The 57,671-nt window shown below is 66.8% G+C and carries 45 protein-coding genes and 2 pseudogenes (2 of these 47 cut by a window edge); 19 read left to right on the forward strand and 28 right to left on the reverse strand.

The genetic code is table 11. The annotated features are described in order from the left end of the window. From ACOYYX_RS34950 to ACOYYX_RS35000, 11 genes and pseudogenes are all read right to left on the reverse strand, one after another. Positions 1-877 carry the 5' end (the start) of a polymorphic toxin-type HINT domain-containing protein gene (locus tag ACOYYX_RS34950; protein ID WP_422927283.1) on the reverse strand. It extends 1,274 nt beyond the left edge of the window, so the window shows 877 of its 2,151 coding nt (coding positions 1-877); it begins with the start codon at positions 875-877; its stop codon lies off the left edge, out of view. A gap of 384 nt (positions 878-1,261) precedes the next feature. Continuing rightward, positions 1,262-3,421: a hypothetical protein gene (locus tag ACOYYX_RS34955; protein WP_422927284.1), complete on the reverse strand. Its 2,160-nt coding sequence runs from the start codon at positions 3,419-3,421 to the stop codon at positions 1,262-1,264. A gap of 148 nt (positions 3,422-3,569) precedes the next feature. Beyond that, positions 3,570-4,682, reverse strand: coding sequence for a protein-glutamate methylesterase/protein-glutamine glutaminase (locus ACOYYX_RS34960; protein ID WP_422927285.1), 1,113 nt, complete (start codon positions 4,680-4,682; stop codon positions 3,570-3,572). Next, positions 4,669-5,094, reverse strand: coding sequence for a response regulator (locus ACOYYX_RS34965; RefSeq protein ID WP_422927286.1), 426 nt, complete (start codon positions 5,092-5,094; stop codon positions 4,669-4,671). The genes ACOYYX_RS34960 and ACOYYX_RS34965 overlap by 14 nt, the downstream gene beginning before the upstream one ends. A 34-nt stretch (positions 5,095-5,128) precedes the next feature. After that, complete coding sequence (locus tag ACOYYX_RS34970; RefSeq protein ID WP_422927287.1) at positions 5,129-5,629, reverse strand: chemotaxis protein CheD; 501 nt, start codon at positions 5,627-5,629, stop codon at positions 5,129-5,131. Positions 5,630-5,686: 57 nt separating this feature from the next. Further along, a complete protein-coding gene (locus ACOYYX_RS34975) occupies positions 5,687-6,334 on the reverse strand; it encodes a chemotaxis protein CheC (protein ID WP_422927288.1) in 648 nt (215 codons plus the stop codon). Positions 6,335-6,370: 36 nt separating this feature from the next. Continuing rightward, entirely contained in the window at positions 6,371-7,786 is a 1,416-nt protein-coding gene (locus ACOYYX_RS34980) for a chemotaxis protein CheW (RefSeq protein WP_422927289.1), read from the reverse strand. A gap of 865 nt (positions 7,787-8,651) precedes the next feature. Further along, a pseudogene (locus ACOYYX_RS34985) lies at positions 8,652-8,894 on the reverse strand (Hpt domain-containing protein); the annotation flags it as partial. Positions 8,895-8,929: 35 nt separating this feature from the next. Next, a complete protein-coding gene (locus tag ACOYYX_RS34990) occupies positions 8,930-9,766 on the reverse strand; it encodes a CheR family methyltransferase (RefSeq protein ID WP_422927290.1) in 837 nt (278 codons plus the stop codon). Between the two features lie 34 nt (positions 9,767-9,800). Next, a complete protein-coding gene (locus tag ACOYYX_RS34995) occupies positions 9,801-12,305 on the reverse strand; it encodes a methyl-accepting chemotaxis protein (protein ID WP_422927291.1) in 2,505 nt (834 codons plus the stop codon). Between the two features lie 23 nt (positions 12,306-12,328). Further along, positions 12,329-12,829, reverse strand: coding sequence for a chemotaxis protein CheW (locus tag ACOYYX_RS35000; RefSeq protein WP_422927292.1), 501 nt, complete (start codon positions 12,827-12,829; stop codon positions 12,329-12,331). 619 nt (positions 12,830-13,448) lie between these two features. Between ACOYYX_RS35000 and ACOYYX_RS35005 the strand changes: the two genes are divergently transcribed. After that, complete coding sequence (locus ACOYYX_RS35005) at positions 13,449-13,718, forward strand: hypothetical protein (RefSeq protein WP_422927293.1); 270 nt, start codon at positions 13,449-13,451, stop codon at positions 13,716-13,718. Between the two features lie 219 nt (positions 13,719-13,937). Here ACOYYX_RS35005 and ACOYYX_RS35010 read toward each other — a convergent pair whose 3' ends face one another. From ACOYYX_RS35010 to ACOYYX_RS35035, 6 genes are all read right to left on the reverse strand, one after another. Continuing rightward, positions 13,938-14,564, reverse strand: a complete 627-nt coding sequence (locus tag ACOYYX_RS35010; RefSeq protein ID WP_422927294.1) for a pyridoxamine 5'-phosphate oxidase family protein — start codon at positions 14,562-14,564, stop codon at positions 13,938-13,940. Positions 14,565-14,609: 45 nt separating this feature from the next. Next, positions 14,610-15,494, reverse strand: a complete 885-nt coding sequence (locus tag ACOYYX_RS35015; RefSeq protein ID WP_422927295.1) for an alpha/beta fold hydrolase — start codon at positions 15,492-15,494, stop codon at positions 14,610-14,612. Positions 15,495-16,134: 640 nt separating this feature from the next. Further along, the gene (yjjJ, locus tag ACOYYX_RS35020) at positions 16,135-17,445 is read right to left on the reverse strand and encodes a type II toxin-antitoxin system HipA family toxin YjjJ (RefSeq protein ID WP_422931705.1); all 1,311 of its coding nucleotides are present in this window, start codon (positions 17,443-17,445) and stop codon (positions 16,135-16,137) included. 487 nt (positions 17,446-17,932) lie between these two features. Next, positions 17,933-19,291, reverse strand: coding sequence for a tRNA modification GTPase (locus ACOYYX_RS35025; RefSeq protein ID WP_422927296.1), 1,359 nt, complete (start codon positions 19,289-19,291; stop codon positions 17,933-17,935). A 110-nt stretch (positions 19,292-19,401) separates the two neighbouring features. Then, on the reverse strand, positions 19,402-21,702 hold the full coding sequence (gene yidC, locus ACOYYX_RS35030; protein ID WP_422927297.1) for a membrane protein insertase YidC: 2,301 nt from the start codon (positions 21,700-21,702) through the stop codon (positions 19,402-19,404). 123 nt (positions 21,703-21,825) lie between these two features. Next, on the reverse strand, positions 21,826-22,650 hold the full coding sequence (locus tag ACOYYX_RS35035) for a metallophosphoesterase family protein (RefSeq protein WP_422927298.1): 825 nt from the start codon (positions 22,648-22,650) through the stop codon (positions 21,826-21,828). Between the two features lie 183 nt (positions 22,651-22,833). On the opposite strand from ACOYYX_RS35035, the gene tsaB reads away from it, so the two are divergent. The 8 genes from tsaB (at position 22,834) to ACOYYX_RS35075 (ending at position 32,779) form a co-directional block, all read left to right on the forward strand. After that, positions 22,834-23,529: a tRNA (adenosine(37)-N6)-threonylcarbamoyltransferase complex dimerization subunit type 1 TsaB gene (tsaB, locus tag ACOYYX_RS35040; RefSeq protein WP_422927299.1), complete on the forward strand. Its 696-nt coding sequence runs from the start codon at positions 22,834-22,836 to the stop codon at positions 23,527-23,529. Positions 23,530-23,887: 358 nt separating this feature from the next. Continuing rightward, positions 23,888-24,727 (forward strand): class I SAM-dependent methyltransferase, encoded by an 840-nt coding sequence (locus ACOYYX_RS35045; RefSeq protein WP_422927300.1) that lies wholly within the window; start codon positions 23,888-23,890, stop codon positions 24,725-24,727. Between the two features lie 157 nt (positions 24,728-24,884). After that, the gene (locus ACOYYX_RS35050) at positions 24,885-26,021 is read left to right on the forward strand and encodes a DUF1573 domain-containing protein (protein WP_422927301.1); all 1,137 of its coding nucleotides are present in this window, start codon (positions 24,885-24,887) and stop codon (positions 26,019-26,021) included. Positions 26,022-26,254: 233 nt separating this feature from the next. Next, a complete protein-coding gene (locus ACOYYX_RS35055; protein WP_422927302.1) occupies positions 26,255-27,904 on the forward strand; it encodes a multiheme c-type cytochrome in 1,650 nt (549 codons plus the stop codon). Between the two features lie 120 nt (positions 27,905-28,024). Continuing rightward, complete coding sequence (locus ACOYYX_RS35060) at positions 28,025-28,345, forward strand: Mpo1-like protein (protein ID WP_422927303.1); 321 nt, start codon at positions 28,025-28,027, stop codon at positions 28,343-28,345. 615 nt (positions 28,346-28,960) lie between these two features. Continuing rightward, positions 28,961-30,121, forward strand: coding sequence for a DUF1559 domain-containing protein (locus ACOYYX_RS35065; protein WP_422927304.1), 1,161 nt, complete (start codon positions 28,961-28,963; stop codon positions 30,119-30,121). 69 nt (positions 30,122-30,190) lie between these two features. Then, positions 30,191-30,676 (forward strand): hypothetical protein, encoded by a 486-nt coding sequence (locus tag ACOYYX_RS35070; RefSeq protein ID WP_422927305.1) that lies wholly within the window; start codon positions 30,191-30,193, stop codon positions 30,674-30,676. A gap of 129 nt (positions 30,677-30,805) precedes the next feature. After that, on the forward strand, positions 30,806-32,779 hold the full coding sequence (locus tag ACOYYX_RS35075) for a hypothetical protein (protein ID WP_422927306.1): 1,974 nt from the start codon (positions 30,806-30,808) through the stop codon (positions 32,777-32,779). Positions 32,780-32,790: 11 nt separating this feature from the next. Here the strand turns inward: ACOYYX_RS35075 and ACOYYX_RS35080 are convergent. After that, positions 32,791-34,120 (reverse strand): annotated as a pseudogene (locus tag ACOYYX_RS35080) (IS701 family transposase). A 708-nt stretch (positions 34,121-34,828) separates the two neighbouring features. Between ACOYYX_RS35080 and metG the strand changes: the two are divergent. From metG to ACOYYX_RS35105, 5 genes are all read left to right on the forward strand, one after another. Further along, positions 34,829-35,161: a methionine--tRNA ligase subunit beta gene (metG, locus tag ACOYYX_RS35085; RefSeq protein WP_422927307.1), complete on the forward strand. Its 333-nt coding sequence runs from the start codon at positions 34,829-34,831 to the stop codon at positions 35,159-35,161. A gap of 232 nt (positions 35,162-35,393) precedes the next feature. Beyond that, positions 35,394-37,031 (forward strand): class I SAM-dependent methyltransferase, encoded by a 1,638-nt coding sequence (locus ACOYYX_RS35090; RefSeq protein WP_422927308.1) that lies wholly within the window; start codon positions 35,394-35,396, stop codon positions 37,029-37,031. Between the two features lie 66 nt (positions 37,032-37,097). Continuing rightward, entirely contained in the window at positions 37,098-37,901 is an 804-nt protein-coding gene (locus ACOYYX_RS35095) for an alpha/beta hydrolase (protein WP_422927309.1), read from the forward strand. Between the two features lie 575 nt (positions 37,902-38,476). Further along, positions 38,477-40,177 (forward strand): DNA repair protein RecN, encoded by a 1,701-nt coding sequence (gene recN / locus ACOYYX_RS35100; protein WP_422927310.1) that lies wholly within the window; start codon positions 38,477-38,479, stop codon positions 40,175-40,177. A 187-nt stretch (positions 40,178-40,364) separates the two neighbouring features. Continuing rightward, a complete protein-coding gene (locus ACOYYX_RS35105) occupies positions 40,365-40,700 on the forward strand; it encodes a transporter (protein ID WP_422927311.1) in 336 nt (111 codons plus the stop codon). Between the two features lie 193 nt (positions 40,701-40,893). Here the strand turns inward: ACOYYX_RS35105 and ACOYYX_RS35110 are convergent, their stop codons facing one another. The 5 genes from ACOYYX_RS35110 to ACOYYX_RS35130 form a co-directional block, all read right to left on the reverse strand. After that, positions 40,894-41,484: an NUDIX hydrolase gene (locus ACOYYX_RS35110; RefSeq protein ID WP_422927312.1), complete on the reverse strand. Its 591-nt coding sequence runs from the start codon at positions 41,482-41,484 to the stop codon at positions 40,894-40,896. A 74-nt stretch (positions 41,485-41,558) separates the two neighbouring features. Beyond that, positions 41,559-42,404: a Cof-type HAD-IIB family hydrolase gene (locus ACOYYX_RS35115; protein ID WP_422927313.1), complete on the reverse strand. Its 846-nt coding sequence runs from the start codon at positions 42,402-42,404 to the stop codon at positions 41,559-41,561. An 80-nt stretch (positions 42,405-42,484) separates the two neighbouring features. Then, positions 42,485-43,795 (reverse strand): lactate racemase domain-containing protein, encoded by a 1,311-nt coding sequence (locus tag ACOYYX_RS35120; protein ID WP_422927314.1) that lies wholly within the window; start codon positions 43,793-43,795, stop codon positions 42,485-42,487. Positions 43,796-44,158: 363 nt separating this feature from the next. Further along, positions 44,159-44,587, reverse strand: a complete 429-nt coding sequence (locus ACOYYX_RS35125; protein ID WP_422927315.1) for a hypothetical protein — start codon at positions 44,585-44,587, stop codon at positions 44,159-44,161. A 295-nt stretch (positions 44,588-44,882) separates the two neighbouring features. Further along, on the reverse strand, positions 44,883-45,323 hold the full coding sequence (locus tag ACOYYX_RS35130; RefSeq protein ID WP_422927316.1) for a hypothetical protein: 441 nt from the start codon (positions 45,321-45,323) through the stop codon (positions 44,883-44,885). Between the two features lie 363 nt (positions 45,324-45,686). Here ACOYYX_RS35130 and ACOYYX_RS35135 point away from each other — a divergent pair, with 363 nt between their 5' ends. After that, positions 45,687-47,717, forward strand: a complete 2,031-nt coding sequence (locus ACOYYX_RS35135; RefSeq protein WP_422927317.1) for an Nramp family divalent metal transporter — start codon at positions 45,687-45,689, stop codon at positions 47,715-47,717. Positions 47,718-47,894: 177 nt separating this feature from the next. Here the strand turns inward: ACOYYX_RS35135 and ACOYYX_RS35140 are convergent, their stop codons facing one another. Then, positions 47,895-48,533: a hypothetical protein gene (locus ACOYYX_RS35140; protein WP_422927318.1), complete on the reverse strand. Its 639-nt coding sequence runs from the start codon at positions 48,531-48,533 to the stop codon at positions 47,895-47,897. Positions 48,534-49,109: 576 nt separating this feature from the next. Between ACOYYX_RS35140 and ACOYYX_RS35145 the strand changes: the two genes are divergently transcribed. Next, positions 49,110-49,640, forward strand: coding sequence for a GNAT family N-acetyltransferase (locus ACOYYX_RS35145; protein ID WP_422927319.1), 531 nt, complete (start codon positions 49,110-49,112; stop codon positions 49,638-49,640). A gap of 30 nt (positions 49,641-49,670) precedes the next feature. Here ACOYYX_RS35145 and ACOYYX_RS35150 read toward each other — a convergent pair whose 3' ends face one another. From ACOYYX_RS35150 to ACOYYX_RS35160, 3 genes are all read right to left on the reverse strand, one after another. Continuing rightward, the gene (locus tag ACOYYX_RS35150; RefSeq protein ID WP_422927320.1) at positions 49,671-51,227 is read right to left on the reverse strand and encodes a glycoside hydrolase family 32 protein; all 1,557 of its coding nucleotides are present in this window, start codon (positions 51,225-51,227) and stop codon (positions 49,671-49,673) included. A 218-nt stretch (positions 51,228-51,445) separates the two neighbouring features. Next, positions 51,446-52,495, reverse strand: a complete 1,050-nt coding sequence (locus tag ACOYYX_RS35155) for a DUF1559 domain-containing protein (RefSeq protein WP_422927321.1) — start codon at positions 52,493-52,495, stop codon at positions 51,446-51,448. 114 nt (positions 52,496-52,609) lie between these two features. Beyond that, positions 52,610-52,864, reverse strand: a complete 255-nt coding sequence (locus ACOYYX_RS35160; RefSeq protein ID WP_422927322.1) for a hypothetical protein — start codon at positions 52,862-52,864, stop codon at positions 52,610-52,612. A 1,024-nt stretch (positions 52,865-53,888) separates the two neighbouring features. Here ACOYYX_RS35160 and ACOYYX_RS35165 point away from each other — a divergent pair. The 3 genes from ACOYYX_RS35165 (at position 53,889) to ACOYYX_RS35175 (ending at position 57,410) form a co-directional block, all read left to right on the forward strand. Next, positions 53,889-55,136, forward strand: a complete 1,248-nt coding sequence (locus tag ACOYYX_RS35165) for a M16 family metallopeptidase (RefSeq protein ID WP_422927323.1) — start codon at positions 53,889-53,891, stop codon at positions 55,134-55,136. 69 nt (positions 55,137-55,205) lie between these two features. After that, positions 55,206-56,444, forward strand: coding sequence for a M16 family metallopeptidase (locus ACOYYX_RS35170; RefSeq protein ID WP_422927324.1), 1,239 nt, complete (start codon positions 55,206-55,208; stop codon positions 56,442-56,444). Positions 56,445-56,525: 81 nt separating this feature from the next. Continuing rightward, positions 56,526-57,410 carry a cobalamin-binding protein gene (locus ACOYYX_RS35175; RefSeq protein WP_422927325.1) on the forward strand — a complete coding sequence of 295 codons (885 nt, stop codon included), beginning with the start codon at positions 56,526-56,528 and terminating at the stop codon, positions 57,408-57,410. On the opposite strand, the gene ACOYYX_RS35180 is transcribed toward ACOYYX_RS35175, so the two are convergent. Next, positions 57,404-57,671, reverse strand: the 3' end of a protein-coding gene (locus ACOYYX_RS35180) for a DUF1349 domain-containing protein (protein ID WP_422927326.1). Its footprint extends 929 nt past the window's final position; the window shows 268 of its 1,197 coding nt (coding positions 930-1,197); its start codon lies off the right edge, out of view — the gene reads right to left on this strand; its stop codon occupies positions 57,404-57,406. The two genes, ACOYYX_RS35175 and ACOYYX_RS35180, sit on opposite strands and share 7 nt — an antisense overlap.

Genomic DNA, 57,671 nt, shown 5'->3' on the forward strand with positions numbered 1-57,671 from the left:
ACTCGCGAGGGTCGCGCCTTCGGAGCGTCTCGACGGCCCGGCCGCGGGCCTCGGGGAAGTCCTTCGAGATCGCCATCAGGGCCAACGCCCTCGAGGCCCCCGGCGCGTCGATCTGGCCGAGGATCTGCACGGCCTTGAGCCGCTCCGAGGCCGTCCCCCGGCCGAAGACCGACCAGACGACCGGCACCGCCCTGGGGTCGCCCACGAGGGCCAGGGCCACCTCGGCCTCGCGGCGTTGCCCGGGATGCGAGAGGGCATTGCGCCACCGCGTCAGGATCGGCCGCCAGTGCTTCTCCGCCTTCTTCTGCTCCTCGCGCTCGGCCTTCTCGGCGGCGAGTTGCTCGTCGGTCGCCCAGCGCCCGCCGTGCTGCCGATACCCGAGCCGCTTCCAGGCCGCCGCGCGCCGAGGGTCGAGCCGCACGACGGTCGTGAGGTGCGCGATGGCCTCGGGCTTGAGCCCGTGCTCCTCGCACCAGAGCGCGAGCCGCCAGTGGTCCTCGGCCTTGTTCTTGATCGCCAGGCGACGCGCGTTGTACTCGCCGAGCGCGGCGCCCAGGGCCTCGTCACGCCCGACGGCCTCCTCGATCGCCTCGGGCCGCTTCCAAGTCCCCTGATAGGCGACGAACCCGAGTAGCCCGCGGGCCGCCCCGTCGGCCGGGTTCAAGACGAGCGCGAGGGCCAGGTGCCGGATCCTCTCGGCCGAGAGCCCGTTCGCCTCGCACCAGAGCGCGAGCCTGACCTGCGACCCCGCGTCGTGCCCGGCCTTCGCCTTCGCCGCCTCGTACTCGCGCAGGACCTCGGCCGCCGGCCCGGGGGCGGTCGAACCATCCACGGCCCCGGCCGCCATCGTCGCCAGGGCGATCACAGCTCCCAACATCGTCCCCCCTTTGCCTTACCAGGCCCGCCCGGCACGAGCCCCCCGCGATGCGCCGCCCCTCGCCCGCGACGCGATCCCGGCTTGGCTCCTGATCTACTGCACTTCTGGATTTATACGGGCACCGGGCCGGGAAGGGGAGTCGACCGGGCGACTCCTCGGCGATTTCGTGAGCCCCACTCACACTCCGGCGATCGAGCGGAAATCGGCACGCCCAAGGCCCTCGGGGCAGGGAGCGCGTTGCGGCGGAGGCACGCCGGGGGTTCACCCGGGGCGAGGGCGTATGGCGTCCCGCCCTATTCGGCGATCGCGTCATGCGCCAGGCGGTTCACCGTTCTCGACAAGCCCGTGAAATCGAAACATGCGTATATTTACCACACAACCCGCTCAGGGCTTCCGCACCGCCCGGATGAACGCGACGCCGCGAGGGCCGAGGGCGGCGAGGATGCCGTCGGGGTGCGCGGGGTCTCGGGCGAGTGACTTGATGCCGCCTCGGCCAAGATAGGGGACGCTCGCGAGGGAGGCCAGTGACCTGGCGTCGGGCTCGAGGATGAACAGGCCTTGCTCGCCGCCGAGCCAGAGGCGGCCGAGGCCATCGCGGGCAAGCGACGTTATCGGGGCCTCGACGGGGAGGGCGGGGCGGCCAAGCGTCCCGTCGGCGAGAACGTAGGTCCTCAAGCCGGCAGGGGTTGCGAGGATCAGCGTGCCGTCCTTCCACGGGGCCGCGGCGAAGATCCGGATCGGGTTGTTGCCTTCCTGGATGCTGAATTCCTTCAGGCTCGCCCCTTTGCCATTCGCGCCCGGGTCGAGGCTCCAGAGGCGGCCTTTGACGCGGCTGAGGAGGAACCAGGGGGGACCGCCGACGTCGAGGGCGCGCAGGCGCATGGGCACGCCGGCGGGATCCAGGGGTGCGACCGCCTTCCAGCGGCCGTCGTCGAAGCGTTTCAACGCGCCGTCGAACGCGTTCCAGAGCGTCCCGTCGGGAGTGGCGAAGGTGGAGAGAGGATAGAGGTGGGAGACTTCCCGGCCGATGCGCTCGACCCCATCGCCGACGATCCGGCTCGTGGTCCGCGTGCCGGGGATGTCCACCGTGCCGGCGACCGAATAGACGGACCCGTTGGCCGCCACTCGCACGATGCAGCCATGCCAGGAATCGACCGGATTCGCCTTCGCGGCCTCGTCGGCCGGGTCAACTTCGAAGGGGGGCTCTGCCGAGATTTGACGCCAGCCGTCCGGGCCGAGTCGCCAGGGGTTGACCCCATAGGAGCCGGGCCCTTCGTCATCGGGTTCGTCCTTGTCCTCCATCGCGAACACCCCGTCGGGGGTGCCCAGCACGAGGCTCACGTCCGACGCCCCGAGGGGCGGGGGGGCCGCGTGCCTGGTCATCTTGTCGCCATCGAGCCGGAGGAGGCCGTCCAGCGTCGTGGTCAGCACGAGGGGCTCGCCTCGGTGTCGAGGGGCGTGCAGGCCGACCACCGCCGCATACGAGCCCATGGCGTCGGGACGACCCCATCGATACGAGATGTCGAGGGACGCCACCTTCTTCCAGTCCTTCAAGGCGCGATCGACCCTGTAGATATCGCTGTATGAGACAACGAGGAGGCTATCTCCCTCGTCGACGATGAAGTTGACCGGGAGCCAGGCCCGGCTCTCGTCGGGTTTCTTCCCCGTGCCCAGGAATTGCTCGTTCTGGAAGAGGGTACTCGGGGCGTCGCCGTCGACCCGGGTGATGATCGCCTCGCAGCCCCCCATGTGCTCGGTGCCGCCGAAGGCCCAGACCTGGCCGTCGCGGAGCTCGGCGAACCCGTAGACGCCGCTCCAGTACGGCTTCCGTCCGGGTTTGAGTGACGGCGGCGGCTCGAGCTTCGAGGGCGTCCCCTTGACGAGGTCGATCCGAGAGACCAGGCCGCCCCATTCCCCGTTATCGGCACCGAGCCAGAGACGGCCGTCTCGATCGATCAAGAACGTCGTCATCAGGTCGTCCAGTTCGATCGTCCTGTCGACGGCGAGGTCGTGGACGACGGAATGGCGAGGATTTCGCGTCCCTTTCTCCGTCTTGACGATCCGCCTCCTCTCCGTGACCGCGACCAGCCCCGCGGGTCGGCCTTCTCGGGGCCCGCACCAGCCGAGCCACTGGGGCGGTTCGGGGAGTTTCGCCATGTCAGTCAGTTCGAGCGTGTTCGGGTCGACGCGACAAATCCGGCCATCGGAGAGGCCCGCGATCGGCGCCCCACCTTCGCCCAGGCCGAGACAGGTCACCCCCTCAAGCCCGTGACGCTCGCTGGCCAGGCGCAGGCTCGGATATTCGAAGCGGAGCATGGTGCCCGCCTCCGTCAGAGCGATCAGTTGATCGCCCAGAGGAAGGCTCCCCTTGATCGCGTTCCGGTTGAAGTGGATCTCCGCCTCGACCTGCAAGCCGCCCTCGAGTTTCGCTTCGACCTTCGGAGGTTTGGGCGGCTCATCCGCGAGCAGAGGCAGGGCGGAAGCCAGGGCGCAAGTGATCGCGGCGACCGTCGCGATCGGCAGGGTGGCTCGGGCATGGCGCATGGAACGCGGCTCCCCACTTCGAACCAAGGCCGGGTCGGCGCGGAGACCCTTCCGGACGCCGTCCGCCCCGTTCTCAACAGCGTAGCAGAATTGAAAGCATGTCGAGAGATAGAAGCCCGAAGGATGTCGGGGAGGAGAGGAGAAGGCGTCAGGTGCCCTGGGAGAGCTTGCGGATCAGGTCGGGGAGGTCCTGGAGGGCGAACTGGTTGCGGACGGCGCCCTCGCGGTGGGCGACCTTGTTCATGCCGTAGACGACGGAGGTGGCCTCGTCCTGGCCGAAGGTGATGCCGCCCAGTTCGAGGACCTTGTGGCAGCCGTCGACGCCGTCGCGCCCCATGCCGGTCATGATGATGGCCGCGACATTCGGGCCGTAGAGGCGGGCGCCCGACTGGAAGAGCATGTCGACCGAGGGCTTGTGGCCGCTCACGAGCGGGCCGTCGCTCAGCGAGACGCGCGGGCACTTCGGCGTGCCGGTCAGCGTCATGTGCCGGCCGCCCGGCGCGACGAGGATCGAGTTGGGAGAGGCGATGTCGCCTTGCTCGGCCTCCTTCACGGCCAAGGCACACTGGCGGTCCAGGCGCTGGGCGAAGACCTGGGTGAAGTTGGCCGGCATGTGCTGGACGATCAGGATCGGCGGGGCCGGGGGCGCGATCAGCGGCAGGACCTGCCCGAGCGCCTGCGGGCCCCCCGTCGAGATGCCGATCAAGATACATTGGCATGAACGTGTATCGCGTGACTGCGAGGACGTCGCCGCCGGCCGCGAGGGGGTCGATGCGGGGATCGACCTCGACGACGGGGGGGCAGGTACCGAGGGAGAAGCGGGGGCCGAAGGGGGCCGGACGCGGCTCCTGGCGGCGGAGAGGACCTTGGCGACGAGCTGCGGGCCGGCGGACTTGAACTGGGCCACCTGGAGGCGGTCGGGCTTGGGGAGGAAGTCGACCGCGCCGAGGTCGAGGGCCTCGAGCGTCACCTCGGCCCCTTCCTGCGTCAAGGAGCTGACCATGACGACGGGGACCGGCCGGGCCTTCAACAGCAGGGGGAGCACCTCCAGGCCCGACATCCCCGGCATCTCGACGTCGAGGGTGATGACGTCGGGGGAGAGGGCCGCGGCCAGCTCCAGCGCCTCGGCGCCATTGCGGGCGGCGCCCACGACCTCGATCTCGGGCGCGGAGCGGAGCAGGTCGGCGAGGAGCTTCCGCATCAGCGCGGAGTCGTCGACGATCAGGAGCCGGACCGGACTCTGGGGCTCAACCTTGGACACCGTCCGCCTCGTTCTCGTTGCTGGGATCGGCCTCGCGGACGCCCGGGGGGCTCGCCGCCCCGTGCTTGTCCAGGAGCCGGAGGATCCGCCCGTGCTCGAACGGCTTGACGATGAAGTCGATGGCGCCGTCGCGGAAGGCCTCCATCAGGGTCTCCTTCTGGTCGAGCGCGGTGACCATGACGACCCTGGCGTCTGGGTCGACGGCCCTGATCCTGCGGAGGGCCTCGAGCCCGCTCATGTTCGGCATGACGACGTCCATGGTGACGAGGTCGGGGCGGAACTTCTCGTAGAGCGCCACGCCCTCGGCGCCGTCCTTCGCCTCGCCGGCGACGTCCCAGCCGGCCTGGGCGGCGACGTCGCGGATCATCTTGCGCATCAGGAGTGCGTCATCCACGATCAAGAGTCGTTTCAAGTCTCGATCCCTCCGCGGTTCGCGTGTCGTCCCGTCAGATCTGGTAATCGGCACCGCCCGGGATCCTGATGGAGACGATGCCCGACACTGTGTCCAACGTCAAGCGTCTACCCGCCTCGCCGCCGACGTCCCTGGCGATCACGGGGATGTTCAGCCTGGCGAGGATCGCCTCGACGGCGTCCTGGTTCATCCGGCCGATGTTGTTCGTCGCCCCCGTCTGGAACATGCTCGCCCCGCCCGCGACCTTGGCCGAGAGGCGCCCCCGGCTCGACCGCCCGAGCTTCGCCTCGAGGTCCGCGATCAGGGCCGGGATCGCCGTGTCCGCGAACTTGCCGGGGTGGTCGGTTTCCCCCCGCGAGTCGGGCAGGACCACGTGCGCGACCCCGCCGACCTTCAGCGCGCGGTCGTAGAGGACCACCCCCGCGCACGAGCCCAGCAGCGTCCGCAGCAGCGTCGGCGCCGAGGCGACCGCCCATCGGCCGATCGGGACCGACACGACCTCGACGAGGCCCGGCGTTGGTGTGGGTGGTGGCAAGGGTCTGGCTCCGCGTTGCGTTGACGAGGGTTGGAGGTGGCTATCACTTCTCTTCCGTCAGGGCCGGGGGGGCAGCGACTCCGAGAGCGTGCGCAGGGCCTCGCCGCTGGGGACGAACAGCAGGAGCCAGCGGAGGCCGTCGGCCTCGGAGCCGAACCGGCTCATGATGAACAGCAGGCGATCGGCCTCCGTCGCCTGGTCCATCAGGGCGAACTCGAGCAGGCTCGCCGCGAACTCGTGGCGGAACGCCGGGGGCGACGGCACCCACGCCCCTCCCGCAGCGGAGGGCGGAGAGGCCGAGCCGTCGAGGTCCAGGTGCGCGGCCAAAGAATTCAAATAGGCACATCCGACGATATTGGCCGTCTCCTTCGCGGCCGACTGCTCCAGCTCGCCCCAGTCGGTCGAGGTCCCCTGCGGCCGGCCCAGGAGCATGTCGGTCAGGGCCATGCCCGACCGGTCCTCGAAGACCATCAGGAGCTGCCCCGTCAGCTTGCCCGAGAGGTCCATCGCGCAGCAGGCGACCAGGCTGTCCTCCGGGCCGAGCTGCCCGGCGACCTCCTCCAGCTCCACCTCCTCGACCTCGCTCACCTCGAGGGCGACCTCGCGGCCGAGCCAGCGCGAGAGGGCGCCCGAGGCGTCGGAGGCTCCCCGCTTGAGGGCGGCGGTCAGCGTTGCTTTCTGGTCTTCGGTCAGCCAGGCTCCCACGGGCGAGGGCCTCCAGTCGAGGGGCGTTCAAGGGGTTCAGGACCGGGCGGCGGCCCCGGCGACGTTCGACGCGGCCATCCGGATGACGGCCTCGATGTCGAGGATCAGGGAGACGCGCCCATTGCCCAGGATACTCACGCCGGAGAGCCCGGGCACGGGCTGGAAGTTCTTCTCCAGAGATTTCAGGACGGCCTCCTGCATCCCGATCAGCTCGTCGACGACCAGCCCGGCCGTCTCCTCGCCGTTGCTGATGATGGCGACCGTCAGGGGTTTCTTCGACTCCGCCTGCCCATGTGCATGACCATTCCCGCTGCCGTTCCCGCCGGCGAAGGCCTCTTCGAGCGAGGCGAGCCCCTCGCGGCCGAAGGCGTCGCCGAGGGTCAGCAGCGAGATGATCCGGCCCCGGATCTCGATGGCGGGCCGACCCTGGACGCTGTAGATGTCCCCCCGGCCGACCTCGATGACCTCGGCGAGGTGGTCGAGCGGGATCGCGTACGCCTCGCCGCCGATCCGGGTCAGGAGCACGGGGAGGATTGCCAGCGTCAGCGGCAGGCGGATCGAGAAGGTGGTGCCGACGCCCGGCTCGGAGCGGACGTCGACCGAGCCGTTGAGGCTCTCGATCCGGCTCTTGACGATGTCCATGCCGACCCCACGGCCGGAGATGTCCGTGATCTTCTCGGCGGTGCTCAGGCCCGGGTGCCAGATGAACTGGATGAGCTGGTGCTCGCTCAGGCGCCTCGACTCCTCCTCGCCGATCAGGCCGTTGGCGACGGCCTTGCGCCTGACCCGCTCGGCGGCGATGCCCCGGCCGTCGTCGCCGACGGTGATGACGATGCTGTTGCCCCGGTGCGAGGCCGTCATCGTGACCGTGCCGGCCCTCGGCTTGCCGAGCCGCTCGCGCTCGTCGGGGGACTCGAGGCCGTGGTCGACCGAGTTGCGGACGAGGTGGACGATGGGATCCCCCAGCTCGTCGACCATCCGCTTGTCCAGCTCGGTCTTCTCGCCGTCGATCCGCAGCGTGACCTCCTTGCCGGACGAGAGCCGGAGGTCGCGGATCACGCGCTGGAAGCGGTCGAAGAGGGGGCCGATGGGGACCATCCGGGTCTCCAGCACCCCGCGCTGGATGCCGTCGGAGACGCGCGCGAGGTGGTCGATGGCCTCGGCCATGGTGTTGAGCCGCTCGCGCCCCTGGCGGATGATGTCCAGCTCGTCCTGGATCGCCCGGAAGTTCTCGCGGAGCCTGCGGAACTGCGACGCCCAGCGCTCGGCCGAGCCGTCATCGCCCCCGCCATGCGCGAGCAACCCTTCGAGCCCCCGCGCGATGCTCTCGAGCCGATCCGAGGTGTCGGACGCCAGCACCTGGGCGTTCGAGCCGCGGAAGAGCTCCTCGAGCCCCCGGGAGAACTCGAAGAAGCGGGCCTTGCTGATGACCAGCTCCCCCGCGAGGTTCATGAGCTGGTCGAGCCGATCGACGTCGACGCGGACCGTCTCCGTGACCTTCGCCCGCTTCTCGGCGCCCTGGGGCTCGGGCGTCGGCTTCGATGCGGGCTCGTCCGCGGGCCTTTCGATGGGGGCGGGCGATGGGGCTTCCGCCTCGGGCCGTTCGGGCGGCGGGGAAGGGGCCTGGACCCGCTCCTCGGCCCGCGGGGGCGGGGGCGGGGGTGGGGATCGCCCGGGGCCGGGAACGCCCCTCGACGCGGATCTCGGCGACGCCGTCCACGTCGGCCAGGGCGTGCAGCTCGTCGATGTCGCAGTCGGCCTCGAGGTCGATCGCGAATTCGGGCAGGGCCTCGATGTCGTCGAGGTCCTCGACGCGGGGCCGGGTCGCGATCACGCGGGCCTTGGCCGATAAACGCGTGAGCACAAGCTTGGCCTTCATGTCCGGCCAGGAGAGGCCGGGCTCGAAGACCAGGACCAGCGTGAGCGTCCCCGGCTGTTCCAGGCTCACCGCCGGGGTGGGCATCGGCGGTGGGGGCTCCTCGACCGGCGATGGAGGATCGATCGGGGGCGGCGGGGGCTCCTCGACGACGGGGGCCCCGGCGACGGGCTCGGGGTCGACTTCGGGCTCCGGCTCCGGCCCCGGTCCCGGTCCCGGATCAGGCAACGGCTCGGGCGTCGGCGCGGGAGACCCGGCAGGGGCCTCGGCCCGGGGCTCCGAGGAGGAACGCCGATCCTTGCCGAGGCTCGTGACGACCAGCTCGGTCAGCTCGGAGAGGCTGATCTCGCTGGAGCCCTTCTCGCGCAGCTCGGCGTGATAGTCGCGCAGGGCGTCGAGGCAGCGGAGGACGATGTCGAGCGAAGGGCGGTCGAGCCTGCGACGCCCCGCGCGGAGCTCGTCGAAGTAGGTCTCGAGGTGATGGGTCAGGCCCTTCACCTCGTCGAACCCCATGACCGTCGACCCCCCTTTGAGGCTGTGGATCAGGCGGAAGGCCTCGCGCAGGGCCTTCTCGTCGTCGGGGGCCTGCTCGAGCTGCAGGAGCAAGGCGCCGAGGCCGACGATCTGCTCGTCGCTCTCGTCGAGATAGAAGGGCAGCAGGTCCCCAAGGTCGAACCCCGACATGGACGGTCACCTCGATCGGATCGGCCGGACTGGAGTCAGGCAGGCCTCTGGTAGAGCCAGGACTTGTGCTTCACCAACGCGCCGAGCATCGGGAAGATCCCCTCCGACGGGCCGACGACGAGGTATCCCCCCTTCGCCAGCGACGCGATCAGGTGCTTCACGACCGACTTCTTGGAATCCTCGTCGAAATAAATCAGCACATTCTTGATGAACACGCAGTCGAACGGATCTTCCCGCAACGGCTCCAGCAAATTGTGGAGCCGGAACGTCGCGTCGGCCCGGACCTCCTGCGAGAGCTCCCACCTGCGGGCGGCCGGGTCGTGCGTGAAGTGGCGGGACCGCTCGGCCTCGGGGACGAGCCTGAGCGCCCGCTCGTCGTAGACGCCGGCCCTCGCGGCCTTGAGCACGGCCCCGCTGAGGTCGGTGCCGAGCAGCTTGATCCGCCAGCCGTTGAAGTCCTTCCGCCTCCCCTGGATCTTCAGGGCGGCCGAGTACAGCTCCTCGCCCGTGCTGCTCGCGGCCGACCAGACCCGCAGGCTCCTGGGCCGCTTGCGGGCCTTCGCCTGCTCGAGCATCTGGGGCAGGAACTCGCCGGCGAACCATTCATACTGATGCGGGTCGCGGTAGAAGTACGTCTCGTTGGTCGTCATCTCGTCGACGAACAACGGCACCTCGGCCGCGCCCGCGGCGGACCGCAGGTGGGCGAGGTAGGCCGAGAAGGTGGCGATGCCCGTGGCGCGGAGCCTCCTCCGGATCCGGGTCGAGACCATCACCCGCTTGGTCTCCGGGATCCGGATGCCGGCGAGGCGGTAGATGAGCGTGCAGAAGCTCGCGCACTCCTCCTCCGTCAGCTCGCCGCCGATCGCCGTCATCGCCGCCCCTCCGCGGATCACGGGCCGAAGCCGATCAGACCTTGAACCCGGAGATCACGTTCTTGAGCGAGTTCGCCTGCGCCCCGAGCTCCTCCGCGCTGGCGGAGAGCTCCTCGGAGCTGGACGCGTTCGTCTCGGTGATCGACGAGACGTTCTGGATCGCCTTGCTGACCTCCTCGGCCGACTCCGACTGCTCCTGGGTCGCCTCGGCGATCTTGGCGATGCTGAGCGCGGTCTCCTCGACCCCCTTGACGATCGTGGCGAGCGACTTGCCCGCGGCCTCGGAGAGCTGCGCGCCGTCGGCCACGCGGCGGGTCGACTCCTTGATGAGCGCGGTGATCTCCTTGGCCGCGCCCCTCGAGCGCTCGGCCAGCTTGCGGACCTCGTCGGCGACGACCGCGAAGCCGAGGCCGTGCTCGCCGGCCCTGGCCGCCTCGATGGCCGCGTTGAGGGCGAGCAGGTTCGTCTGGCTGGCGATCTCGCTGATGACCTGGATGATGTCGCTGACCTGCTCGCTCGACTTGCGGATCAGGACCATCGCCTCGATCGCCTGGTCGACCGAGTCCCCCCCTTGCTTGGCGAGGTGCGACGACTTCTCGGCGAGTTCCTTGGCCGACCCGGCGTTGCGGTTGATCTCGAGGATCGCCTTGCCGAGGTGCTCGATCGAGGCCGACATCTCCTCGACGGTCGCCGCCTGGTTCTGCGACGACTCGCTGAGGTAGCTGGCGCTCTCGGCGACGACCTGCGACCCCTCGGCGAACTGGTTGGCGCTCTCGATGACCTCGCCGATGACGTGCTTGAGGTCGGCCATCATCTTGGCCAGGGCCTCGCCGAGCCGCCCCATGTCGTCGGGGCCGGAGACGCCGACCTCGACGGAGAGGTCCCCCTTGGCGGCGGCCTGGGCCACCATCATGAGCTGGTTGACCTTGGCCTCGATCTCCCGCTTGTCGCGCTCGATCGACGCCCGCTGCTTGGCGCGGTCGAGCGCCGTGGAGAGGACCCGGGCCACCCCCCGGAGCGCCTCGAGCCGCTGCTCGCCCAGCTCCTGCTTGACGTCGGACATGAAGTCCATCGTGCCGACGACCTTGCCGTTGAGCTGGATCGGGAACGCCAGCGCCCCGGTGATCCCGAGCCTCCGCGCGACCGGTGCCCTCGGGCAGTCGGACAGCTCGCTCAGGTCGTCGGTGAAGAAGAGGTCGCGTCGCCGCCAGGCGCGGCCGATCAGGCCCTCCCCCTCGCGGAAGCGGCAGGCCCGCGTCACCCTGCGGAACTCCTCGTCCACCGTACCCGACTCGGACATGAACACAAGCTGATCGGACTCCTCGTCGAGGCGCCAGTACGAGCCGTAGACCCAGCCGAACGCCTTGCGCACGGCCTCGAGGGCCGAGACGATCATCTCCTCGACCCCTTGCGCCCGCCCGAGGGCGAGCAGCACCTGGTTGAGCGCCTCGGTGTTCTCGGCCAGGATCTTCGCCCGCCTCTCGGCCTCGACCTTCGACGTGACGACTTCCCAGGTCAGCATCGGGCCGAGGTACGTGCCGTCGCGGTCGAGGATGGAGGTCACGAGCAGGTCGAGAGACTCGGGGCCGACCCGGATCACCGCGCGGTGGGGCAGGTTCCTCGGGTCGGCGAGGAGCCTACGCTGGTGCTCGGGGGCCTTGTGGAAGAGGTCGATCGACTGGCCGATCATCGCGTCGGACTTGATCGGCAGGTACGCCTCGAGCCCCTTCAGGGTCCGCTGCGAGGCCGGGTTCATGTAGCGGATCTTGAGGTCGCGATCCGCGTAGATCATGTTCAGCGGCGCGTTCTCGATCATCCGGAAGATGCGCGTGAGCTCCTGCTCCTTGCCGAGCTTGGCGATCTTGTCCGACGCCGTGCGGCCCAGGACGCGCAGGACCTCCATCCGCATCGGCGAGATGTTCACCGAGCTCGTCGCGAAGAAGTCCATCGTGCCGATCACGCGGCCGTCGTACGCGAGCGGGATGCAGACGCCCGACTCGATCCCGGCCCGGCTCGCGATGGGAGCCCGGCAGCAGTCGTCGAGGTTCTCGAGGTCGGCGACGAAGACGAGGTCCTGCTGCCTCCAGGCCCTCCCGTTCAGCCCTTCGCCTTCCTTGAACGTGGCCGAGCGCGTGACCCGGTGGAACTCGGGGTCGACCGTCCCGGAGTCGATCGAGAAGACGAGCGCGTTCCGCTCGGGGTCGACCGTCCAGTACGACGCATAGGACCAGCCGAGCCTGTCGCGGATTGTGTCGAGGGTCGACCGGATGATCTCGTCGGTGGAGCCCGCACGCACGATGGCGTTGATCGTGTCGATCATCGCGCGGGCGTTGCCGAGGGCCTCCTCGGCGTCGCCGTTCGCGTGGGCGGGGACGGCGTTCGCGTGTGCGCCCGCGAGGCCGGGGCTCGCGTTCGACTCCGGCGCGGCCGGGGGCGTCGGCGCGAGCGAAGTCTCGGCCGTCGAGTCGTATCGAAGTCCTTGCGGGAGTCGCCGCTTCATCCGTGCCGGGCGCCGCGATCGCTGGGTCGGGTCGAGCATGGGGCGTTCCAGTGGGTGTCGATTCAGGCGCCGGTTTCGAGTTCGTTGGGGTCGAGCAGCTTGTCGATGTCGAGGATCATCAGGAGCCGGTCGTCTCGCCTGGCCAGCCCGGAGATGCACCGTTGCGAGGCGGCCGTCACCGCGATCGGCACCGGCTGGATCTGGTCGTGGGCGATCTTCATGACCTCGGTGACCTCGTCCACGATCAGGCCGACGGTCTTGCCGTGGCTGTTGACGACGATCGTGCGGGTCTCGTCGTCGAGCGGCCTCGCTCCGAGTCCGAACCGCTTGCGCAGGCTGACGATCGGGATGACGGTCCCCCGCAGGTTGATGAGCCCCTCGATCGACTCGGGGGCGCGTGGGAGCCTGGTGATGGGTTTCATCAGGATGATCTCCTGGATCGTCCTGATGGCGATCGCGTAGTGCTCGCCTTCGAGCAAGAACCCGATGAACTGCCCGACCGTCGGCTCCAACCTCGTCGAGTCGCGGCCGCTCGGATTCGGCTGCCGGGTCGCGGAGGACATGGACGCGTTCCCTTTTTTCTTTTTCCATCCATCGAAGTGTCGGCCGAGGTGCAACCGCACCCCTCTGCGCGGACCGGCCCCGCCGCGAGAGAGGCCCCGGGTCGACTTCGACCCGGTACACCATCCCGTTGCCGCCCGCCGTCACTTTCGCTCAATCAGCTTTTCCCAATGTACCACACAAACCGATCGGGCAAGCCCTAATGCCAGGCCCGGGCCCGCTTTCTCTGCGGATCATTCCGACCATGCCGAAATTTCCACCGAACGACGAGCTGCCTCCCCCCATGAGACATCTCATGAGGTGAGCCTGACCTCGCCTGCCGCCTCGCAAGTCGACGAACGGCGATGCGGGCGCGGGCAGCCGATCTCGATGAGCCCCTTGCCAATCCCCTCTTGGGGTCCAGCCGCCAACCATCAGGGGGATCCTCCACAATCAGGATCGATTCCCCGGAGAATCTTGATGTCCTTGTGAAACCGATTTCCAAAGAAGTGTGACCGTTACTAAAATTCATCATCTAAAGTAAAAGCGGGACGCCACTGGTCCCTCCACTTTACTGTCGCAGTCTCTCCGCCGACGGGCAGAAGAAGGCCTCGCGACCCCTGGCTAAGGAGGCCTGCTACCGTGATCATGTATGTCGTCTACGCCGCCCTGATGGCGGCCTTCCTCGTCCTGGCCAGGCGACTCCTCTACGTCTACCGGTTCCTCTCCTCCCGGAAGCACGCCTGCCCTCGCTGCGGGAAAGAGAGGTCTCTGAGGCGCGAGCCACGCCGGAAGTTCGACCGATACATCTCCCAGTTCGTGGACTCGAGGCGGTACAAGTGCCTGGTCTGTCGATGGTCGGGATTGCTGCGCCAGGGCCCCGACGACGAGCTAGACCACTGGGCGGACTAGCCCTCGCCGTTCGCCCGGATCATCCTCAACCGGCCCGTCAAAATCGCCCGCGAGTCGCCCAAGCCAACGCGATCGACGGCGGCGGAGCGATCGCACACCGCGGCCGACTTCGCGAGATATGTCCACGGACATGACGATCCGACAGCTTCTTACGAAGATATGACACGAGCCGAGGCGGCGGCGGGCCACCTCGGCTCCGGAGCGATGACCGCGAGTCCGTCAGGCCCCCTTGAGGGCCGGGGATTCGGGCGAGACTCGCTGCAATTCGGCCTCCAGCTCGGCGATCCGCGACTGGAGCTTCTCGAGGACCGGGACGACCTCGCTCCTCGAGAATCGCTGGTGAATATGCTGGGAACAGTTGATGTCCCAGGCCTCGACGTCGAAGAGGATCGCCCGCTCGACCCGCCCCGGGTAGGAGGGGTCGCGGAGCTTCTCCTCCAGGGCCGCGTCCCCCTCGACGACGCGTGCGCGGCCCCAGACCTTGATGCGCTGGCCCTGGGCGTAATCCATCAGGAAGAGGAAGGCCCGGGGATTCTCGGAGAGGTTGCCCAGGGTGATGTACTGGCGGTTGCCCCCGAAGTCGGCGAAGCCCAGCGTGGTGTCGTCGACCACCTTGAGAAAGCCGGGAGACCCGCCGCGATACTGGATGTACGGCTGCCCCTCGGCGTTCGAGGTGCCGAGATAAAACATGTCGAGCCCCGCGAGGAACTCGGACAGCTCGGGGGTCACGGTCGTCTGCCAGCCCCGGCCCCGTTCGAGCCGGGCGTACTGGCTCCGCGAACCCTTCCGCCCCTGGATCGCCTTCACCGCGGGGGTGAAGGCGACGTCGCTCGGGTACGTCCTCATCGCCGCATCCTCCCCCGGCCTCTCGGCCGGGCCCTCGACGGCACTTCAGCCCCTGGCCGCGTGCTTCTTCAGGAAGTCCCGGATCAAGGCCGCGATCTCCGGCCCGGCCGACTCCAGGGCGAAGTGCCCGGCGTCGAGCAGGTGGAACTCGAGGTCCTTGATGTCACGCTTGTACGGCTCGGCCCCCGCGGCGGGGAAGATCTGGTCGTTCTTGCCCCAGGCGATCAGCATCGGCGGCTGATGCTTGCGGAAGTACTCCTGCCAGCCCGGATAGAGCGGGGGGTTGCTGCCGTAGCTCAGGAACATATCGAGCTGAATGTCCGCGTTCCCCTCGCGGTCGAGCAAGTATTGATCCGTCACCCACCCGTCCGGCGCGACGTTCTCGACGTTGGGGACGCCGTCGGTGTACTGCCAGCGCGTCGCTTCGAGCGTGAGCAGGCCCCGCAGGGCATCGCGTTTCTCGGGGTTCTTCGGGTCCTTCCAGTACGCCTTGATCGGCTCCCAGAAGGCGTTGTCGAGCCCCTCGTCATACGCGTTCCCGTTCTGCACGACGAACCCCGTCACCCGCTCGGGATGGGCCGTCGCCAGCCGATACCCCACCGGCGCCCCGTAATCCTGCACGTACAGGGCATACTTCGTCAGCCCGATCTTCTGCGTGAACGCGTCGATCACCTTCGCCACGTTGTCGAACGTGTACTCGAATTTGTCATGCGAAGGCGCCGAACTATGTCCATACCCCGGATAATCCGGCGCCACGAGGTGGAACTCATCCGCCAGCGCGGGGATCAGGTTCCGGAACATCTGCGAGCTGGTGGGGAACCCGTGCAGCAGGAGCAGCGTCGGGGCATCCTTCGGCCCCGCCTCGCGATAGAAGACCTGCAGCCCGTCCACCTCGACCGTCTTGTGCGTCACCCGAGTTGAATCCCACATATCTTCATCTCCGGTTCATGTTTGGGGCCCGGCTTATCCGCCATCGCCCCGTGGTGATCTCCGGCCCTCGGCATCGCCCCGGGTCGCTTCGACCCGGGCCAGGGCACTCGTTTTCCTGATAATCCAAACCTCGTGCCACGGCTCAACAATTGCCACAACATCTTGAAACAAAACCCATTGCAACGACCATCACCGACAACGACTAATCACGACATTTCGTGAACCGACGAATTTTCGTCACCTCTCCTCGAATTTTCGTGATCCCGCCTGAACCTTTATTGTGTCAGATCACGATGAGCGCTAACACAATGGCGTATGGACGCGACAGGCGCCAGCCGCCCGAGCCAGATCGATCCATCGCACTCGGGGCCGTCGTGCCGGCTCCGGCAGCCCCGCAAGTCGCGGCTCAATCGCATCGCGAATCCATCTTTCGAAGGATTCCGAAGGGCGCGGACCCGCCCGCGGATCCCGCGAGGAGATCACGCAGGCGAGGCGAACGCGTTGCGACGTGGATGCGGTTGCAATCGATGGGCGACGCGGCTCAGCGAAGGCAGCGATGCGTCAGGGCTCATCCTCGATCCCCCAGGCTATTGACGACGCCTCGCGCCGGATCGCGAGTTATGAGGCCCGGCGGACGGCCTCACGAATGTTCATCGATGAGACGTGAGAGGGTATCCTGGCAAGCCTTGCAGATCTGACGGAAGCCGTCTCTGAGTGTGTCCTCTTCGCAGAGGCGCGACCAATATCTTTTCGCCTGTTTCGCCGCGTGATGCCAGAGGTGCAGGTTCAGGGCATTGGGAGGATGCGGGGTGAAGGACCTCTCGACGATGTTCGTGCCCACGGGGGCGAAGGCCATCGGGAGCATGTCGTAGACCGGTGCCAGGGTCAACGTTAATTCTCTGGCCTCCTCGGCGAAGAAGGATAAGTTGCCGAAATGCCTGTCTGTGTTGCCGATGAGATCGCCGAAGGCATCCAGCCAAACCATGAGGTCGGCATCAGCAGCGTCCAGGTTCAAGGTCGGCTCGGCGAGGATTCTCCGGCTAGCTCGACTCCAATCCTCGGGAATATCGCCGAAGTAGTGGCTGTTGACGGCGTAGAGCGAGATCAAGCCGCGACGCCCTCGCCGGCCGACCCGGTCGAAGCGTTCCACCTCCAAATACTTGATCCCATCAATGTCAAAGCATGCCGAACGAGGTGCAGAGACATTGGCGTCCCGCAGCACCTCCAAGGCCAGGTGCTCGCTGATGAGCAAGTCACGCCATCTGTCAGCCGCGGCGCCGTCGCCGCCGGCGAACTTCACCAGCACATGACAATCTTCGTTATAGACTAGGAACTTGGGCTGTTCGCCGCCTGCCGAGGAGCCAGGTTGACCTTCCAACGCCCCTATGGCGAGCCTGGGATAGTCTGACCTGGCGATTGGCTGCGCCCTGGCTGAGTTAAAACGATCAAGTGACTCCTCTCCAATGATGAGATTGCCGACGCAGTCCTCGCCCCGCATCGCCACCGCGATTAACTGGTGCTCATTGTTCCAGTCGCTGATGCGTCCTGGTAATTTCAATTCCGGATAGAGTGCCGGGAAGCCACGCCCGATGTAGCCCTGTGGTCGCATGTCCTCCATGAAGGGGGGCAGGCCGACGAACTCCTGGCCGTTCCCCGACTCGCGCTCGAGCCAACAAGCATCTCCTGCGAGGAAATGCAGGACACCATGCGGGTTCGGGCGACCGTGCTCGTCCACACGAAAGACGGGCGTCTGACGCCCAAGGCCGGCGATCTCCCGAGTCGACGCGTAGCGGGTTGCCACGCTCCGCCCAAACCGGGTGACGCGAGGGCCCGCCTCACGCATGAGCCGAGACATCACCGGCTGAGAGATCCCGAGCTCTCTTTGGATCTCCACCCCACGGGAAATCCCACGGTTCCTCAACAACCTGAGGAGCTGATCTACCTGTTCCACAGCCTCCTCCGAATAGCTTTGCGAATAGCTTTTTTGCCAGATACCCAATTATAGCAGTGCTTTCGGGAAAACCAACGAGCGAAATCAGAATAGCTTTTCCACGCTCTTGGTTCCAGGGCCTACCCGAGAGCCGTGCTCTCGTCGAGCAATGCCCCAAAGCGTTACAAACCGCTTCGTTAGGCCTCGGGATAATTCGGTCGGCGCGAGACTAGGCGGCCCGAACGAGGGAAGGCTCGACCGAAGGCCACCCATTCCGCGCGACGACGGTCATTGTCGCGGACCGCCGATGGTACCTTCTGCCGAGAGAGGACGCTGGCGAGGCCGCTCGATGGGTGCCGACGGCCGGGACGTTCCGATGCCAAGGGCCGCTCTCGCGTCCTATGATAACCTCGTCGTCGATCCGCCTGTCGCCCCCATCGTCATGTTACAGGCTTGATTCCTGGGCCTGGACAGCTCACGAGGTCGACGCGTTAGTCGAATCGGCTCATCACTTGCCGATGCAGAAGCGGCGGAAGATGCGGTCGAGGATGTCGTCGGTGACGACGACGCCGACGACTTTGCCGAGCTCGTCGATGGCCTGGCGGAGGTCGACGGCGACGAGCTCGTCGCCGGCGCCGAGGAGGATCGCCTGGGAGGCGGATTCCAAGGCGCGGCTGGCGAGCTCGAGGCTCTCGCGGCAGCGGGCGCCGGTGCTGGTGGCGAGGGAGCCTTCGGCGTCGGTATCGCGCAGGGTGGTGGCAATCGCGTGGCGAAGGGCGGGGAGGCCGGCGCCGGTGCGGGCACTCGTGCTCAAGCGGGAGACTTGATCATCTTCGAGAGTCTCGAGGTCGGACTTGGTCCAGACTTCGAGGCGGGGGCGGTCGGTGCCGACCAATAAGGATAAAGCGGGATCGAAGGCCGAGTCGCTCGGGCGGCAGTCGAGGAGGAGGTCGGCCTGGGCGGCCTGGGCGTCGCGGAGGGCCTGGGCCCGGGCCTCGATCGGAGTCAGGCCGGGCTCGATGCCGGCGGTGTCGATCAGCTCGATCGTCAGGCCGTCGCAGTCGCAGAGGGCCGAGAGGTAGTCGCGGGTCGTGCCGGCCTGGGGGGAGACGAGGGCCCGCGTCTGGCCGAGCAGGGCGTTGAAGAGGAGGGACTTGCCCGCGTTCGGGGGGCCGACGAGGACGACCCGCGGGTGGCCCTCGGGACGCTCGCGCGAGACGAGCCGGGCGGCGAGGGCGGCGAACTGCTCGGACGAGGATGAGAGCTGGTTGGCGAGCTCGGCGCGGGCGAGGACGTCCACGTCGGGCTCCTCGGCGAAGTCGAGGTTGGCCTCGAGGTGCGCGAGTACGTCGAGGAGATGATCCCGGGCCTCGGTGATCGGGCCGGAGAGGCCGCCGGCGAGCTGCTGGAGGGCCGCGTCGAGCTGCGCGGGGGATCTCGCGTCGATGACGCCGAGGACCGCCTCGGCCCGGGTCAGGTCGATCCGGCCCGAGAGGAAGGCGCGGAGGGTGAACTCCCCGGGCTCGGCGAGCCGGGCGCCCCGGGTCAGGCAATCGGCCAGGAGCAAGTTGACCAGCGGCGGCGAGCCGACCGTGTGGATCTCGGCGAGCTGCTGCCCGGTGTACGTCCTGGGAGCCGGCCAGAGGACGATCGCCGCGGGCAGGGGAGGGCGCAGGCCGGCGACGGCGAGCCGGCCCGTCCGGCGCTCGGCTCGTCTCGGCGGTGGGGCGTCGATGTCGGGGGTGAACCGGCCCAGGGCGATCGACCAGGCCTCGGGGCCCGACAAACGGACGAGGCCCCGGAAGCCGGGCCCCGGGGGGCTCGCCACCGCAGCGATCGTGTCATGGGGGTCGAGCCGGCTCGACAAGGTCGGGGCCCCTTCGTGGCGTCTCTGGAGTCGGAAGGGATCAAACGACGACGGGCCGACTCGCATGGGTCGGCCCGTCGTCGTCAGTCAGTCTGTCATTCGGTCGCGTCTCAGCGACGACGGCCGGGGCGGGATCGGGGCTTGCCCCGGTCTCGCTCGCGTTCGCGCTCCGGCTCCTTGGCCTTGTCGCGCTCGTTGAGCATCTTGCGGTAGGTGGGGTCCTTGGTCGCCTCTTCCTTGACCTTCTCCCAGAACTGGGCGAACCGGCCCGGGGGCTTGGGGGGCGGGCCGCTCGGGCCTCGACCGTTGCCGCCACGACCGCCACCGCCTCCTCCGCCGCCGGGCGGGTTCTTGTCGTCGTTGGCCGAGGAGTCGGGCGTGGCCGGGGCGTGCGTGATCTTGGGCAGGAGGAGCCGCTCGCAGATCTGCCAGGAGCTGCTCGTGATGAAGTAGATGCCCAGGCCCGAGGGGACCTTGTAGAACATGAAGCCCATGAACACCATCATGTACTTCATCATGTTCTGCTGCATCTGGGCCTCGGGCGTGGTGGCCGGGGGCGCGAACAGCTTGGTCTGGACGATCATCAGCGAGACGACCAGGAACGGCAGCAGGTTGAAGTACTCGCCGATGAAGGGGAGCTCGGTCGGGAACCGGAAGAGCATGTCGGGCGCGGCGAGGTTCTGGATGTAGAGGAACGACGCGTGCCGCAGCCTGACGCTGTTGTTCAGGGCCTGCCAGAGCCCGACGAAGATCGGCAACTGGATCAGGGCCGGGAGGCAGCCGCCGATCGGGTTCACCCCGTGCTTCTTGTAGAGGGCGAACGTCTCCTTCGTCTGCCGCTCCTTGTCGTCCTTGTACTTCTCCTGGATCTCCTTCATGAGCGGCTGCAGGCTCTGCATCTTCTGCGCGGACATCGCCTGCTTGCGGCCGATCGGGAACATGATCATCCGGACGAGGAGCGTCAGGAGGATGATGGCGATGCCGTAGTTCCCGTTCTTGCCGCCGAACGACTGCGAGACCTTCAGCGTGAAGTCATAGATGTAGTCGAGCAGCGGGGCGATGACCTTCATCGACATCCAGGCCGCACCCGGGATGCCGAACCACTGATACTTGCGATACGAGGCCAGGCCCTCGGCGCCGTAGGGCAGGAGGTTCGCGATGATCTTGGGCCCGGCGTAGACCCGGTACGTCTGCTTGACGGGGCGATTGGGCCCGACCTCGAACGGCTTGGACTGGACCATCACCGTGACGTCGGCCTTCTGGGAGGCCTCGGGCCTCTCATCGATGACGATCGCCTCGGTCCGCGCATCCCAGCGGTCGGCCTCCTTCGTCGGGGCCGGGAAGGGCTCGATGAAGGTGGCGAAGTACTGGTTCTCGACGCCGGCGAACCGGAGCGGGAGGGTCGTATTCTCGAAGCGGTCGGCCTTGGGCTTGGCGATCTCGCCCCCGGTGCGGTTCACGATCTTGACGGCGTCCCCTTCGACCGAGCCGAAGAAGATGTCGCGGAACGAGCTGGTGTACCACTCCCCCTCGATGGGGATGCTGTGCGGGCCGTAGAGGCGATAGGCGAGCTTCTGCTCCTTCTGCGGGCTCTCGAACCCGAGCTCGACCTCGAACGAGTCCTCGCCCTTCCAGATTCGATATCGCTTGGTGAGGGTAACGCCCCACTGGTCGACGGTCGTCTTGAAGAGGATTTCCTGCCCCTCGCGGACCGTCTTCAGCTTGGCGACGGGCTCGCTCAACTCGCGGACGATCTTGCCCTTGTCGTCGCGGACGACCTCCCAGACCTCCTGGGCCAGCGGGATCTCCCCTTCGGGCACGTAGCCGAGGATCTCCTTGGCTTCCCGGGCTTCCTTGGCCTCGGCCGAATCTTCGGCGGCCTTATCTTCGGCGGCCTTGGGCTGGCCCGAGCTGAGGTTGTACGAGAGGGTCGGCAAGCTCGGCGGCGAGCCGGGGTTCCGGCCGATGAGCTGGAGCGGCAGGTTCTTGATCCTGCGCCCGTCCTTGTCGGCCAGGTATCGGGCCGAGAGGGTCGAGGAGACGCCCGCCCCCTTCTGGTCGAGCATGACCTGGAGGTGGTAGGCCCCTTCGGAGCCGTCGCGCGTCGAGCCGATGACGAGCTCGAGCGGATTGACGATCTCGACCTTGGGCTTCTCCGCCTCCGCCGGCTTGGCGTCGGCGACCGGCTTGTCGCCGGGCTTGGCCTCGGCCTTCTCTTTCGCCTTGTCCTGGTCCTTCGCGGCGACGGCGTCGGCCGGCTTGGCCTTATCCCCCGGCTTGGCGTCGGCCTGCTGCGCCGGTTTTTTCGGCTCGGGCTTGATGAGCCCGGTCGCTTCCATCAGGTATTGCAGGCCCATGAACGAGAGGAACGTCAGGGCCATGAAGAGGACGAGCCGCTTCTCACTACTCATCGTGGCGGAAACCTTCGAGGAATGGCGGGTATGCACTCGGGGAGAGGGTTGACGAGGGGCGACGCCGGGGTTCAATCGCGGCGGCGAGCCCGAGGGGACGGTGACGGGATGGGACCGGGCCGGCTAACGTCCCTGTCGTAGACGATCGCCCAGGAACGGCTCGAGCTCCGAGATCGCGTAGATCTTGCGGATCGTCGTCTCGAAGTCGTAGGGCAGGCGGCGGAAGGTCACCCGGACGGGCCCCGCCGGGGCGGGGGAGGAGGTCGGGTCGGCCGGCGCGCCCGCGGCCCCATTCTCCTGGCCGGGGCGGCCGTCGTCGAGGATCACGTAGCAGGCGCGGGGGTCCCCGTCCCGGGGCTGGCCGACCGAGCCGACGTTGATCATCAGCTTGCCGTCGCCGAGGGTGTATTCGTTGTCGATCTCCTCGGGGGCGTAGAACTGGAAACCCTCGGTGAAGACCCCCGGGACGTGCGTGTGCCCCTGGAAGCAATACCGGTCGACGAGCTGGAAGAGCCGCTCCATCTTCCGGTGGTTGTAGATATCTTCGGGGAAGACGTATTCGCTCAGCGGGTTGCGCGGGGAGCCGTGGACGAAGATGAACGGCTCCTCGCGATGGGTCCGCGGCAGCTCGCCGAGGAACTCCCAGCGCTTCTCGTTATTCTCGCGGTCGACGTTGCTCTCGAGCTGCTCTCGCGTCCAGAAGATCGCGCGCTCGGCGCCGATGTTGAAGCCGTCGGGGTCGAACATCGCGCCCTGGTCGTGGTTGCCCAGCAGGGTCACTCGGCAGTGCTCCATCACCCGGTCGATGCACTCTCGGGGGTTGGGCCCGTAGCCGATGATGTCTCCCAGGCAATAGATGTCGGAGATCCCCTGCGACTTGATGTCGGCGAGGACTACCTCCAGGGCTTCGAGATTTCCGTGAATATCACTAATCAGGGCACGACGCACCGGAAGCGACCTCCGAGGACACCAAAGGCAGGAATCGAGGCTCTGGAAATCTCAGCCGTGGTGTCTCACAATCTTTCTAGAATAGAACGAGTTCAGGCCGGGGGTCAAGGTCAAGGGGAGCCCCGTCAGGGCTTTCCCCGACCGGGACGAGGGCCGACAGGTCTCAAGGGAGTCGGACGCAGCGTGTATCTCCTGGCCATCGATACCTCCACGAATTCCGCGGCGGTCGCCGTCGCCGGCCCCGAGGGGGCCTTGCTCGTCGCGGCCCCGGGCTCCGGGCAGCGCCACGGCCGCCAACTGATCCCGACGATCGCCTCGCTGCTCTCCGAGGCCGGCCTGGCCCTCGCGGACCTCGACGGCTTCGCGGTGGGGCTCGGCCCCGGGTCTTACACCGGGCTCCGGATCGGCCTGACCGCGGTGAAGACCCTGGCCTACGTGACGGGCAAGCCGGTCGTCGGCCTCAACAGCCTGGAAGTCATCGCCCAGAACGCCCCGGGCGAGGCCCTCTCCGTCTCCGTGGTGGCCGACGCACAACGCGGCGACCTTTATACACTCGACCTCGCCCGTTCCGAACCACTCGGTCGCCTGATCGCCTCGGATTCGACCCGGATCGAACCCCGAACGGCTTGGGAGTCGCGTCTGGGGAAGGGGACCTGGGTGCTCGGCCCCGGCCTCGACCGGCTCGCCGGCCCCTTGCCCGATACCCTGGACGTGGCCCCGGCGGCCCAGAACCAGCCGGACGCCCGCCGGCTCGCCGACCTGGCCCTCCGCGTCTGGCGAAGCGGCCTCCGCCACGACGCCTGGTCGCTCGAGCCCCTCTACCTCCGCCGGAGCGCCGCCGAGGATCAGTGGGAGCGGAAGGCGGCCCCGTCCGCTTGAACCGGGACCAGCCCGCCGACGGCTCCGGGCCTCGGCCCCTCGCCCCGCCCGAGTTCTTCGCCCGGGCGGCCCCCTTTATTGCACACGACGATCGCTTTCGCCAATAAAGATGGGAACAGATGCCAAAAATTTGCACCCGAACCGTCGCGGAATGCCGCCGAGGCCGGGACGGGCGAGCCGCGACAACCGCCGACGCCCCCGAGAACCAGTAACGGCGAAGCCCGGCTCCCGGCGACAATGGGGCGCCCAAGCCGGCTTGCCCTTGAGCCGTGCGAGGCAAGACGTCAACATCGACATCGACGGCGAGATCGGACCTCCCGGCGATTCCTCGACCCCTTCGCGTTGATTTCGAGTCCCGATGACCGCCACCGACGACCAGACACGCACGAAGTCGACGTACACCCTGCAATGGAACCGGTTCCGGATCCTCCGCCCCGAGGAGGACCGCGCGACCTTCCGCAACCGGACCGGCCTGGCCGAGGGCGAGCTTTCGGGGGCGACCGTCCTCGACGCCGGCTGCGGGATGGGCCGGTATCTCCGGGTCGCCGGAGAATCCGGAGCGAGGGCCGTCGGGCTCGACCTGAGCGAGGCCGTGATCGCCGCCAGGGACCTGACCGGGGACCTGCCCAACGTCTCCGTCGCCCGGGGGGACCTCCTCCGGCCCCCGTTCGCCGAGGGGACCTTCGACCACATCTATTCGCTCGGCGTGCTCGACCACACCCCGGATCCGAGGGCGGCGTTCCTGAGCATCGCCAGGCTCCTCAAGCCGGGGGGGCGGATCGTGATCTGGGTCTACCCGAAGGAACGCCCCTTGCTGGAGAAGGTCGTCGCCGTGCATCGGTCGGTGTCGAGGCGGCTCCCGCTCCCGATGCTGCTCCGCCTCAGCGAGTGGATGGCCCCGGTCGGTGGCCTGAAGCGCAAGCTGATGGCGAGCAAGAGCCGGCTCGTCGGCCGCGCGGGGGTGGCCCTGCACCTGATGACGATCGGGGTGTCGATGCACCCGGATCCCGAGGTCCGCGTCTGCGACACGCTCGACTGGTACGCGCCCAGGTTCCTGACCCGGCACACCCCCGAGGAGGTCCTCGAGTGGTTCCGGGCCGCCGGGCTCGTCGAGATCCGGGACATCTCCAAGGGGCAGGTCTTCTACCACGAGGGGCAGGGGCACGGGATCAACTTCGCCGGGCGTCGGCCCTCCTGACCGGCCTCGGAGGGATCCAAGCACCCCGAAGGGGCTCGGCGGCTTCCTTGACCGTGGGGCTCGGCGAGAATTAAGATCAGAGTTTGAGGACGTCCTACATCCATCCCGGTTCGCGCGATCACCTCGAACGGTCGAGACTCACGGAGTCATCCCAATCATGTCACGCTGGATCATCCTCTCTGTGCTGGTCATCGCGATCACGGCGGGGGCCACGGTTATGTTCCAGATGCTCCCGGCGAGCACGACGAACAGCACGGGCGTCGCCTTCCCGACGGCCACGGGCACCCCGGCCGCCAAGGGCCCCCAGCCCAAGGCCGTGGTTGAGGGGGACCCGCAGTACAACTTCGGGACGAAGGCCCAGCACACCAAGTTCGAGAAGGAGTGGTTCATCAAGAACGAGGGCAAGGCCCCGCTCCGGCTCTCGCTCGAGGCCCCGCCGTGCTCCTGCACCGTGGCCAACTTCCAGGGCAAGGACGGCAAGTCGTCCGTCTCCGAGATCTCGGTCGAGCCCGGCGACAAGGTCCCCATCCACCTGACCTGGGACACCCGCAGCTACAACGAGCATTACAAGAAGCCGGCGACCCTGCTGACCAACGACCCCGAGCGTCCCAAGATCACGTTCACCGCCGAGGGCGAGGTCCGGCCGGCCGTCGTCGTCTATCCCGACGCGAACATCCCGCTCCTTGAGCTGACCACGGACGAGGAGAAGCACACCGGCAAGATCGCGATCTTCTCCCCCGACCGGCCCGACTTCAAGCTGACCGGGGTCAAGACCTCCAAGCCCGACGTCATCTCCGCGAGCTGGAAGCCCTTGACGACGGAAGAGGCCTCGGCGATCAAGACCAAGGAAGGGTTCATGGTCGAGGTCACCATCGGGCGCGGCCTGCCGCTGGGCGCCTTCCAGGAAGAGTTGATCTTCACGACTGACCACCCCAAGCAGCCCGAGGTCAGCGTCAAGGTCACGGGCAAGATGGTCGGCCCCGTCACGGTCGTCCCCGAGCGGCTCCGGATGACCGACGTCGCCGGCAACGCGGGGGGCTCGAAGGAGCTGACGATCCTCGTCCGCGGCCAGAAGGACGTGAAGTTCGACGTGATGCACGCCCCCAAGGGGTTGAAGGTCGAGGTCCTGGAGGGGACCCACCTGCCGAAGGTCCGGAAGTACCGGATGATCGTCACGATCCCGCCCGGGACCCCGGCCGGCACCATCGAGGATGAGATCATCCTCAAGACCGACCACCCGCTGGCCGCCGAGATCAAGGTCTACGCCAACCTGCTCATCCGCGACGCCGGCTGAAACGAACCGCCTCGGGACGAGTCCATCCCGAGCTGAACAAAGACCGTCACGACGATGACGCCCGGCCTCGACGAAGGCCCGGCGTCATTCGTCGCTTGTGGCGTTCGCCCCTCGGCTGCTCTTATCGGGCGGCGACCTGCACGCTATAACAAGGCGGCCGAAGGCGTCCCGACGCGATCGGGGCTCCGCGCCTCGCGTGCCTCCCGCCAGGCCTACTTCGGGAAAGGACGACGATGACGCCTCGCTCTTACCGGCCCGCGATCGCCCTCACGCTGGTCGCGCTGGTCCTGACATACGTCGGTTGCAGCTCGCAAAACAAGGAAGACGAGCCCGCCAAGGTCGCGAAAGAAGCAACCAAGGGGGACGCGAAGGGGGCCGACACCGCCCCCGCAAGTGACCTCGGGCCCAAGCCCTTCCACGGCTGGCCCAAGCCGGCCGCCGCCTTGCTCGTCTCGGGCGAGCAGGACGGCTACCTCGAGCCCTGCGGCTGCACCTCGGGGCAGCTCGGTGGCCTGAGGCGCCGGTTCGAACTCGTCCAGAAGCTCCACGAGGAGCAGAACTGGCCCCTCGCCCTGGTCGACCTCGGCGGCCTCATCAAGGATCCGGCCGCCGCGAGGGGTGGACCCGAGGAGGCCAAGGCCAAGTTCGTCGTGGCGCTCAAGGCGCTCGGCCTCCTGAAGTACAACGCCCTCGCCCTGAGCGCGGAGGACCTCGAGAACGGCGTGGACGAGGCCTTCGCCCAGTTCCTCGACCTGGGCGAGCAGCCCAAGGTGGCCGTCGCCAACGTGACGCCCGCCTCCGGGTTCGAGAAGAACGTGGTCAAGAGCCTGACGACGACCGCCGGCAAGGTGAAGCTCGGGATCACGGCCGTCATCGACCCGCAGGCCCTCGCCAAGCTCGGCGACCCGGCCAAGGACGTGCTCCTGCCCGAGATCAAGCCCGCCGAGGAGGCCCTCGCCGGCGTCCTGCCCGACCTGGAGACGTCGAGCGACGCCCAGGTGCTCCTCGTCCAGGGCCCGCCCGAGCTGGCCAAGCGCCTGGCCGAGAAGTTCCCCGGCTTCGACATCGTGGTGTCGACCTCCCACTTCGACCCGCTCGAGGAGGCCGAGCGCGTCAACGACGGCAAGACGATGGTGGTGAGCGTCGGGCACAAGGGGCAGTACGTCGGCGTCGTGGGGATCTACCCCGACCAGCAGGGGCCCGACCGGTTCCGCTACCAGCGGATCACCCTCAACACCCGCTACGACGGCCCGTCCGAGCCCATGAAGAAGCTCATCGAGGACGACCTGCAGGACATGCTCAAGCAGCGCGGGATCGTCGAGAACTTCCCCAGACGCGACTACGCCGGCGGTGCCCCGGGCGCGACCTTCGTCGGGGCCGAGACGTGCAAGTCCTGCCATCCCAAGACCTTCGCGAAGTGGGATTCGTCCAAGCACGCCCACGCCTTCGAGAGCATCGTCAAGGATCCGAAGGGCCTGCGGAGCGACCACCAGTTCGATGCCGAGTGCATCAGCTGCCACACGACCGGCTTCGAGTACAACTCGGGCTGGGTCTCTGCCGAGAAGACGGCGTACCTCAAGGGCAACCAGTGCGAGAACTGCCACGGCCCCGGTTCGAAGCACATCGCCGAGCCCACCAACGCCGACTTCCGCAAGGCGATCGCCCGCAGCGTCGCCGAGGCCGAGAAGAGCGGCCTCTGCGCCCGCTGCCACGACATGGACAACTCGCCCAAGTTCGACTTCGCCACCTACTGGGCGCAGATCAACCACTCGAAGCTGGACAAATACACGGACAAGGAAAAGCAGGGCATCGCCCCGAAGCCCGTTGCCGCCGCCCTCGCGGCCCCGGCTCCTTCACCGGCTCCGGCCGCGTCCTCGAAATGATCGCCCGGGTCGACCTCGAGCGGCCCCGATTTTCGTCGGGGTGGCGTGAGGTCGAGTCCGTCCCTTCCACTTCCCACAAACCCCGCCGAGGGGCATGATCTATCGGAAAGGAGTTCCTAGATGAGTGGGTCCTCGAAGCTCGACCAGTTCGTCGCGAAGTACCGCAAGGATCACACCCACCCGGTCAACCACTTCCTGCACATCGGGATGGGCTGGCCGATGGTGGCCTTCGCGGTGATCCTGCTCCCGTTCAAGCCCTTGTGGTCGCTGGGCCTCTTCCTCGGCGGCTACGCGCTGATGTTCTTCGGCCACTTCGCCTTCGAGGGCAACAAGCCCACCGTCCTGAAGCACCCGAGCACCCCCTTCGTGATCGCCTGGGCCGTCATCCGAGGCCTCTTCGGCGGCCTCGTCCGCCTCGCCACCCCCACTCGCCCCCGCTGATCCACGCCGGGCCTTTTCCGAGCCATCAATCAATGAGCCCGCCCCCGCCCGAGCCTTCTTCGCGGCGGAGGCGGGCTCGTCCGTCATTCCTCCTCACCCTAAAAATGTTCATCGTGAACAACGTCGGCTTTCGTAACCTCAATCCTTCGACGAGCGAAGGCGCCTCGAATCCTCTATCCGGCAATCGCAAATCCACCTCACGGCTCGGTCCCGGTTCCCGGAGCGATCAAGCTAAGTGCATCCCGGGATGATTTCTCTCGTCAAACGTCCACCTATCTGCACCCTAGACATAGCCTATCGCCATTTGTTTTGCGTATATTCCCTAAGTCGCCGAAATAGTTAAGATATCCCCACTTTCTTTCTCCCAGGCTCACCTCGTAATGGCGAAGCTGAGAAATCGCGAGCGAATGAGCGAGCCCACATCTCCCCCATCCGGTCCCGCGTCATTGAGCTGTCAGAGCAGAATCACGGCATGAATTTATGACGTCGCAGGCCGAGAGGACGAACGTGGAGATTTGCTCGGGGGATAAGCGGCGGGGTAATCCGCGCTTGGTGACCTGCCCTGCGGACGCAAGCCTTTAGGGCAGAGCCGAGTTAGATTAACGAACGAGAAAAATGAATACTCAATTAGCAGAGGTGCTTGAGAGATTCTCTGATTTCTTAAGAATTTCTCGTGGATCTCGGCAAGAGAACATCGCTAATATTGCTGGCGTCGGTGACAAATCGGGCATAAATCAGGAGCGGCATGCTCGATCATCATGGACGGGCAGGGCCGACCATGGTTTCGGCACATCTCAAAGCGAAGCCCGTGCCATGCATATCCTTCACGCCTCGGATCATGAGAATCGTTCAACGCCTCGCGGCGGTTACACCCTGATCGAAGTGCTCGTGGTGGTGCTGGTGATCTTCCTCCTTGCGGCGCTATTGCTGCCTGCCGTCCAGGCCGTCCGCGAGGGCGCGAGGAACACCCAATGCAAGGCGAATTTGAAGCAACTGGGGATTGGCATTAATCTCTATTCTTCAGTACATGAATGCTATCCGCCCAATGGATTCCTCTGGGGGAGCAAGGAATCCGGGAATTCGCTCTCCGCGCTCCTGTTCATCCTCCCATACATTGAGCAGCAAACGCTTTATAGTTCGATCAACATGGCGATCGCCCAGGGTTCGGATTCTTACAGCTATCCGCCTGCGCTCCTGACCGTCGGCACGACGGTCGTGCCGTTGTTCATCTGCCCCAGCGATTCCAAGGACGGAATGTTCAATTCCTATAGGTTCAACTATGGGACCTGGGGAGCATTCGCGGATGAGTCCTCGGGCGACCCGGACGGCCCTTTCGGCATGGGCAAGCGTCCGTCCCAGGCAAGCGTCACCGACGGCCTGTCCAACACGGCCTTCATGAGCGAGAGGATCGCCGGATCCTTCCAGGGCGAAGGCAGCGGGCCCAGAGATGTCAAGTTTGCGAAACTGCAACCCGGACGCTTCCTCGAGCAGGCCTATATCGACTACTGCCTGTCGGCGACGGACTTCCAGTGGAACTTGCACTCGGGTTCCTCGTGGATGCATACTGGCATGTATCTCACCGAATATAATCATAACGGCCCGCCGAACGATGCACGCCCGTCCTGCGGAGGGGCGAACTTCGGCCTGCATCCACCCCGTTCTTTCCATTCGCAAAGCGTGAACGTACTTTTCGGCGACGGGCATTTGGATGCCGCCATGAACTCGATTGATGCTGCCGCCTGGAAGCGAATGGGCACGCCTTCGAGCGGCGATTGAACTTCGAATGCCGTTCGAGTTGGAGAGGATTCGAAGAACCTCCACAACCCTTTCAACAGGAGCCTGAAGATGAATGCGCAACGTGGCCATCGGCCTGTCTACCTCGGCCTCGCGAGCATGTCCTTCACCGTCGCGTTCCTGACGACCGTTCCACTCTTCAACTTCACCGCGGAAGCCTACACCGATTTCTGTGACACATATACGTTAGCTTGCAGCGCGACGACCACCCCGGTGCCGTGCATCGACACGGCAGGTATCTGCGTTATGGTCGCAGGAAACACCTCGAATATTTTCTACGCAAAATGCGACCAGGCATCGAACATCATCGATTGCGACGGGAGCGATCTTCCCGCGTTCTACATGATCGCAACGGCGGTCAAGGATTGGAGAAACTGCCGAAACATTTCCAGCAAGTCGAGAACGGCGTGCGCGGACACCTGCCAAGACTGCTCCAACATTAATTTGTTCAATGATTCAAGCTGTGCTGCGACGTCCAAATGCAGCAAGTCGGTCAGGACGACTCGCAGATGCGCCAATTTTACCGTCTGCCGGTGATGCATCGCCGCGAAGTCAGGCCGCGAACTTGTCGCTTCACCTCATCATCAGCCTGCCCGGCGGTCCGCCTCTTGGACGACGTCGAGAGGCGGACGGATTGACCGGCGCCAACGAGGAGGTTGGGATTCAATGACTCTCTTTTTTACCGTCATATCAATGATCGGGATTGCCCCTCCGGGCCCTCTTGATGCCTATAGACTGAATTTTCGAGAAACTAAGGCTGAAATCAAATTCGAGTTCAGCAGCCATCTACTCAATTCACATCCGATTGGCGATGCGCCCGTTCCCCGAAGCGGCGAATTGTCAATCGCCTCACCGCCTTTCTTCAAAGTCGCCGGCGAATGGTCGTGCGATGGCATGAGCGAACATTGGATCTTCCACCAGGAGGATTCCTCTCAGAAGTCGGGGAAGAGTGACGGTTTGCCAGACTATGAAGCGATCTTCGACCAGGACATGGAAGTGTTCGCCTATCATCATTTCAAGCAAAAGCAGCCCTATGTCTTCATAGAATCGGCCAAGTACCCTCGCTTCAACGTCTTTGGCCCGACCAACTGGATGGAAATCCCATTCCTGGCGCAAATAGAGACCACCTATAAGAATTCGGAGGTCACCAGGAAGAAGACCTTATTTCACGATCATCCGACCGAATCCGAGCTTTATACGGTGGACAACGGGAAGATGACCTTGAAGCTCCTCGTTCTCTATGACCCATCGATCGGATATGTGCCGCGCTATCTCCGCGGCATGTCCTATAAATCCAATGAAGCGGCCCCCCAGGTCATCTGCAAAGAAGTGTTCCTCCTGGAGGCTAAGCCATGCTCGGCGGGAGGATTCATACCGACCGAATGGTGCGAAACTTTCTACACAGCGGCCAAATTCGACCCTTCTCAGGCAGACCGATGGGATGCGAAGTTCTCCTACACCACGAAGATCATCGCAGATCACTTCAAAGCCGGCAGTATTAGTGACCTGAAGGGCAATCGAGTCGTCATGCGAGAGATGTCCGATGTCCGCCATCTTGCGACGGGATCCGGCGATGTGGCGCTCCCGGCAGGCTCGAAGAATTTGAATATTGAGCAATTAACCAACCTGATGAAGGGCGCCCGGAAGTCTCGCATGACTCCGTTGCTCAAGAAGAAGTCAACCACGCCCGCGGCGACAAGCACGGCACAAGGATCGGGCCCGTCGGGCCCAACGGCCTCGCAGCTAGCGATCTATCTGAGTTCCTCCTTATTCTTCACTTTCATCGGGGTTTATTTCGCAAGGCGTGCGAACAAGATAGGTTCCGTGGCTCAATTATCAATCCTTGTCCTTGCATCACATCTAATTCTGGGCTGCGGCGCTCGAGACCGAGGCCCCGAGCCACCGCAATTAGGAATCGCTACGGAAACAGGAGCCATCATCTACAAACCGGGCGAAAAAACGGTCGACGTACCTATATTAGTCTCGAACTCAGGCTCGTCACCCATCAAGATACTCAATGCGGATGGTGGTTGTTCCTGCCGCAAGTTTGACGATGACCAATTCCCCCTTGTTGTTGGGCCTCGATCGGCATCGAAGTTGACTATCAAGTACACCCCGAAATCCGAGACGGAAGTTCAGACGGTCTCCATCAGTTTCGCACTCGCTAGCGGGACCGTATCGTGCCCGCTGAATATCGCCGCCTTCCCTCGTCACCTCTTCTCACCGGACTCGATCGCGCTCTCCTGGTATTCGAACGACGGGGCGGAGAAGTCCTTCGAGTTGATGCATCGAGAAGTAGTGCGCTCGAATGAAGCCTTCGAGCCAGTGTTCCTCGTGCCGGAAATGGCCGAAATCTTCTCGGAACGGTCGCGTTCATCCGAAGAAGGCTTCGTAGAAGGCGCCGATCAATTGAAATTCAAAGACACGACTTATACCTTTGCTATCAAGAACGGTGTTCTGAACCCCGACAAATTATCGAACACCCTTAAAACCCGGATTCTGCTGAAAGAGAAGCGAGATGGGATGGTCGCATCCGAAGTTCCTATTCTGATGAGTTCTATACCCTACCTTTCGACGGTTCCCGACCGAGTTATCCTCGGGAATCGCCCAGCCCGAGTCTTCATACTGTACTTTCCGTGAGAATGTATATGTCATGCTGCCAGGCTGAGCAGCCTGGCAGCGACGGCCTGAATCTCCTCCTCGGTGGCCCCCGGGCGTAGAACCGCGCGGATTTCCTCGCCCAGCAGCGCATGACGCCACGCCCGGCGCTTATCCGCGTGGCTCGGGCGACGCGACGGGCTGTCCCACGGCGAGGCCGAGCGGTCTACCAACTCCCCATCCTCCCTCGACCACGCCCACGCCTCGGTCAGGGTGAACGTCCACAGGCAGATGTGGAACGACCCGACGTTCGCACGGATCAACCGCACCTGCTGTTGCCCGGCCCCGACGACCTGCTTGCAGTCGCGGAAGGCGATCTCCAGGCTGAAGCGATCGGCCACCATCCCCAGGATCTCCGCCACGCTCGCCCGCGTGTCGGTGCAGAAGTACGCCCTCCATCCCTTCGGCTCGTCCACCAGGACCACCCGGATCGCGCCCCGGCCGGCCTCCAGGTCGCCGTGAACGTCTTGTAGCGGCTTGACCACATCTTCCCCGTAGAGCTCGAACGTGCCGGTGGACCAGCCACGACGCTGGCCGGCCCGCTTGGCCAGGTCGATCGCATCCGGGCCGTAGGTCGGGGCCGGGCCGCGTCGGCCCGGCGGCTTCGGCCCGGGCAGGGTCCGCAGGGCCGCATCCCTGCGGAGCCGGCTCACGACCGTCATACCCAGGGACTTCGCCGGCTTGAGGAACCCCTCTTGGCATAGGCTCCGTCGGCAACCACCCAGATCGGCAGGCCCAGCAGGTCGAGCCAGGACTGGGCCCATCGGAGCAGCTCGACGGCCATCTGCAGCTTGGTGCGGAACTCGGGCCGGTGCCGGGGGTCGATGGCCGGCAGGTCCGCCTTGCGGACGTAGAGTCGGGACAGCAGGGGCAGGGCCACGACGCCCCTGGCCGGGTGCGTCGCCAGGAGCCCGAGTACGACGAAGACGTGGCCGTAGACGTAGGGGGAGCCGGCCGGGCCGGGGGTGGGGTTGTGATGGACGCCGGCCCCCTGGACGTGCGGGCCGTGCCGCTTCGTCGGGGTGTCATCCAGGGCGAGGACCAGCCGGGTGGACCCCGGAGCAGCGGCCTGACCGCCGCGATGAGCAGGCGTGCGGCGATGCGATCGGCCTCCTTGCCGGCGGCGGCCGCGGCGGTGTAGCAGGAGCGGAACTCGTCGCCGAGGCCGGCGGCGCGGATCCAGGCGGTGACGGTGCGTCGGCCGCGGGCGAGGACGGCGCCGAGGAGCAGGAGCGCGAGCCTCGGTGCGGTCCGGCGATCGAGGACGTCGGCGAGCCATGCGAACCACTGGCAAGGGGCGGGCGTCGGATGCGAGGATGTCATGGGGGCCGGCTCCGCTCGGGGTGTCAGGCAGTGTGGTAACCGCCATCGTCCCGCCCGGGCCGGCCCCCGTCTACTCGCCACATCTCAACCCTACGCATACTTCAAGTCGCGGAAAGTACAGCTTCATACGATGCCCGGATGATTCGATTGAGTTCACTCGGGTCGTTTCCAGCCCCCGCGATATCAGCGCCGTCATCAGCTCTCCGCGAGAACTCCTGCTCAAATTGAATCCGGACGCCCCGAGAATCCTGGACGAAACGGTCGTGGTCGAGACGTCCTCCACTCCGCCCAGCCAGCTCAAGATCCCGGTCGTTCGCTATACGGCCGAGCCTTCAACGGTTTCATCGACGCAATAAGCCGACTGAGGATGAATCCGGTGCTCCTGGCGTGGTCCTCGGCGGGTGTCGCTTGGAATAGTCTCAGATCCATCCAGCGTTTGGTCAGGCCATATGGCCGGCACGGAATCCGATACCAACCCCGATCATAAGCCGATAATCTCCAGGCCATTGACTCTCGCCAAACATTGTTGCACACTTGCGGGGGTGCGAGAGGGCCGGGGCAATGCCGGCCGTGGGGCCGTCTGCAGGACGGCATGAACGCAAGTACAGAGCCTTACTTGACAAGGGGCGAGGCGGACGACTACGATGCCCGGTCGAGGGGCATCCCTGAAGTCGTTAGATGGCGCGATGAGACGAGAAGAGGATTCTGATGGCCGAGCCGATCAAGTACGAAGACTTTGCCAAGGTTGAACTGCGGGTGGCGAAGGTCCTGGAGGCGCGTCCGCATCCCAATGCCGACAAGCTCCTGCTCCTGCAGATCGACGTGGGCGACGTCCAGAAGCAGATCGTCGCCGGCATCAAGCAGCATTACACCCCCGAGCAACTCGTGGGCAAGCTGATCGTCGTCGTGAACAACCTCGAGCCGGCGATGCTGCGCGGAGAGAGCTCCAACGGCATGCTCCTCGCCGCCACCTCCGGCGACAAGGTCATCGTCCTCTCGCCCGACGATCCCGAATGCGTCCCGGGCGCGAAGATCAAGTAAGTCCGCCCGTGTCATGGTCGATGGCTCATCCCGTCATCCCCCCAAGGCGAAAGCCCGTGGCGGGTTGAGCCAGCGAGGCCGGCGAAGTCGTCGGCGTCTTTGATTCCTGATGCGAAGGGCCGTGACGAACGTCGATGGGGCCTGGCCCCGTCGTGACGGCCTCTGCGCGTACCTGGCTTCGGCTAGAAAGCCAAAAATGGGCGCGACCGCTCCGGGTCGGGGAGTATCGGCATTGCGTCGAGATCTCGGCGATTTCCAGACCCCCCCCGAGCTGGTCGAATGCGTGCTCGACGCGATGGGCCCGCTCGGCGGGCGCTGGGGCAGGGTGCTCGAGCCCACCTGCGGCCGTGGGCACTTCCTCGCGGGGATCCTCGCCAGGGGGAACGCCCCGAAGGAACTGCGAGGGATCGAGGTCCAGCCGGTCCACTTCGAGACCGCCAGCCGCACGCTGGCCGCGGCCGTCGCCGACGCCAATGCCCACTCCCAGGCCATCGGCGTCGGGGGAACCGGCGTCGACGTCCGACTGCTACAGGCCGACCTCTTCCGGGTGGATCTGCGCAAGGACCTGGAATGGCAGGGGTCGGGCCCCTTGCTCGTGATCGGGAACCCGCCCTGGGTGACGAACGCGGGGCTCGGCGTGCTCGGGGGGGGGATCCTGCCCGAGAAGTCGAACGTCAAGAAGAGGCGCGGGATCGACGCGATGACGGGGGCGTCGAACTTCGACGTCGCCGAGGCGATCTGGCTCAAGCTCATCAAGGAGCTGGCCCACGAGGAGGCGACGATCGCCTTGCTCTGCAAGCTCTCGGTGGCCCGAGGGATCCTCGAGTTCGCCGAGCGCCAGCGCTTGCCGATCGCCGAGGCCTCGATCTTCACCATCGACGCCAGGCGATGGTTCAAGGTCGTGGTCGACGCCTGCCTCTTCCGCGTGACCCTCGGCCCGCCGACCCCGCTCCGCAAGGTGCCGATCCATCAGGGGCTCGACCCTTCCAGGGCTCCGCGCCACTTCATCGGCTTCGCCCGGGGGCGGATCATCGCCGACGTGGAGGCGTACGAACCCTTCCGGTACGCCGACGGCGAGTGCCCGCTCACCTGGCGGCAGGGGCTCAAGCACGACGCCGCCGCCGTGATGGAGCTGACGCTCGACGCCTCGGGCGAGGCCTACCGCAACAAGCTCGGAGAACTCGTCGACGTGGAGCCGTCGCGGGTCTATCCGCTGGTGAAGGGCTCGGACCTCGTCCCGGATCCGACGCCCCGCCCGCGCCGAGGGGTCCTGGTCACGCAGCAGAGGATCGGGCAGGAAACCCGCGAACTGGCGGAGACCTCGCCGAGGCTCTGGGCCTACCTCGGCGCCCACGCGGCCGACTTCGCCCGGCGGAAGTCGTCGATCTACAAGGGGCAGCCGCCGTTCGCCCTCTTCGGGGTCGGGCCTTACAGCTTCGCCCCGTACAAGGTGGCCATCTCCGGCCTGCACAAGGAGCCGACGTTCCTGGCCCTCGGGCCGAGGGCGGGGCGGCCGGTCATGCTCGACGACACCAGCTACTTCCTCCCCTGCCGGACGGCCGAGCAGGCGGCATTGACGGCGGCCCTCCTGAACGACCCGGCGACCCTCAGCCTCCTCCGCGCGATCACGTTTCGCGACGCCAAGCGGCCGATCACCAAGGCGGTCCTCCAGCGGCTCGACCTCAATGCGCTCGCCGCCTCCGTCGACCAGGACGCCCTGATCGAGCGAGCGGAGAGGGAGCTGGCCCGGCTGCTCGACGGCGAGAGTCGAGAGGACGACCCGCTCGACGCCAACGCCGGGGCCCCCGAAACCGCAACCGTCGAGCCGGCGAGTCCTCCCGCGACGACGACCGCCGTGTCAAACTCGTAGGCGAGAAGGGGCGGTCCACCCCGGCCCGCCGAACCGAAGGACAACGAGAGAGCCGAGCCCCATCCCATGGCCTTCGCGACCCTCCAGTACCACAGCCGCTCGCTGAACAAAGCCTCGTCCCTCAATATCGTCTTCCCCGACGATCCGGCGATCCCCCGGCCCTGGTCGGTCTTCTACCTCCTGCACGGGCTCTCCGACGACCACACGATCTGGATGCGCCGGACGAGCATCGAGCGGTACGTCGCGGGCCTGCCGCTGGTCGTCGTCATGCCCGACGGCGGCCGGGGCTGGTACACGAACGCCGTCGAGGGGTACGCCCACGAGGACGACCTCATCAAGGACATCGTCGGCCTCGTCGACCGCACCTTCCCCGTCAAGGCCGAGCGCGAAGGCCGGGCCATCGGCGGCCTCTCGATGGGGGGCTACGGGGCGGTCAAGGTCGGGCTCAAGCACCACGAGATGTTCTGCAGCGTCACCTCCCACTCGGGGGCCCTCGCCTTCGTCCGAGGGGACCTGAAGAAGCTCAAGGAGCTCTCCCCCGAGGCCGAGCGGGTCTTCGGCCCCACCCCCAAGGACGGCCCCGAGGACCCTTTCGCCATCGTCCAGCGCATCGACCACGGCCGCGTCCCGGCCATGCGGATCGACTGCGGGGTCGATGACTTCTTGATCGAGCACAATCGAGAATTCCACAAACATCTCGACGCCCTGCATATTCCCCACGAATACCAAGAATATCCGGGTGCCCACGACTGGGCCTACTGGGACCGCCACGTCCAGGAGGCCATCGCCTTCCACGCCAGGAACCTCAAGATCGAGAAGCCGCCCGAGAAGAAGGCCGAGGCCAAGAAGGACGAAACCAAGAAGGACTGAGCCGCCGGGCTTCGCGCTCGCGAACCGGCATACGTCGATCTCAAAAGCATCCACAAGCCCCGCCTCGCCAACCCCGGCGAGGCGGGCTCGACGCCCTCCCGCCCGCCGCAATCGCTAGACCTCGACGACCTTGCGGCCCCTCGCCGGAGGAATCAAAGATCCTCCGCCATTCGCGTCTTGACTCCGAGCAAGACATACAGAACAATCGTCCAGTACTGAAAGCTTGCCAACCAGATGGCTCGCGCATCAGCGGACGCCGGCCGGACTCTTCCGAAATTCCACGAGATCGGGCCGGGGCTCCATTCCAACGAAGGTGAGGGCGTTCGAGCCCGTACAAGTGCCGCGTTTGTCGCGCCGGGGGCCTCCTCGTTGCTTCCACAAATGCGGGCGGGCGGGATGCGTCCGACCTTCCCGGGGTTTCCGGATTCGCGGCCGAGGTCGCAGCCATCATCACTTTAGAAAAAGATGTCTCGACGGCTCCCCGGGTCAGGATGACGGGGCGCCCGCGGCGATCCGGTCGAAGCTGGCGGGTCGGGCAGGGATGATGTTTTCGCGAGTGGGGAGACTCGAGGGCCATGCTTCGCGAACTATCGGTTCAGAACCTGGCGCTGATCGAAGACGTCCGCGTCGAGCTGGAGCGAGGCTACTGCGCCTGGACGGGGGAGACGGGGGCCGGCAAGAGCCTCCTGCTCACGGCCCTCGGCCTGCTCCTGGGGGGCAAGGGCTCCGGCGACCTCGTGCGCGAGGGGAAGGACGAGGCGAGGGTAGCGTCGATCTTCGAGGTCGACGACCCGACGCTGAGGGAGGAGGTCGAGGAGATCCTCGGCGGCGCGCTCGACGACGCCCAGCTCATCCTCACCCGCCGGATCTCGGCGCAGGGCAGGGGCTCGGCGCATGCGAACGGGCTCCCCGTCACGATCGCGACCTTGCAGAAGCTCGGCCAGCGGCTCGTGGACATCCACGGCCAGCACGAAGGGCGCGCCCTGCTCGACCCCGACTGCCAGCGGAGCCTGCTCGACGCCCACGGGGGCCTCGGCCAATTCGTCGCCGACTATCGGGCGTGCCGCTCTACCTATGAGACCTTGCGGCGGCAACGGCTCGAGCTCTTGCGATCGGCCCAGGAACGGCAGCGGCAGCGGGCCTTGCTCGAGTTCGAGCGCGACGAGCTGGCCGCCGCCGGGCCCATCGCCGGCGAGTACAACGAGCTGACTCGCGAGGCCCAGCGGCTCGGCAACGCCGAGGAGCTGCGCGCGGCCTCGGCCGAGGGTTACGCGTCGCTCTACGAGGCCGACGGCTCGGCCCAGGAGATCCTCCAGCGGATCGCCCGGAGGCTCGAGCCCCTCGCCGACTCCGCCCCCGAGCTGGCCGAGATCTCGGCGAACCTCGAGCGCCTCGCCGACGAGACCCGCGACGCCGCGTATGGCCTCCGCAAGCTCCGCCGCGACTGGGACGACGACCCCGGCCGGCTCGACGAGGTCGAGAACCGCCTGGCCCTCTACCGACGCCTCGCGGGCCGGTTCCAGTGCAAGGCCGACGACCTGCCCGCCCGCCTCGAGCAGGCCGTCCGAGAGTTGGGGGCCATCGAGCGCGACGACACGGATCTGCTCGGCCTCGACGCCCCTTTGACGCGAGCCTGGGCCGAGTTGAAAGGGGCGGCGGTTGCCCTCTCCGACGCCAGGAAGAGGACCTGCAAGGCCTTCGCCGACTCGGTCCAGGCGAGGCTCAAGGCGGTCGGCCTGGGGGCGGCCCGGCTCTCGCTGGACGTCGAAAGCCGGCCGCTCGACGACGTGCCCGGCGACAACCCCGCGCCGCCGGAGTGGGGCATCGACCGCGTCGAGTTCCTCTTCTCGGCGAACCCCGGGGAGCCGCCGAGGTCCTTGCGGAAGATCGCCTCGGGGGGCGAGCTCTCGCGCGTGACGCTGGCGATCAAGGCGGTCCTCGCCGGCTCCGACCGGACCCCGACGCTCGTCTTCGACGAGATCGACACCGGGGTCGGCGGTCGCCTCGGCTCGATGCTCGGCCGGACGATGGCCGAGCTGGCCGCGCACCACCAGATCATCTGCGTGACGCACCTGCCGCAGATGGCGAGCTTCGCCAATCGCCAGTGGGTGATCCGCAAGCGGGTCGAGCACGGGCGGACCTCCACCACGATCCTGCCGCTGGACACCGACGACCGCGTCGAGGAGCTCGCCGCCATGCTCCGGGGCGACTCCGCCGCCGAAGGAACCCGCCAGGAAGCCCTCTCCATGCTTCAGGAGGCGCGTGCGGCGCGCTAGCATGTCTGCGAACCGTCGCCGAATCGTGTGACATGCGTCGGCCCCGCCCGCCCCGGCACTCGACCACGATCCGCCGCGACGAACGTTCCGCGACGTAAGCGGGGACGTTGACGGCGTAACGTCGCCAAGGTCGTCCTCCTCCGCCCGCGGTCGTCCACACTCCCCTTTGCCGTGAAGCGAGGCTCGCATGAAGGATCGGATCGCCCTGCTCGTGACCGTGGCGTTCAGCGTGGTGGGGGTCCTCGGCGACTACCTGCTCAAGATCGCCAGCGACCAGAAGGTGCCGCTGAAGAGCAAGTGGTTCTACATCGGGTTCGCGGTCTATGGCTCCACGGCGCTCGGCTGGGTGTTCGTGATGCGGCACCTCAAGCTCGCGACGATCGGCGTGGTCTACTCGATCTCGATGATCCTGCTGCTGACGACCATCGGCGTCGTCATCTTCCGCGAGCCGCTGAGCGCGTACGAGGTCGCCGGCCTCATCATGGCCGTGGCCTCGCTGATCCTCTTGATGCGCTTCGCCTGAGCCGCCGCAAGTCAGGGCGTAGCTCGCCTCTCGCTGCGTTACGACACCCCGATGGAGCCTTGTCCCCCCTTTCTTGGTTGACCGGGATCGGGACAATTGGGGGCATTTTGCGAGGGGCCTCTCGTCGCGGCGCGACACCGATTGTCCCAATCGCGGCCACCCTTGAAAGCCGGAACCGCCGCGCGTGCTGGCGTCAGGCCGGGGCGATCGCCAGGGGGCCGCCGGGGTTGCGGGCTATCCACCATAGGAGGCCGCAGACGACGATGCCGTGGTCGATGCGGCCGTCGAGGATCATCGCGGGGATCGACGCCGAGGGGACCGGCTCGACGGTCAGCTCCTCGCCATGGTCGAGCTTCAGATCGGCGACCTTCCTCGCGTTCGTGATGAGGACGATGATCGTCTTCGAGGTCAGGATCGAGGGGTTCGTCCAGACCGAGCCGAGGAGGATCGGCGGATCGCCCGCGTAGCCGGTCTCCTCCAGGAGTTCGCGGGAAGCGGCGGTCAGGGCATCCTCGCCGGGGTCGACGAGGCCGCCGGGGGTCTCGAGACTGTCCGCGGCCGAGCCGGCGCGGAACTGCCTGACGAAGAGGACCTGCTCGTCCGGGGTCGAGGCAATGACCGTCACCGCGTCGGCCAGGTGCATGACGTAGAAGGCGTGCGCCCGCCCCGACTCTCGCGAACGGTAACGCTCGCGACGGAGCCGGAAGAGCCAGTTCTCCTCGAGGCTGACGTCCCCCTCGCCCGGCTCGCGGACCCAGGACGACTCGACTTGTGGATCCGACACGTTGGGCTTGGCTCCCGGTTGGGGTGGGACGACTGGCATCGAAATATGCCAATTTTCAGCAAGACGAAGGCGGGTCAGGCGGAGAGGAGCAGCTCGACGACCATGGAAACGCCGTCGTTGTCGTGGTCGCCGGTGACGTGGTCGGCCGCGGCGAGGACGGCCGCGGGGGCGTGCCCCATCGCGACGCCGAATCCGGCCCCCTCGATCATCGGCAGGTCGTTCATGTCGTCCCCCACCGCGCAGATCTCTTCGGGCGTGATGCCCCAGAGCTCGGCGAGGTGGAGCAGGGCCTCCCACTTGCTCGCGTCGTGGCGGAGGACCTCGCACATCGTCCCGACATATCTGGGGCTCTTCTGCACGAACGTCCGCACGCGGCCTTCCAGGGCGGAGAGGATGACCTCCTGGAACGCGAGCATCGACGGCCTCGAGCCGATCGCGCAGACGTGGTAGTGGCCGGCCTCCTGCGTGCGGAGGTGCCAGCCCGGCTCGACCAAAGCGTGCTCCAGATTTTTCCGCAGGTACTCGTCGAAGTGGGGCCGGCCGGTCTCGGCATCGTCTACGAGGAAGTCGAAGTCCTCCGGCCGGCGATCGAGGAACGAGACCGCGGGCTCGTCGTTCTCGTGGAAGAGGCGGAGGATCTCGGCGAAAAGATCGCCGTCGAAGTCGGCCTTCCAGAGGGTCTTGTGGTCGGCGGGGTCCTTGACGATCGCCCCCGAGTTGCAGACGAGGGGGGCGTCGAGCCCGAGCTGCTCGGCGACCGGCCTGGCCCGCCGGTATCGCCGCCCGGTGCAGAGGACTGGGCGAATGCCTGCCTCCGCCGCGCGGGCGACCGCCGCGGCCGTGCTGGCGCGGAGCCGCCCGTGGCTATCGAGCAGGGTCCCATCGACGTCGAGCGCCAGGATCCGGAAACGTCCGCCCATCGAAGCTCCGTCTCAACTTTCGACCCGTCCGACGTGCAAGGCCCCCTCCGGATTCCGAACCCGAAGGGGGTGCGCACATCTCAGTGGTCGGCGTAGGCCGCACCCGCCGCGCGTCGGCCCCGGACGCTCTCGGGGAAGAGCGATTCCTGGTCGAGCGTGCCGTCGACGTGGAATGGGATGTCCTGGTACTCGGTCTCTCGGGTCAGGTGGGGGTGGGCCTGGACCTCGGCCTCGAGCGCGGGGGTCACCCAAAGGGTCCCCAGCTCGAGCGAGTTGGGGATGATGACCATCCGGGCCTCCTTCGGGTCGATCCGCCAGCAGGTCTGGAGCGAGGCCTCGAAGACGTCGCGGTCGGTCGGCAAGGTGATCGGGATCCTCGCCCGCTCCAGGCAGCACGAGGTCAGGACGTTGATCTTGAACGGCTCGAGGTCGAGCTTGGAGACGAGCAGCTCGGTCGTGAGGTCGGCGAAGCCGATGCCCACGATGTTGCCGTGCGTCTCTTCCGAGGCGTCGAGCACGGCGAGCCTGGTGACGACCGGACGCTCGAAGTCATTCTGCGTCTCGACCATCAGGCGGCCGATGACGTTGGGGTCGATCCCCGCGCCCGAGTAGTTCTTGCCCAGTTCGCCGATGACGAGGACGTCGATCTGGTCGAACGGGAGCCGGGCCATCAGGCCCCGAGCCTTGTTCAGGAGGGCGGGCTCGACGTCGAAGATGGTCTCGGGCTCGATGGCGACGATCTCGGCGGGGACGTCCTCGGCGTTCTCGAGGATCGCCAGGCCGAGCGCGAACTTGGTGTGCGAGACGAGGTGCCTGCCCACGGCGGGGAGCACCTCTTTCAGCCCGCGGAGGCCGAGCTTGTGGACCTGCTCGGCCCCTTGCTGCTTGCCCAGGCCGATGACCAGCATCTTCAACACGCCCGACTCATGGGTCGCGTGAAAATCGGTGTGCGGCTTGACGCGATTGAGCAGGACGATGCCGTCGGCCTCGTACGCGTTCTTGTCGAAGTAGATGGGGAGGCCGATCGGGCTGGTGCCGACGACCACCGTGTCCATGTCGGTGCGGACCTCGACCCCCATCGTCTCGGGCGTGACCCGGTAGCCGGCCAGGAGCTCGCGCTGGCCTTCGGGCGTGGCACCGCCGTGGCTCCCCATCGCCGCGACGATGAAGGGCTTGTAGCCCATCTCCTTGAGGGCATCGACCGCGGCCCTGGCGATCGTCGGGATGACGGTGATTCCCCGGCTGCCGACGCCGACGGCGATCGTCCCGCCCGGCTTGACGCGCTCGGTCAGGCGGCTCTCCAGGATCAGGCGCCGGACGGTCCCCGGCACGTCGGCCAGGCGCGGCTGCGGAATCGTTTGGCGGACACGCGCCAGCGAAGGGAATGACATCCGACAAGATCCTCTCTAACGATGGTCGCGACGGCCGCGGCGACAACCGGAGCAAGCGGGGGGATACGGCCTCTGCCTCGACCCCTCAGTATAAGTCGCCCGCCAGACCCGTCAATCGCCCGCGAGAATATGACGGATGGGGGGCCGAGGAGATCTCGAGACGTTACGATCCCGACCCCGGCCCTCTCCGAACGGAACCGGACCTCGCAACGAACAAGCAAATGATTGCGCCGAGGGGTAGGAAGTCGGGGTTCGAAATGCAAAGGGCCCCGGGGGTTCCCGGGGCCCTTCGTCGCGATGGATCGGACTGATTGCACGCGTCGGAACGCGTCGCTGCCCAATCTCGGGAAAGCGCGGTGCACCTCACCACGAGTAGTAGGCGGGGGGCGCAAGCGTGGGCGGAGACGGGGCCCCGAAGGCCGGGGCATACACGCCAAGCGGCGGGGCCGGGGCGGGTGCGCCGGGGATCGCGAACGTGTCGTAACGGGCGGCCCCATACACGTAACCCGGACCGACCAGGCCCGGACGCCAGAGCCCGACGCCGAACTTGCCGGGGACCAGGGCATACGGGGCATAGCCGTATCCGTAGCCGGCGCCGTACGGCGAAGAGAACTCCGTGTATGTCCTCTTCATCCCGTAGCTGGCCGTGCCGTAAGTCGTCCCGTAATAACCGGGTGCGGCCAGGTACGGGTTGAGCCGCACCGGCGAGGGGGCGACCACCTGGGCTTCCGCCGAGGCACTCGCCAGGATCATCGCCGCCAGCGCGGCGAACCCAATTCGAAGCCGACTCATGGTGTTCCCCCAGTCGGGTCGCGTCTCGATATCGTTGGCGACGGGTGCATCCCGCAAATCCGGCCCAGACCATAGATGACAGGCCCGAGATTCAGGACGCACGCGCCGCGTTCTCTATGCGTCTCCAGGTTCCATTCTACGGCATGCCGGGCACCTTGGCGGACGTTCCGCAAAAAAAGCGAAGGCGGGAGGGGGATCACTCGTAAAGGATCCCCCTCCCGCCTCGATGGTTATCGGTCCTCATCCCCGAGGGGAGAGTGTTGTCGGATCGGAGCGAATCAATTCAAAAGGCCGATCACCAGCGCCATCCGCCGCGGCCGACGCTGTAGCCGTAGGCAGGGGCCGGGGCATAGTAGCCGGGGGCCGGGGCGTAAGCGCCCGGGGTGCCGTAGTAGGCCCGATTGCCGTAGGGGGCCGGATTCACATACCCGTTACCGTAATAGGTCGTCCCAGGGGCGACGTATCGCGAATAGCCCGAGCTGTACGTGGTGACGCCGTTGACCGGCATGCCCGGCGCCGGGGCGCCATAAATGTTGCTGTAGGTCGAGTTGTTGTTGTACGTGTAGCCGCGGGTGTACGTGTTGCCGTACCCGTAGCTCGTCACCGGCTGGCCGATCGAGATGCCCGGCCCGGCATAAGGGCTCCCGCCCGAGATGACGATCTGCGCGTTCGAGACCGAAGCGGCGCCCAGCAAGATCCCACCGGCGGCCAGCAATCCGAAGAGTCGGCTTCGCATGATAATTCTCCTCTTAACCCTTCAATGTTCGTGGTGCGTGTCTTGTCGTGTTCGATGGGTTGCGGCACGGAAGCGTGCCTCGGTTGTCCCTTGTCACGCTGTCCAATCATTGCAGATGACATGCCGGCAGGACGGAAAAGTCCGCCACAAACTTGAACCAATCCTCCCCGAATTTTCGCAGGCGGACCCCTCCGACGCAGCCTCTCGATTTTTTGGTCAACCAAAATCATTTGTTTCCGACGGCCGAAGAACAATTGCAGCGAACCCAAACGGCGTGTAAGTTGGTTTCGTCTTGAATCTGCGCACTCGAATAAGAATTCAGCCCCGCCCGAGTCATTGAGGGCGGCGGAAGGATGAAGCGATATGGCGTCGGGAGCGGAGTCGAGTCGTGGGCGGAAGTCGCTCGAGGAAGTGCATGGGTCGGTGTCGGTCGCCCAGCGCCACCCGTTGAAGCGTCTCTTCGCGTTCCTGGGCCCGGCGTATCTGGTCAGCGTCGGGTACATGGATCCGGGGAACTGGGCCACGGACCTGGAGGGGGGCGCCCGCTTCGGGTACGCCCTGGTCTGGGTCCTGCTGATGTCGAACATGATGGCCGTGCTCCTGCAGAGCCTGGCCGCGAGGCTCGGGGTGGTGACGGGGCATGACCTCGCCCAGGCCTGCCGGGCCGAGTATTCGAAGGGGGTCAATGCGATCCTCTGGCTCCTGGCCGAGATCGCGATCGCCGCGACCGACCTGGCGGAGGTGCTGGGGACGATCATCGCGCTCAAGCTGATGTTCGGCATCCCCTTATTGCTCGGATGCGCCATCACGGCCTTCGACACGTTCGCCTTGCTCTGGCTCCAGCGCTGGGGGATGCGGGCGATGGAGGCGATGATCATCGTGCTGGTCGCGACGATCGGCGGCTGCTTCCTCGTCGAGATGTTCTTCGCCAAGCCCGACGTCGTGGGGATCCTCCACGGCTTCAAGCCGACCCTGCCGCCGGGGGCCCTCTACGTGGCGATCGGCATCCTGGGGGCGACGGTGATGCCCCACAACCTGTACCTGCACTCGGCCCTGGTGCAGTCGCGCCGGATCGGGTCCGACTTCGCGAGCAAGCGGTCGGCCTGCAAGTTCAACCTGATCGACTCGACGATCGCGCTCAATGCGGCCTTCTTCGTCAACGCGGCGATCCTGATCCTGAGCGCGGCGGTCTTCCACAAGAACAACGTGGAGGTCGCCAGCATCGAGAGGGCGTACGAGCTGCTCCCCGACTTCCTCGGCAAGACGGCCCCGATCCTCTTCGGCATCGCCCTGCTGTGCGCCGGTCAGAGCTCGACGCTCACCGGCACGCTCTCGGGGCAGATCGTGATGGAAGGATATCTCCACATCAGGATCGCCCCCTGGCTCCGCCGCCTGGTGACGCGGACGATCGCGCTGCTGCCTGCGGTGCTGGTGATCTACTTCGTGGGCGAGGGGTCCACGCAGCAACTGCTCGTGCTCAGCCAGGTGGTGCTCAGCCTGCAGCTCTCGTTCGCGGTGATCCCGCTGATCCACTTCACGTCGAACAAGAAGAACATGGGCTCGCTGGCGACCCCCTGGTGGGCGCAGATCCTCGCCTGGATCACGGCGGCGATCATCGTCTCGCTCAACGGCAAGCTCGTGATCGACAACGTGAGCGAGTGGGTCGACGCCGCGGCGGCGTCGGGGACGAGCCTCGGGCCGATCCCGCTCGCCTGGGCCGTCGGCGGGGTCCTCTACACGCTCGTCGCCGCGGTCGCGGGGCTCCTGCTCTGGGTGACGTTCAAGCCCTGGATCCGGCCGTCCCCGCCGTGGACCCCGAAGCCCAGCGTCGAGCTCGACTGGTCCGACATGCTCCGGCCGAGGTCCCTGCGGGTCATCGCCGTGGCGCTCGAGCATAACCCCACGGATACCGAGATCCTCAACCGGGCGCTCGGCCTGGCCCATCCCGGCTCGACCGAGTTGATGCTGCTCCACGTCGTCGACACGCCCATGACCCGGCTCTACGGCAGCGAGACGGCCGACCGCGAGTCGAGCGCCGACGAGCGATACCTCGACGAGATCGTGCAGGTGCTCGAGTCGATGGGATACTCGGCCCGCTCGGTCCTGCTCTACGGGCCCGATCGCGCCGGGCTGCTCGTGAAGCACCTCAAGAAGGAGCCGGCCGACCTGCTCGTGGTCGGCTCGCACGGGCACGGCCTGGTGCGCGACCTCCTCTTCGGCCAGACGGTCGACAAGGTCCGGCACGGCCTGGACATCCCGATGCTCGTCGCCCGACCCGACCCGGCGCGTCCCGGCAACTCCGCGACGAACCTCCACGCGATCCCAGGCCTGAACGCCCACCTCCACCCCGAACCGGCCGGAGAAAACGACGCGGCCCCGTCGCCCCAGCCCTGAGGACTGCGGCCAACGGGGCGCACAAGGCTCGCTGACTGGCGTCGCCGGCCAACCGTGTCCCGGTCGTCGAAGGGGTCGGCTCAAGCGGGGGGGAGTCACGGCGGCAGAGGCCGAGGCGGGCGTCGGGCGGGCACCCATCGGGGGTCGAGGCGTTGCCTCGGCTCCCGGAGCCCTCTGTCAGATCTGGAGCAAGGCGTAGGCGATGAAGCCCACGACGACGATCGTGCCCGCCACCACGGCGAGCATGATGATCATCTGCTGACGCTCGTTGGCCGCGGTCGCCACCGGGGCGGACGGCCCCCCCGCGTAGTTCGGCGTCGGTGTGTAACTCGGCGGCGCCGGGGTGTACGACGGCTCGACCACCCTGGGCTGCGCCCTGACGACCGGCGGCTCGTTGACCGCCGCCGGGGCGACCGTGGCCGCGGCCGTCGCGAGGTCGGGGGCCGGCTCGGCGTAGGCGGGCTGGACCGGGGCGGCAGGAGCCGGGGCCGGGGCCGGAGCGGGGGCCGCGGCCGGTTGGGCCGGGCTGTCGCCCGTGTTGCGGCTCCAGGGGACCCAGCGACGGCCCTCGTTCCCCGACTGCGAGCTCTTCGACTCCGAGCGCCCGCTCGAGCCGCCATGGCCCCCCGAGCCGCTCGAGCCGAGCCGTCGACGCCCGCGGCGATAGACCCAGTTCTCGAACGAGTCGGTGCAGTGCTGGCAGAGATTCATCTCTGGCTTGATCGACTGCAGGGGCCCGAGCTCGACCTTGACCCGAGTCATCGGGTTATTCATCGGGTCGCGACAACGATCGCAGGTCATTAACGTGGTATTCATCGCATCGATTCCGCCCAGTTCGACGACATCAAGGGGCGGCGCGCCCCGGACTGCTCGGCCGAGGCATCAGCCCCCGAAATTGACCCAGCCGAGGCGATATATCTAAAGATTGGGACCCGTTTGACCCGGCTTTATTAAGAAACGCGCCCGGCTCGACCCTATGGAGAGTGAGCGACGGGACGGTTCGCGGGGGCAGACGCCCGACCTTCGATTCTCGCCGGACTGGTCCAGCGGCCTTGCTTATGTTGCCAGAAAGATACGTTCCGCTGGCGTGTGACCCGAGTTCAATCGACGTTTCGCAGGGAACGGGATCGGCGTCCCGATTATCCCAGGATGAGGACTCTCGAAAAAACGGCGGGAACGGTTCCTCTACGCAAGAATCGACCAGATGTGACGACTCCTTGAATTCGACCGGTACGCCGGAAATACCGGGCGTGGCCTGCAACCGACGGGAAATCCCGCGCGAGGAGCCGTCCCGGCGCCGATTGACCGGGGCTTGTCCTGGCCTTAGAATGCCCTGGAAATTCCAGGACGTTGACGACTCGGAGCGGGCCGCGTTCGCCCCCCTTAGACGCGATGGCGATCACGTATTACAAGCGGTTCCGGATGGAGATTGACCTCGACACGGCGCTCGACTCCGCCGTCCTGGCGTCCCCATTCGAGTGGACCTCGTGGGATGAGTCGCTGGTCGATCAGCATGCCGAGGTGAAGTTCCTCAGCTTCCGGGGGGAGATCGACTCCTGCGTCTTCCCCTGCCTGGGCGACCGCCACGGTTGCCAGCGCCTGATGCGGGAGATCCGCCGGAAGCCGGGGTTCCTCTCGTCGGCCACCTGGCTGATCCGGACCCCCGGCGGCTACGTCGGCACGGTGCAGGGGGTCATGGAGCGGGGCCCGATCGGCGCGATCCAGAACCTCGGCGTCATCCCCGAATACCGGGGGATGGGCCTGGGCAAGGCCCTGATCCGCCAGGCCCTCTGCGGGTTCTACCAGGCCGGCCTGCGCCGGGCCTTCCTCGAGGTCACGGCCGAGAACATCGGGGCCGTCCGGCTCTACCGGAACGTCGGCTTCCGCAGGGCCAAGACCCTCTACAAGGCGGTCGGCAGCTGAGACGCCGCCGACCCCCGATCCCACGACCCCTCAGCGCGGCGAGGGCTCCCAGACGCGGTCCTTCTGGGCCTCGCGGAACCCCTGATTCGTGGGGTGCAGCTTCCAGGACTCCACCTTCCCGAGCCGGGTCGGGGCCCCGACGGTGAAGGCGGCGAGGGTCGGGTGCCCAGCATACTCCGCGTGGTGGGCGAGGAGCGCCTGGCGGTCGTTGGCGAAGACCTCGACGATGTGACGGTCGACGAAGATCCGCAGCGTCACGTCCTCACCTTTCGGCAGGTCGGCGATCGAGAAGGGGGCCTCGGCCGTGCCGACGCGGAGGGTGCCGTACTCGGGGCGGAAGACGATGGGCAGGCCGCCCCCCTTGCCGTCGGCGTAGACGGTGAAGCCGAAGAGCTTGCGCTCGGCCTCGGCGCGGGGGATGGTGATCCGGATCTCGGAGGAGTCGCCCGAGAGGTCCGCGATCTTCGTGCCCGGCGGCGAGCGGTCGGCGAGGAGCGTGCGGGCGGCCTGGGTCAGGTCGATACTCTCGGCCGTGGTCGGATCGAAGCGGAGCGTCTCCAGCTCGCGCAGGGGCTTGATCCGGAGGATGCCGTCCTCGGGGAGGCTCAGCTCGCGGGGGAGGGACTGGAGCGTGAGGTTGCTCATCAGGCCGTCCTTGCGGTCGGCCGTCGCGAGCCAGGCCCACATCACGCGGCGGCCGTCGGGGGTGAGGACGCTCTCGGGGGCGAAGAAGTCGGCCCGCCATGACTCGCGGCTGAAGAGGCTCTGCCCCTCTCGCCTGAAGTTCATCCGGGCGTGGGAGGTGGGGACGAACTGCTCGCCCTTCGCGTCCCAGTCGCCCAGGTAATAGCGGCAGCCGAGGTCGTGGCTGATGCAGAGGAGCATCCACTTCCCGCCGATCGGGAAGAAGTTGGGGCAGGAGATGTCCTCACCTTTCGCAACATCCGGCATGTCGTGGCGGAGGAAGTCGCCGACGCGGGTCCAGGTCTTGAGGTCCTTCGACTTCAAGAGCGGGGGGTTCTCGCCGCCCGAAATCGAGTAGTAGGTGTCGCCGATCAGGAAGCAGTCAGGATCCCAGTGGTTGATCTTCAGCTCGGCCCCGCTAGCGTCGCGGACGTCGACGGGATACGGCTTCTCCCAGGCGGAGAGCTTGCTGTCCTTGGCGATCGCGATCTGGTTCTTGCCCGAGGATTCGCCGTGGTAGATCGCGGCGGGCTTGCCCTCCTTGGTGAGGAACCCGGTGCCGCTGAACATCCCGTGCCCGGTGAACGCCGGCTGGAGCTTGGTGGCCTGCCAGGTCCAGTGGAGCATATCCGGGCTCGTGACGTGGACGAACGAGAACGACCGGCGATCCTTCCAGGGGTGCTGGAGGATGTAGTGCAGGTGGTAGAGGCCGTCGAGGTAGAAGGCCGCGTTCGGGTCCCCCGGCAGGCTCTCGCCCCCCGGGTGCATCAGGTGGTAGTTCAGGACGAGGTGTTCGGGAGGGACCGCCGCCGGCCTGGGGGCGGAAGCCCCGTCCGCGGCGATCGCGCCCGGGGGTTGGATCAGGCCAAGGGAGAGCAGCACGGCGGCCATCGCCGTCGTCATTCGGAGCCTCGGAGAGAGCATCAAGCCGACCTCTGCAGGTGATGGTTGTCAGGTCCGTCGCGGGGCCTCTCAACCGTAACCTTGCGGATCGCAAGCGTCACGACCGAGGTGCGATCCTCGTACGGAGCATATCACCATGACCCGATGATGTCTGCCGGGCGCCCCGGAGTACGTACGACCGGGCGAAGGGGGCTCGCCCGGGTCGTCGAGGCAACCTGTCAATAGGCGTCGGAGCTGATGACCTCGCTGCCCGAGCGGGTGGAGAGGGCCTGGAGGACCAAAGGCCTGGCACTGCCATACTGGTACTCGCCGCAGTTCGAGCCGTAGTTGATGCCCACGGGATCGCCGGCATTATTCGGGTCGACCGGCCAGCTCGCGACGGTCTCCTTGACGAAGCGGACCGATCCGTCGGCGAAGGCGAAATTCGCACCGCCGGGGTGGAAGCTCGAGGGGGCCTCCAGGGGCACCCACCACCAGCCGTTGGCGATCTCCCCCTTGTACTTGCGGTGCGCGTTGACGGTGTAGTTGGTGTCGAAGAAGTTGTCCGACCACCAGCCCGACTGCCACCAGTGGTAGTACGCCTGATCGTCGGGGCTAAGGATCGCGTGGGCGTGCTCGCCGAAAAGCATCGTGTTGCTCAGGCCGTCGGTGACCTGGGCGATCGAGATGGCGCTCCGATTCCAGAACATCCCGGTCATCGAGCCGGCCATCGTCTGGAAGCAGGGCGCCGCATCCATGTTGTAGGTGTCGTCGACTCTGGTCCCGAGATACCAGGTCCCCCGGTTCGCGGCGTAGCTGGAATGCTTCTGGCGGAAGGGGTCCGGGCGATACTCATAGTACGTGTCCAGGGTACTGCCATCGGTGATGGCCGGATCGCTCGGGCACCAGAGCGTCGAGATGCCGAGTGACGCACCCGTCACGTTAGCCGCCGAGGGCAGGGCCAGCGAGTAGTTGTAGGCGTTGAAGGCCGCATTCTGCTCGATCTGGGGGAGCATGAAGGTGAAGACCCCGATGCCGAGCTGGATGCTGGTCGGGGAGATCCGCTGGTCCATATGTCCTGGCGGATAGACCCTGTACGTCGACTCGTAATTGGCCGCGCCGAGACCCAGTTGCTTGAGATTATTGACGCACTGGGAGCGGCGGGCGGCCTCCCGTGCCGCCTGGACGGCCGGCAGGAGTAGCGCGATGAGGACGGCGATGATGGCGATGACGACCAGCAATTCAATCAGCGTGAAACCGCGAGAACCAGGGCGTTCGCGATGGACCATCGAAGGCCTCCGGAACAGAGGGGGATTGGGAAAGAGCCTCCCGAACGGGCGGACGGTTGGGGACGAGGCGATCGGCGTTGAGTCGCCTCGTGCGGACGGCGGGGGGCGAGACGCTCAGCGATGAGTCGCCCCGTCCTGGTTGCGTTGCTCGGGTGAAGGTGGGGCGGGCGCCCGTCGCCCCTTCTTTGGGCGCGGCCCGTCGCCCCCCCTCACGATCCCTGCAGCGGCGGCCTTCTTCTTGGACTCCTCGATGCTAATCGTGCCGACATCAGCATACTGATCGCTGCAGCCGACCAGGATCGCGAACAGGGCGAGGCACGGCAACCGCTTACGGAAGCCGACATCGGGGCGACCGACCGACCGATTCATCGGATTCGGCTCCTCTTAGCGAATTCGGATTAGGACACAGTCGTGGCGAGCGCGAGGGGCGGGATCCTGCCCCTCGACTCTTTTCGAGACGGCCTCACGGGCGGAGGGTCGGGGAGGCGACACTGGCCGTGGAGCGGACGGTCTTGCCCTCTGTCACACTGGAGAGATGTTGGTGTGAGATGGGCTAGTGAAGATCCTATCCATAAATCACCGCGCTTACAATCGGGTACCCATCCACACTTCAAATCGTCCAGTTCGTCTGTCGATTTCTCAACACGGCATGCAGGACCAAGGCATTCGGTCCCCGAGTAACTCCGAGGCAGCATGCCCCCCGTAATCCAGGCCAACGGCATCAGCCCCGATGCCATTTCGCCCTGGGATAATCACCCCCTCGAGAGGTATAGTCGGCCGTGGCAGGATGTGACACCCACGCCTGATCTTCATCCCATTGAACATCTTTGGCTTGCTGATCCGACGATGCCAGCGATCCCGCAGGGGCCGCGGGAGATGACACCGCACCTAATATATTAGACAGTGTTACTATGTATCCGCCGGGAACGACGTGGCCTCCCAGCGATGGCGCGGGAGGATTCGCCCTGGCCGTTATCGCGCGAGGCGGTAGCGAACCGGACGTTCGACGAACGGGGCGCCGGGTAGAGAACCCCTGCCGCCGGCCGATCGGCCGCCCCGAGATCGCACTCGGGGCGGCCGAATTCCATCGGGCCGCTGCGCTTAATCGTGAGTCGTCCACACAGTTTCGGTATCATTCGTGCGGGGCGGACCACTTGCTGCCCGACGACGGGCGAGGGTCCGGCGCGTCCCTTTCGGGAGTCCCGGGCCCCCTCATCCGGCGAGCAGGGCTTGGCGCGGCGCCTACGATGGGCCATAAACCAAGTGGTCCACCATGATGGTCGCCTCGAAGCCGCACCGGGTCGGGCTCGGGCGCCGAGGACATTCGTCCGGGTTGCGTTCGATCGACGACCTTGCGTTTTGAAGGACGTTCACTGTTTGCCCCGAGGTCCACGTGCCTGACGCCTCCCTGATCCAGCAGCATCAATTCCCCAACGGCCTGGTCCTCATCGCCGAGTCGATGCCGGGGGTCCAATCGGCGGCCTTCACCCTGCTCATGCCGGCGGGATCCGCCTACGAGCCGGCCGACCGCTCGGGCGCGGCGGCGATGCTCTCCGAGTGGATCACCCGCGGCGCCGGCGACCGCGACAGCCGGGAACTCCTCAGCGCGCTGGACAACCTCGGCGTCAGCCACGGCGAGAGCGCCCAAACCCTGCACACAAGCGTCGCCGCGGCGACCCTGGGTCGCAACCTGATCCCGGCGCTCGAGATCTTCGCCGACGTCGTCCTCCGCCCCCACTTCGACGACGAGGAGGTCGAGCCGATCCGGGCCCTGGCCCTCCAGAACCTGCGAAGCCTGGAGGACGACCCCGGCACGAAGGTCATCTACGAGTTGCGTCGCCGCCACTTCCCGGATCCCTGGGGACGCCCCTCGCCCGGCTCTCCGGAGGGGATCGAGGCCCTGACCCCCGACGACCTCCGCGCCTTCCACGCCGCCGCCTATCGCCCCAACGGCGCGATCCTGGGCGTGGCCGGGGCGATCGACTGGCCGGTCCTGCGCGACGCCATCGGCCGACTCTTCGGCGGCTGGGGGCGCCAGCCCGAGCCGACGGTCGCGGTGAAGCCGACCGGCCCGAGCCGGGACCACATCCTCCGCGAGACCCAGCAGATCCAGATCGCCCTGGCGTACCCCACGGCGACCTTCTCCAGCCCCGACTACTACCGGGCCCGCGCCGCGACGGCGATCCTCGGCGGCTACTCGTCGGCCAGGCTCTTCACCGAGGTCCGCGAGAAGCGGGGGCTCTGCTACTCGGTCTACGCCAGTTATGAGAGCCAGATCGACCGCGCGGCGATCCTCTGCTACGCCGGCACGTCGGCCGACCGCGCCCAGGAGACCCTGGACGTGACCCTCGCCGAGATCGCCAGGCTGGCCAAGGACGGGGTCGAGCCGGAGGAGCTCGAGACGATGAAGGCCGGGCTCAAGAGCTCGCTGATCATGGCCCAGGAGTCGAGCATGAGCCGCTCGGCCTCGCTCGCGTCCGACTGGTTCCACCTGAAGCGGGTCCGCTCGCTCGACGAGATCTCGGCGGCCCTCGACGCGTTGACGCCGGCGTCGGTCAGCGAGTACGCGGCCACCCAGGGCAAGGACGGGATGACGATCCTGACCCTCGGACCGAACGCCCTGGTCGTCCCGCCGGCCTGACCGGCCCGTCGCCCGCACATATCAAGACAAGATCGAACACCTCGCCTCGCCACGTCATTGGGAGTACCGATGCGATTCCACCATACCGTCCTGGATAACGGCCTTCAGGTCATCGCCGAGTTGAACGACCAGGCGCACTCGGTCGCGTCCGGGTTCTTCGTCAAGGCCGGGAGCCGGGACGAGGCCCCCAAGGTCGCGGGCGTCTCGCACTTCCTCGAGCACATGATCTTCAAGGGGACCCCCAGGCGAGACGCCCTGGCGGTCAACCGGGACTTCGACCGCGTCGGGGCCAAGCACAACGCGCAGACCTCCGAGGAGGACACGTTCTACCACGTGACCTGCCTCCCCGAGTACCTGCCCAGGGCCTTCGACATCCTCTCCGACATCCTCCGCCCGAACCTCGCCGAGGACGACTTCGACACCGAGAAGAAGGTGATCATCGAAGAGATCCGCATGTATCTCGACTCGCCGATGTCCGTCGCGTACGAGGCGGCCAAGGCGGCGCACTTCGGCGGGCACCCGCTCGGGCAGAGCATCCTCGGCACCGTCGACTCGATCACGGCGATGAAGGTCGAGGAGATGCGGGCCTACTTCCAGAAGCGCTACAGCCCGGCAAACATCGTCCTCGCCTTCGCCGGCAAGAGCGACTGGGACCAGATCGTCGAGCTGGCGAAGTCGCATTGCGGCTCGTGGACCGGGGGCGAGGCCACCCGCAATGCCGTCCCGCCCAAGGGGACCGGCTCGTTCCAGGCGCTCCTCCGCGCCGACGACCAGCAGCAGACGGTCATCGGCGTCGCCGACGCCCCGCCGCTCGAGAGCGCCGACCGCTACGCCGCGCAGCTCCTGGCGACGGTCCTGGGGGACCACACCGGCTCCCGCCTCTACTGGAGCCTGATCGACCCCGGCTACGCCGACGGCGTGGACGTCTCGTACCAGGACTACAACCAGGCCGGGACCTTCTTCACCTTCCTGAGCTGCGAGCCCGACGAGACCCAGGCCAACCTCGCCCGGATCACCGAGGTCTACCGCGCCGCGATGGCCGGCGACCTCACCGAGGAGGAGCTGACGCAGGCCAAGAACAAGGTGCTCGCCCGCTCGGTCCTCCGCAGCGAGCGCCCGATGGGGCGGCTCGCCTCGCTCGGGTTCCACTGGACGTACCGACGCGAGTACGTCTCGGTCGCCCACGAGCTGGAAGCGTTCTCCAAGGTCACGCTCGACGACCTGCACCGGCTCTGCCAGCAGTGGCCGCTCCTGCCGATGACCGTCGTCTCCGTCGGCCCGACGACCGACGTCCACGCCCCCGAGTGATCCCAGCAGGGGCGAGGGCTATGACCGGCCCTCGCCCCTTTCGTTTCGAAACCGGCCGAGCCGAGGAGAGGTGCTTTCCCCATGCGAATCGTCAGCCTGCTCCCCTCGCTCACCGAGCTGGTCGCCGACCTCGGCCGGGTGAACGACCTCGTCGGGGTCACGCACGAGTGCGACTTCCCGATCGGCGTCGAGAAGCTCCCGCACCTGACGCGGAGCCGGATCCCGGCGGCCGCGACCAGCGGCGCCATCGACGCCCTCGTCTCGGAGCAGGGGGGGAGCCTCTACGACCTCGATGCCGAACTCCTCGCCCAGCTCCGCCCCGACCTGATCCTGACGCAGGAGCAGTGCGACGTCTGCGCCGTGAACGAGGCGACCGTCCGGCGCGTGGCCGCCAAGCTGCCGGGCTCCCCCCACGTCGAGAGCGTCAACCCGCTCGACATCGCGGGGGTCCACGCCGTCTTCCGCCGCGTCGGAGAATTGCTCGACGCGAAGAAAGAGGCCGAGGCCCTCGTCGCCGCCTTCCACGCGACGGCCGCCGAGATCGCCAGGCGTCGGGAGGGGATCGCGCCCCGCTCGACGCTCCTGCTCGAGTGGTTCGACCCGCCTTTCTCCGCGGGGCACTGGAACCCGGAGATCGTGGCCCTCGCCGGGGGAACCGAGGTCATCGGCAAGACCGGCGAGCGGTCCCGGCGGATCACCTGGGAAGCGATCCTCGAGGCCGACCCCAGCCTGATCCTGCTCTCGCCTTGCGGGTTCAGCGTCGAGCGAGGGGAGTCCGAGATGGCCTCGCTCCGCGATCGCCCCGAGTGGGCCCGACTTCAAGCCGTGCAAGCCGGCGCGGTGACGCTCGTGGACGGCTCGGCCTATTTCTCGAGGCCGGGGCCTCGCCTGGAGGAGAGCCTCCGGATCGCCGCCGCGGCGATCGACCCGGGACGTTGCGGCGACCTCGCCCCGACCGGTTACTGATCGTCCTCCTTGACGACCTTCCCCTTGAGCGAGAACCCCTCGAACTTCACGGCCAGCGGCGACGAGTCGGAGTTGACCACCGCGAGCCCGACCTTCACCCGGGCCGGCCACGCGACGTCGATCGGCTGGAGGACCTGCCAGTTCCTGCCGTCGACGCTCACGCCCCCCTGGACGCGGCCCCCGCGCCGGATCAGCTTGAGCAGGATGTCGCCGGGGGGGATCTTGGCGTTATGCACGGCGCCTCGGTTCGCCTCCTCGCGC

Source organism: Singulisphaera chitinilytica, from assembly GCF_049331405.1.
Classification (GTDB): Bacteria; Planctomycetota; Planctomycetia; order Isosphaerales; family Isosphaeraceae; genus PoT.

Coding starts and splice junctions, on each gene's coding strand:
- ACOYYX_RS34955 (WP_422927284.1), bottom strand. CDS start 3,421: ATGCGCCATGCCCGAGCCACCCTGCCGATCGCGACGGTCGCCGCGATC.
- ACOYYX_RS34980 (WP_422927289.1), bottom strand. CDS start 7,786: ATGAACCTCGCGGGGGAGCTGGTCATCAGCAAGGCCCGCTTCTTCGAG.
- ACOYYX_RS34990 (WP_422927290.1), bottom strand. CDS start 9,766: ATGACGGCGATCGGCGGCGAGCTGACGGAGGAGGAGTGCGCGAGCTTC.
- ACOYYX_RS34995 (WP_422927291.1), bottom strand. CDS start 12,305: ATGCTCGACCCGACCCAGCGATCGCGGCGCCCGGCACGGATGAAGCGG.
- ACOYYX_RS35000 (WP_422927292.1), bottom strand. CDS start 12,829: ATGTCCTCCGCGACCCGGCAGCCGAATCCGAGCGGCCGCGACTCGACG.
- ACOYYX_RS35010 (WP_422927294.1), bottom strand. CDS start 14,564: ATGAGGACGTACCCGAGCGACGTCGCCTTCACCCCCGCGGTGAAGGCG.
- ACOYYX_RS35015 (WP_422927295.1), bottom strand. CDS start 15,494: ATGTGGGATTCAACTCGGGTGACGCACAAGACGGTCGAGGTGGACGGG.
- yidC (WP_422927297.1), bottom strand. CDS start 21,702: ATGAGTAGTGAGAAGCGGCTCGTCCTCTTCATGGCCCTGACGTTCCTC.
- ACOYYX_RS35045 (WP_422927300.1), top strand. CDS start 23,888: ATGACCGCCACCGACGACCAGACACGCACGAAGTCGACGTACACCCTG.
- ACOYYX_RS35050 (WP_422927301.1), top strand. CDS start 24,885: ATGTCACGCTGGATCATCCTCTCTGTGCTGGTCATCGCGATCACGGCG.
- ACOYYX_RS35055 (WP_422927302.1), top strand. CDS start 26,255: ATGACGCCTCGCTCTTACCGGCCCGCGATCGCCCTCACGCTGGTCGCG.
- ACOYYX_RS35060 (WP_422927303.1), top strand. CDS start 28,025: ATGAGTGGGTCCTCGAAGCTCGACCAGTTCGTCGCGAAGTACCGCAAG.
- ACOYYX_RS35065 (WP_422927304.1), top strand. CDS start 28,961: ATGAATACTCAATTAGCAGAGGTGCTTGAGAGATTCTCTGATTTCTTA.
- ACOYYX_RS35070 (WP_422927305.1), top strand. CDS start 30,191: ATGAATGCGCAACGTGGCCATCGGCCTGTCTACCTCGGCCTCGCGAGC.
- ACOYYX_RS35075 (WP_422927306.1), top strand. CDS start 30,806: ATGACTCTCTTTTTTACCGTCATATCAATGATCGGGATTGCCCCTCCG.
- metG (WP_422927307.1), top strand. CDS start 34,829: ATGGCCGAGCCGATCAAGTACGAAGACTTTGCCAAGGTTGAACTGCGG.
- ACOYYX_RS35095 (WP_422927309.1), top strand. CDS start 37,098: ATGGCCTTCGCGACCCTCCAGTACCACAGCCGCTCGCTGAACAAAGCC.
- recN (WP_422927310.1), top strand. CDS start 38,477: ATGCTTCGCGAACTATCGGTTCAGAACCTGGCGCTGATCGAAGACGTC.
- ACOYYX_RS35105 (WP_422927311.1), top strand. CDS start 40,365: ATGAAGGATCGGATCGCCCTGCTCGTGACCGTGGCGTTCAGCGTGGTG.
- ACOYYX_RS35115 (WP_422927313.1), bottom strand. CDS start 42,404: ATGGGCGGACGTTTCCGGATCCTGGCGCTCGACGTCGATGGGACCCTG.
- ACOYYX_RS35120 (WP_422927314.1), bottom strand. CDS start 43,795: ATGTCATTCCCTTCGCTGGCGCGTGTCCGCCAAACGATTCCGCAGCCG.
- ACOYYX_RS35125 (WP_422927315.1), bottom strand. CDS start 44,587: ATGAGTCGGCTTCGAATTGGGTTCGCCGCGCTGGCGGCGATGATCCTG.
- ACOYYX_RS35130 (WP_422927316.1), bottom strand. CDS start 45,323: ATGCGAAGCCGACTCTTCGGATTGCTGGCCGCCGGTGGGATCTTGCTG.
- ACOYYX_RS35135 (WP_422927317.1), top strand. CDS start 45,687: ATGGCGTCGGGAGCGGAGTCGAGTCGTGGGCGGAAGTCGCTCGAGGAA.
- ACOYYX_RS35140 (WP_422927318.1), bottom strand. CDS start 48,533: ATGAATACCACGTTAATGACCTGCGATCGTTGTCGCGACCCGATGAAT.
- ACOYYX_RS35145 (WP_422927319.1), top strand. CDS start 49,110: ATGGCGATCACGTATTACAAGCGGTTCCGGATGGAGATTGACCTCGAC.
- ACOYYX_RS35150 (WP_422927320.1), bottom strand. CDS start 51,227: ATGACGACGGCGATGGCCGCCGTGCTGCTCTCCCTTGGCCTGATCCAA.
- ACOYYX_RS35155 (WP_422927321.1), bottom strand. CDS start 52,495: ATGGTCCATCGCGAACGCCCTGGTTCTCGCGGTTTCACGCTGATTGAA.
- ACOYYX_RS35160 (WP_422927322.1), bottom strand. CDS start 52,864: ATGAATCGGTCGGTCGGTCGCCCCGATGTCGGCTTCCGTAAGCGGTTG.
- ACOYYX_RS35170 (WP_422927324.1), top strand. CDS start 55,206: ATGCGATTCCACCATACCGTCCTGGATAACGGCCTTCAGGTCATCGCC.
- ACOYYX_RS35175 (WP_422927325.1), top strand. CDS start 56,526: ATGCGAATCGTCAGCCTGCTCCCCTCGCTCACCGAGCTGGTCGCCGAC.